The organism is Actinoplanes sp. NPDC051343, assembly GCF_044455125.1.
In the GTDB taxonomy this organism is placed as follows: domain Bacteria; phylum Actinomycetota; class Actinomycetes; order Mycobacteriales; family Micromonosporaceae; genus Actinoplanes.
This window is the reverse complement of record NZ_JBITEL010000002.1, coordinates 178,796-233,856: the sequence shown is the minus strand read 5'-3', so window position 1 is coordinate 233,856 and position 55,061 is coordinate 178,796. Positions and strand designations below refer to the sequence as shown.

General features: G+C 71.4%; 53 protein-coding genes and 1 pseudogene (1 of these 54 cut by a window edge). 25 read left to right on the top strand and 29 right to left on the bottom strand.

What is annotated here, in order from left to right; genetic code table 11:
* Positions 1 to 37: 37 nt before the first annotated feature.
* Entirely contained in the window at positions 38 to 721 is a 684-nt protein-coding gene (locus ACIA5C_RS07835) for a hypothetical protein (protein ID WP_396052409.1), read from the bottom strand.
* A gap of 114 nt (positions 722 to 835) precedes the next feature.
* On the opposite strand from ACIA5C_RS07835, the gene ACIA5C_RS07830 reads away from it, so the two are divergent.
* Entirely contained in the window at positions 836 to 1,573 is a 738-nt protein-coding gene (locus ACIA5C_RS07830) for an SDR family NAD(P)-dependent oxidoreductase (protein WP_396052408.1), read from the top strand.
* Positions 1,574 to 1,798: 225 nt separating this feature from the next.
* On the opposite strand, the gene ACIA5C_RS07825 is transcribed toward ACIA5C_RS07830, so the two are convergent.
* The 3 genes from ACIA5C_RS07825 to ACIA5C_RS07815 all read right to left on the bottom strand — a co-directional run bounded on the left by ACIA5C_RS07825 (position 1,799) and on the right by ACIA5C_RS07815 (position 5,854).
* Positions 1,799 to 2,530: a MerR family transcriptional regulator gene (locus ACIA5C_RS07825; protein ID WP_396052406.1), complete on the bottom strand. Its 732-nt coding sequence runs from the start codon at positions 2,528 to 2,530 to the stop codon at positions 1,799 to 1,801.
* 28 nt (positions 2,531 to 2,558) lie between these two features.
* The gene (locus ACIA5C_RS07820; RefSeq protein WP_396052405.1) at positions 2,559 to 2,714 is read right to left on the bottom strand and encodes a hypothetical protein; all 156 of its coding nucleotides are present in this window, start codon (positions 2,712 to 2,714) and stop codon (positions 2,559 to 2,561) included.
* Between the two features lie 200 nt (positions 2,715 to 2,914).
* Positions 2,915 to 5,854: a BTAD domain-containing putative transcriptional regulator gene (locus tag ACIA5C_RS07815; protein ID WP_396052403.1), complete on the bottom strand. Its 2,940-nt coding sequence runs from the start codon at positions 5,852 to 5,854 to the stop codon at positions 2,915 to 2,917.
* 150 nt (positions 5,855 to 6,004) lie between these two features.
* Here ACIA5C_RS07815 and ACIA5C_RS07810 point away from each other — a divergent pair, with 150 nt between their 5' ends.
* The 4 genes from ACIA5C_RS07810 to ACIA5C_RS07795 all read left to right on the top strand — a co-directional run bounded on the left by ACIA5C_RS07810 (position 6,005) and on the right by ACIA5C_RS07795 (position 9,316).
* The gene (locus tag ACIA5C_RS07810) at positions 6,005 to 6,562 is read left to right on the top strand and encodes a hypothetical protein (RefSeq protein ID WP_396052402.1); all 558 of its coding nucleotides are present in this window, start codon (positions 6,005 to 6,007) and stop codon (positions 6,560 to 6,562) included.
* Positions 6,563 to 6,586: 24 nt separating this feature from the next.
* Complete coding sequence (locus tag ACIA5C_RS07805; RefSeq protein ID WP_396052400.1) at positions 6,587 to 7,300, top strand: hypothetical protein; 714 nt, start codon at positions 6,587 to 6,589, stop codon at positions 7,298 to 7,300.
* Between the two features lie 36 nt (positions 7,301 to 7,336).
* The gene (locus tag ACIA5C_RS07800) at positions 7,337 to 8,023 is read left to right on the top strand and encodes an NUDIX hydrolase (RefSeq protein WP_396052398.1); all 687 of its coding nucleotides are present in this window, start codon (positions 7,337 to 7,339) and stop codon (positions 8,021 to 8,023) included.
* A 90-nt stretch (positions 8,024 to 8,113) separates the two neighbouring features.
* Positions 8,114 to 9,316 carry a hypothetical protein gene (locus tag ACIA5C_RS07795; RefSeq protein ID WP_396052397.1) on the top strand — a complete coding sequence of 401 codons (1,203 nt, stop codon included), beginning with the start codon at positions 8,114 to 8,116 and terminating at the stop codon, positions 9,314 to 9,316.
* Here ACIA5C_RS07795 and ACIA5C_RS07790 read toward each other — a convergent pair.
* The 6 genes and pseudogenes from ACIA5C_RS07790 to ACIA5C_RS07765 form a co-directional block, all read right to left on the bottom strand.
* The gene (locus tag ACIA5C_RS07790) at positions 9,313 to 12,459 is read right to left on the bottom strand and encodes an ATP-binding protein (protein ID WP_396052395.1); all 3,147 of its coding nucleotides are present in this window, start codon (positions 12,457 to 12,459) and stop codon (positions 9,313 to 9,315) included. The genes ACIA5C_RS07795 and ACIA5C_RS07790 overlap by 4 nt on opposite strands.
* Positions 12,456 to 13,103, bottom strand: coding sequence for a hypothetical protein (locus ACIA5C_RS07785; RefSeq protein ID WP_396052394.1), 648 nt, complete (start codon positions 13,101 to 13,103; stop codon positions 12,456 to 12,458). Before ACIA5C_RS07785 ends, ACIA5C_RS07790 begins: the two co-directional genes overlap by 4 nt.
* Positions 13,096 to 14,835, bottom strand: coding sequence for a hypothetical protein (locus tag ACIA5C_RS07780; protein WP_396052393.1), 1,740 nt, complete (start codon positions 14,833 to 14,835; stop codon positions 13,096 to 13,098). The genes ACIA5C_RS07785 and ACIA5C_RS07780 overlap by 8 nt, the downstream gene beginning before the upstream one ends.
* A gap of 360 nt (positions 14,836 to 15,195) precedes the next feature.
* Positions 15,196 to 15,411: pseudogene (locus ACIA5C_RS07775) on the bottom strand (NUDIX domain-containing protein); the annotation flags it as partial.
* A 17-nt stretch (positions 15,412 to 15,428) separates the two neighbouring features.
* A complete protein-coding gene (locus tag ACIA5C_RS07770) occupies positions 15,429 to 16,331 on the bottom strand; it encodes an RNA polymerase sigma-70 factor (RefSeq protein WP_396052391.1) in 903 nt (300 codons plus the stop codon).
* A complete protein-coding gene (locus ACIA5C_RS07765; protein WP_396052390.1) occupies positions 16,328 to 17,458 on the bottom strand; it encodes an NAD(P)/FAD-dependent oxidoreductase in 1,131 nt (376 codons plus the stop codon). Before ACIA5C_RS07765 ends, ACIA5C_RS07770 begins: the two co-directional genes overlap by 4 nt.
* Positions 17,459 to 17,617: 159 nt before the next feature.
* Between ACIA5C_RS07765 and ACIA5C_RS07760 the strand changes: the two genes are divergently transcribed.
* Together ACIA5C_RS07760 and ACIA5C_RS07755 are read left to right on the top strand one after the other, a co-directional pair.
* Positions 17,618 to 18,115: a hypothetical protein gene (locus ACIA5C_RS07760; protein WP_396052388.1), complete on the top strand. Its 498-nt coding sequence runs from the start codon at positions 17,618 to 17,620 to the stop codon at positions 18,113 to 18,115.
* The gene (locus ACIA5C_RS07755) at positions 18,112 to 18,828 is read left to right on the top strand and encodes an SDR family oxidoreductase (RefSeq protein WP_396052387.1); all 717 of its coding nucleotides are present in this window, start codon (positions 18,112 to 18,114) and stop codon (positions 18,826 to 18,828) included. Before ACIA5C_RS07760 ends, ACIA5C_RS07755 begins: the two co-directional genes overlap by 4 nt.
* A gap of 108 nt (positions 18,829 to 18,936) precedes the next feature.
* On the opposite strand, the gene ACIA5C_RS07750 is transcribed toward ACIA5C_RS07755, so the two are convergent.
* On the bottom strand, positions 18,937 to 19,761 hold the full coding sequence (locus ACIA5C_RS07750; protein WP_396052386.1) for a hypothetical protein: 825 nt from the start codon (positions 19,759 to 19,761) through the stop codon (positions 18,937 to 18,939).
* 175 nt (positions 19,762 to 19,936) lie between these two features.
* Between ACIA5C_RS07750 and ACIA5C_RS07745 the strand changes: the two genes are divergently transcribed.
* Positions 19,937 to 20,332, top strand: coding sequence for a transposase (locus ACIA5C_RS07745; protein ID WP_396052384.1), 396 nt, complete (start codon positions 19,937 to 19,939; stop codon positions 20,330 to 20,332).
* Between the two features lie 248 nt (positions 20,333 to 20,580).
* Here ACIA5C_RS07745 and ACIA5C_RS07740 read toward each other — a convergent pair whose 3' ends face one another.
* A complete protein-coding gene (locus ACIA5C_RS07740; protein WP_396052382.1) occupies positions 20,581 to 21,231 on the bottom strand; it encodes a response regulator in 651 nt (216 codons plus the stop codon).
* Complete coding sequence (locus ACIA5C_RS07735; protein WP_396052381.1) at positions 21,228 to 23,231, bottom strand: sensor histidine kinase; 2,004 nt, start codon at positions 23,229 to 23,231, stop codon at positions 21,228 to 21,230. The genes ACIA5C_RS07740 and ACIA5C_RS07735 overlap by 4 nt, the downstream gene beginning before the upstream one ends.
* Before the next feature lie 155 nt (positions 23,232 to 23,386).
* Between ACIA5C_RS07735 and ACIA5C_RS07730 the strand changes: the two genes are divergently transcribed.
* Positions 23,387 to 23,986 carry a hypothetical protein gene (locus tag ACIA5C_RS07730; RefSeq protein ID WP_396052380.1) on the top strand — a complete coding sequence of 200 codons (600 nt, stop codon included), beginning with the start codon at positions 23,387 to 23,389 and terminating at the stop codon, positions 23,984 to 23,986.
* Between the two features lie 129 nt (positions 23,987 to 24,115).
* A complete protein-coding gene (locus tag ACIA5C_RS07725; protein ID WP_396052379.1) occupies positions 24,116 to 24,880 on the top strand; it encodes a DUF899 family protein in 765 nt (254 codons plus the stop codon).
* A 23-nt stretch (positions 24,881 to 24,903) separates the two neighbouring features.
* Here the strand turns inward: ACIA5C_RS07725 and ACIA5C_RS07720 are convergent, their stop codons facing one another.
* The 6 genes from ACIA5C_RS07720 to ACIA5C_RS07695 form a co-directional block, all read right to left on the bottom strand.
* The gene (locus tag ACIA5C_RS07720) at positions 24,904 to 26,538 is read right to left on the bottom strand and encodes a thiamine pyrophosphate-binding protein (protein ID WP_396052378.1); all 1,635 of its coding nucleotides are present in this window, start codon (positions 26,536 to 26,538) and stop codon (positions 24,904 to 24,906) included.
* A complete protein-coding gene (locus ACIA5C_RS07715) occupies positions 26,535 to 27,308 on the bottom strand; it encodes a cyclase family protein (protein WP_396052376.1) in 774 nt (257 codons plus the stop codon). The genes ACIA5C_RS07720 and ACIA5C_RS07715 overlap by 4 nt, the downstream gene beginning before the upstream one ends.
* A gap of 37 nt (positions 27,309 to 27,345) precedes the next feature.
* The gene (locus ACIA5C_RS07710) at positions 27,346 to 27,519 is read right to left on the bottom strand and encodes a hypothetical protein (protein ID WP_396052375.1); all 174 of its coding nucleotides are present in this window, start codon (positions 27,517 to 27,519) and stop codon (positions 27,346 to 27,348) included.
* Between the two features lie 43 nt (positions 27,520 to 27,562).
* Positions 27,563 to 28,969, bottom strand: a complete 1,407-nt coding sequence (locus tag ACIA5C_RS07705) for an MFS transporter (RefSeq protein ID WP_396052373.1) — start codon at positions 28,967 to 28,969, stop codon at positions 27,563 to 27,565.
* Between the two features lie 21 nt (positions 28,970 to 28,990).
* Positions 28,991 to 29,950, bottom strand: a complete 960-nt coding sequence (locus ACIA5C_RS07700; protein WP_396052371.1) for a hypothetical protein — start codon at positions 29,948 to 29,950, stop codon at positions 28,991 to 28,993.
* A gap of 102 nt (positions 29,951 to 30,052) precedes the next feature.
* A complete protein-coding gene (locus ACIA5C_RS07695; RefSeq protein ID WP_396052370.1) occupies positions 30,053 to 30,292 on the bottom strand; it encodes a hypothetical protein in 240 nt (79 codons plus the stop codon).
* Between the two features lie 297 nt (positions 30,293 to 30,589).
* Between ACIA5C_RS07695 and ACIA5C_RS07690 the strand changes: the two genes are divergently transcribed.
* The 4 genes from ACIA5C_RS07690 to ACIA5C_RS07675 all read left to right on the top strand — a co-directional run bounded on the left by ACIA5C_RS07690 (position 30,590) and on the right by ACIA5C_RS07675 (position 34,132).
* A complete protein-coding gene (locus tag ACIA5C_RS07690) occupies positions 30,590 to 31,165 on the top strand; it encodes a hypothetical protein (protein ID WP_396052368.1) in 576 nt (191 codons plus the stop codon).
* Positions 31,166 to 31,293: 128 nt separating this feature from the next.
* Entirely contained in the window at positions 31,294 to 32,451 is a 1,158-nt protein-coding gene (locus ACIA5C_RS07685; protein WP_396052366.1) for an NAD(P) transhydrogenase subunit alpha, read from the top strand.
* Between the two features lie 11 nt (positions 32,452 to 32,462).
* Entirely contained in the window at positions 32,463 to 32,732 is a 270-nt protein-coding gene (locus ACIA5C_RS07680) for an NAD(P) transhydrogenase subunit alpha (protein ID WP_396053090.1), read from the top strand.
* A complete protein-coding gene (locus ACIA5C_RS07675; protein WP_396052364.1) occupies positions 32,729 to 34,132 on the top strand; it encodes an NAD(P)(+) transhydrogenase (Re/Si-specific) subunit beta in 1,404 nt (467 codons plus the stop codon). Before ACIA5C_RS07680 ends, ACIA5C_RS07675 begins: the two co-directional genes overlap by 4 nt.
* An 8-nt stretch (positions 34,133 to 34,140) precedes the next feature.
* Here the strand turns inward: ACIA5C_RS07675 and ACIA5C_RS07670 are convergent, their stop codons facing one another.
* Complete coding sequence (locus ACIA5C_RS07670; protein WP_396052363.1) at positions 34,141 to 34,584, bottom strand: CBS domain-containing protein; 444 nt, start codon at positions 34,582 to 34,584, stop codon at positions 34,141 to 34,143.
* 146 nt (positions 34,585 to 34,730) lie between these two features.
* Here ACIA5C_RS07670 and ACIA5C_RS07665 point away from each other — a divergent pair, with 146 nt between their 5' ends.
* Together ACIA5C_RS07665 and ACIA5C_RS07660 are read left to right on the top strand one after the other, a co-directional pair.
* Complete coding sequence (locus tag ACIA5C_RS07665) at positions 34,731 to 35,456, top strand: hypothetical protein (RefSeq protein ID WP_396052362.1); 726 nt, start codon at positions 34,731 to 34,733, stop codon at positions 35,454 to 35,456.
* 92 nt (positions 35,457 to 35,548) lie between these two features.
* Positions 35,549 to 36,295 carry a hypothetical protein gene (locus ACIA5C_RS07660; RefSeq protein ID WP_396052360.1) on the top strand — a complete coding sequence of 249 codons (747 nt, stop codon included), beginning with the start codon at positions 35,549 to 35,551 and terminating at the stop codon, positions 36,293 to 36,295.
* Between the two features lie 61 nt (positions 36,296 to 36,356).
* Here the strand turns inward: ACIA5C_RS07660 and ACIA5C_RS07655 are convergent, their stop codons facing one another.
* A complete protein-coding gene (locus ACIA5C_RS07655) occupies positions 36,357 to 39,341 on the bottom strand; it encodes an EAL domain-containing protein (RefSeq protein ID WP_396052358.1) in 2,985 nt (994 codons plus the stop codon).
* Positions 39,342 to 39,506: 165 nt separating this feature from the next.
* Between ACIA5C_RS07655 and ACIA5C_RS07650 the strand changes: the two genes are divergently transcribed.
* Both ACIA5C_RS07650 and ACIA5C_RS07645 read left to right on the top strand, forming a co-directional pair.
* Positions 39,507 to 41,054, top strand: a complete 1,548-nt coding sequence (locus ACIA5C_RS07650) for a chitinase (RefSeq protein ID WP_396052356.1) — start codon at positions 39,507 to 39,509, stop codon at positions 41,052 to 41,054.
* A gap of 95 nt (positions 41,055 to 41,149) precedes the next feature.
* Positions 41,150 to 42,184: a phosphatidylinositol-specific phospholipase C domain-containing protein gene (locus tag ACIA5C_RS07645; RefSeq protein ID WP_396052354.1), complete on the top strand. Its 1,035-nt coding sequence runs from the start codon at positions 41,150 to 41,152 to the stop codon at positions 42,182 to 42,184.
* Positions 42,185 to 42,256: 72 nt separating this feature from the next.
* On the opposite strand, the gene ACIA5C_RS07640 is transcribed toward ACIA5C_RS07645, so the two are convergent.
* Entirely contained in the window at positions 42,257 to 42,994 is a 738-nt protein-coding gene (locus ACIA5C_RS07640) for an SDR family NAD(P)-dependent oxidoreductase (RefSeq protein WP_396052352.1), read from the bottom strand.
* Positions 42,995 to 43,064: 70 nt separating this feature from the next.
* Here ACIA5C_RS07640 and ACIA5C_RS07635 point away from each other — a divergent pair, with 70 nt between their 5' ends.
* Both ACIA5C_RS07635 and ACIA5C_RS07630 read left to right on the top strand, forming a co-directional pair.
* Positions 43,065 to 43,694 (top strand): hypothetical protein, encoded by a 630-nt coding sequence (locus tag ACIA5C_RS07635; RefSeq protein WP_396052350.1) that lies wholly within the window; start codon positions 43,065 to 43,067, stop codon positions 43,692 to 43,694.
* 62 nt (positions 43,695 to 43,756) lie between these two features.
* The gene (locus tag ACIA5C_RS07630) at positions 43,757 to 44,953 is read left to right on the top strand and encodes an RNA polymerase sigma factor (protein ID WP_396052348.1); all 1,197 of its coding nucleotides are present in this window, start codon (positions 43,757 to 43,759) and stop codon (positions 44,951 to 44,953) included.
* Here ACIA5C_RS07630 and ACIA5C_RS07625 read toward each other — a convergent pair.
* Positions 44,940 to 45,290 carry a YciI family protein gene (locus ACIA5C_RS07625; RefSeq protein ID WP_396052347.1) on the bottom strand — a complete coding sequence of 117 codons (351 nt, stop codon included), beginning with the start codon at positions 45,288 to 45,290 and terminating at the stop codon, positions 44,940 to 44,942. The two genes, ACIA5C_RS07630 and ACIA5C_RS07625, sit on opposite strands and share 14 nt — an antisense overlap.
* 359 nt (positions 45,291 to 45,649) lie before the next feature.
* Between ACIA5C_RS07625 and ACIA5C_RS07620 the strand changes: the two genes are divergently transcribed.
* Entirely contained in the window at positions 45,650 to 46,141 is a 492-nt protein-coding gene (locus ACIA5C_RS07620; protein ID WP_396052345.1) for a hypothetical protein, read from the top strand.
* A gap of 52 nt (positions 46,142 to 46,193) precedes the next feature.
* Here ACIA5C_RS07620 and ACIA5C_RS07615 read toward each other — a convergent pair whose 3' ends face one another.
* Positions 46,194 to 47,300: a hypothetical protein gene (locus ACIA5C_RS07615; RefSeq protein WP_396052343.1), complete on the bottom strand. Its 1,107-nt coding sequence runs from the start codon at positions 47,298 to 47,300 to the stop codon at positions 46,194 to 46,196.
* A 114-nt stretch (positions 47,301 to 47,414) separates the two neighbouring features.
* On the opposite strand from ACIA5C_RS07615, the gene ACIA5C_RS07610 reads away from it, so the two are divergent.
* A complete protein-coding gene (locus ACIA5C_RS07610) occupies positions 47,415 to 47,729 on the top strand; it encodes a hypothetical protein (protein ID WP_396052341.1) in 315 nt (104 codons plus the stop codon).
* A 395-nt stretch (positions 47,730 to 48,124) separates the two neighbouring features.
* A complete protein-coding gene (locus ACIA5C_RS07605) occupies positions 48,125 to 48,952 on the top strand; it encodes a hypothetical protein (RefSeq protein ID WP_396052340.1) in 828 nt (275 codons plus the stop codon).
* A 1-nt stretch (position 48,953) separates the two neighbouring features.
* On the opposite strand, the gene ACIA5C_RS07600 is transcribed toward ACIA5C_RS07605, so the two are convergent.
* Both ACIA5C_RS07600 and ACIA5C_RS07595 read right to left on the bottom strand, forming a co-directional pair.
* Positions 48,954 to 50,054: an FAD-dependent monooxygenase gene (locus ACIA5C_RS07600; protein ID WP_396052338.1), complete on the bottom strand. Its 1,101-nt coding sequence runs from the start codon at positions 50,052 to 50,054 to the stop codon at positions 48,954 to 48,956.
* 308 nt (positions 50,055 to 50,362) lie between these two features.
* Complete coding sequence (locus tag ACIA5C_RS07595; RefSeq protein WP_396052336.1) at positions 50,363 to 51,019, bottom strand: hypothetical protein; 657 nt, start codon at positions 51,017 to 51,019, stop codon at positions 50,363 to 50,365.
* A gap of 572 nt (positions 51,020 to 51,591) precedes the next feature.
* Between ACIA5C_RS07595 and ACIA5C_RS07590 the strand changes: the two genes are divergently transcribed.
* Positions 51,592 to 52,626 carry a maleylacetate reductase gene (locus ACIA5C_RS07590; RefSeq protein ID WP_396053089.1) on the top strand — a complete coding sequence of 345 codons (1,035 nt, stop codon included), beginning with the start codon at positions 51,592 to 51,594 and terminating at the stop codon, positions 52,624 to 52,626.
* Positions 52,627 to 52,665: 39 nt separating this feature from the next.
* Here the strand turns inward: ACIA5C_RS07590 and ACIA5C_RS07585 are convergent, their stop codons facing one another.
* Positions 52,666 to 53,253 carry a TetR/AcrR family transcriptional regulator gene (locus ACIA5C_RS07585; RefSeq protein ID WP_396052334.1) on the bottom strand — a complete coding sequence of 196 codons (588 nt, stop codon included), beginning with the start codon at positions 53,251 to 53,253 and terminating at the stop codon, positions 52,666 to 52,668.
* Positions 53,254 to 53,359: 106 nt separating this feature from the next.
* Here ACIA5C_RS07585 and ACIA5C_RS07580 point away from each other — a divergent pair, with 106 nt between their 5' ends.
* On the top strand, positions 53,360 to 54,001 hold the full coding sequence (locus tag ACIA5C_RS07580) for a hypothetical protein (protein ID WP_396052333.1): 642 nt from the start codon (positions 53,360 to 53,362) through the stop codon (positions 53,999 to 54,001).
* 45 nt (positions 54,002 to 54,046) lie between these two features.
* Here the strand turns inward: ACIA5C_RS07580 and ACIA5C_RS07575 are convergent, their stop codons facing one another.
* Positions 54,047 to 55,048, bottom strand: a complete 1,002-nt coding sequence (locus ACIA5C_RS07575; protein ID WP_396052331.1) for an oligopeptide/dipeptide ABC transporter ATP-binding protein — start codon at positions 55,046 to 55,048, stop codon at positions 54,047 to 54,049.
* A protein-coding gene (locus ACIA5C_RS07570; protein ID WP_396052330.1) for an ABC transporter ATP-binding protein crosses the window boundary here: on the bottom strand, positions 55,045 to 55,061 show its final stretch. The gene runs 958 nt beyond the window's last position; 17 of the gene's 975 nt are visible here — the last part of the coding sequence; the start codon falls outside the window, past its right edge — the gene reads right to left on this strand; its stop codon occupies positions 55,045 to 55,047. The genes ACIA5C_RS07575 and ACIA5C_RS07570 overlap by 4 nt, the downstream gene beginning before the upstream one ends.

The following is a 55,061-nucleotide window of genomic DNA, read 5'->3' as shown; positions in this document are numbered from 1 at the left end:
ACGTCGTCGCCAGCCCTGGTGGCGCGTACGAACATGTTCAGGCTTTCCAGCCCCGGAGCGCCGTCGGGGGCGAACCGCAAGCCGGTGTCACCCAAGCGACGTCGAAATGGTCTTCCTGAAGGGTCCACTGCCCGGCCGTCCGGTAAACCGGCAAGGGGAAACGTCCCTGGCGAATCGCCGGCTCCTCACCATCCAACCCGGCCGCGACCTGTTGCGGATCCATCCCGAACCGCAACGGTCCAACCCTCGTCATCGGCGTCCAGTCCCAACGCGGACGCTCGGCCTCGGGCTTCACCGGCCACGTCCCCGAGTTGGGTCGCTTCTCGCGCACGTCGCGCCAGGTGATGACCGGCGCAGTCTGATACGGATCGTTGGCCAGCTCAAGGCAGACGAAAAGGGCCGCAGTGCACATCGTGTCGAGGCGCTTTTGGTGACGTTCTATTGGGGCCCACTGCTGTTCGGCCCCCATGGAGAGTCCCCACGCAGCCACTTCGGGATCACCGCTCCAGTTGACACGTATCGGCACCCCCTCTCGAGTGGCGAGCTCCCGGAGGTCGGAACGCACATGCGAGGGCGGCCGGAAGATCAGCTCGATGTCGTCGAGCCGGACCTGCGGGCCGTTCGACGGGCTGACCGCCACGGCAGCCAGACGCCGCCCGGGCCCATAGATCGCAGTCACGCCTTCGTCGCGGAAACGCTGCCAACACTGCGCACCGAGCATTGTCAGCGGCCAGATCCGTGCACGTGGTCTTGTGATGGATGGCGGGTTCGGTCGGGCGGTGCGCCGGATCGATCCCGGACGAAATGTCGGAGGCTCGTGCCAAAATCACCGTCCATGGAGATCGATGGCTCCGTCGCGGTGGTTACCGGTGCGGCGGCGGGGATCGGGCAGGCGATCGCGGGCCGGCTTGCCGGACTCGGCGCGCGGCTCGTCCTTGCCGACATCAGCAGCTGCGCTCAGACGCTCAGCATGGTCGCCTCCGCCGGCGGTGAGGCGACCGTGGTGAACGCCGATCTGTGTAACGACCGCGAGGTCGGGCGGCTCGTGGACGTTGCCGTCGAGCGGTTCGGCGGTCTGCAGATCCTGGTGAACAACGCCGGTGGCGGACAGCCCACGGCCCGCTATCCCGACGCGCTGGTGGCGCAATGGTCTGCAGTCCTGGACCTCAATCTGCGAACCCCGATGCTGGCTACACAGTTCGCTCTGCCCGCACTGCGGGCACATGGTGGCGTCGTGGTCAACGTCGCGTCGATCGCGGGCCTGGATCACCAGCCGTACGAATGGCCGGAGTACGGCGCGGCGAAGGCGGGGCTCATCCGTTTCACCACCGCGATGGCCGGACTCGCATCGGACAACGTACGCATCACCTGTGTCGTGCCCGACTGGGTACGCACCGCACGGGCGGAGGCTGAACTGGCAGCGATGACCGCCGGCGAACGCGCGGCCCGGCCGGCGCCCATACCGCTGCCGGTGCTCGCAGATACGGTCATCGACCTCATCCGCAACGATGAACTCTCAGGTCACGTCGTCGTGCTTCGTCCCGGCCAACCGCCGCATCGCCTAGCGCCGTGATCCCCGGCCGGCCGGCGAAGCCCCACTGAGGAGCCCGACTTCTATGTCGCGGTTCCGCGTATGCCGACGCCGTAGCAGGTGGGGAACGGTGTTGACCTCCATGACCGGGCACGGAGACGCCGAACGACGCCCCCGTGCCCGGTGCCGTCTCGTAGGGATGGCCGCAGATGCGCAGGCCGGGGTGGTGGTCGATCCAGCTTTCGACCGCGTCGTGGACGCGCAGGATCAGGGGGCAGGTCTTCGTGGTCGGGCGGGACCGCGAGCCACGCCGCCGTGTGCGCCGGCGCCAGGCGGACGTGCAGGTCGGCGATCGGTTCGACCGGGCCCGAGCACGGCACCGCCACCTCGACGACGCCGGCGCGGTCGGGCGTGACCAGGTCTTCGAAGAACAGGAGCCGCGGCTCGGCGGACGGGCCGAGGTGGGCCCGGATGTCGCGCTCGGAGTTGGCGATGTGCTGCGGCAGCTGGGTCGTGTCGATCCGGCGGGCCGGCTGAGGATCTTGCGAGCCTGCGCGTCCCGGAGCCGGACGGCGAGACGAGCGACGGTGACGGCCCTTCCTGGAGTGCTTCGATCACCGCGGCCCGCTCGTCGAGCCGGTCGCGCTCGGCCCGCAGCCGCCGCTGGGAGGCCGACATCGAGCGCACGAAGGGCCAGCGCAGCTCGAGCGCGCCGGTGGCCGGGCTCAGCTCCACCATGGACGCGATGCGGGCCAGCGGCAGACCGAGGGCGCGCAGCCGCCCGATCAGCCGGGCCCGGGGCAGCTGGCCGGGATCGTAGTAGCGGTAACCGGTCGCGGGGTCGACCTCGGCCGGCGGCAGCAGGCCCTGCTCGGCGTGGAGCCGGAGGGCCTTGGGCGTGAGCCGCGCCGCCGTCGGCGAATTCGCCCGCCGGGAGAAGCATGGCGGAAGTCTGGGCCCTGCCCCAGGGGCGAGGTCAAGCGGGCGGGCCGGCGGCACCGAGGTGCCGCCGGCCCAGAGGGCCGCGTCAGACGCAGCGCTGCAGGAGGTCGTCCCAGGTCGTGCTGCCCGGGCAGTGGATGGCCGGCCCGGCGGACGCCGGGGCGGCGCCGAACTGGCTGGTGAGGGCGACCGCGACGGCCGCGATGAGTGATGCGAGGACGTAACGACGACGTGCGCGCATGACCTTTCCTTTCGTGAAAGGTTGCGGTTGGTTGGTGGAGGCACACGCGATGGCGGGAGGTTGGCCGGTCTCCCCACGGGTGCCGATGCGCGCGATCGACAGCGGGTCCGCGTACCTTCCGGTCGTACGCCTCGGTCGGGGCACGAACCTTACTGTCGGAGTGACACTAACCCCCGTCGGGAGTTCGTGTCAAGCGGACATTAAAGGGCCAGCCGGTCCGCCGGCGGCACGTTTCCCCGGTCGTACAGATCGATCGCCCGTTCGCGGGCCTCGCGCGCCGCTTCCGCGTCGCCGAGGCGGGCGTACGCGTCGGCCAGCTCGGCCTGCACGCGGATCGCCAGCTTGGCCGAACCGCCGTAGGAACCGCCCCGCAGGAGGTCCACCCGGTCGGCGTCGCGGCCGGACAGGGCGAGGGCGGCCGCCCGGGACAGGGCGACCCGCGCCTCGAGACCGGCGTCCGAACCCTCGCGCGCGAACACCGCGGCGTCCGACAGCAGCGTCTCCGCCTCGGCGACGTCCCCTTGCGCCAGGGCCAGATCGCCCAGCCCGTGCAACGCATAGGCGTGCGCCACCCCGCTCGACGGCGGCGACAGCGCGAGCACCTCGTCGAATGCCGCCGCGGCCGCGTCCAGGTCGCCCTGCGCGAGCCGGGCCTGGCCGAGCCAGTAGAGCGCCGGCGCGACCACCCGGGCCGACGCCGTCTGCCGGGCCATCCGCTCGGCCTCGCGCAGCACGGCGACCGCCGAGGCGGGGTCGCCGAGGTCGAGGTGCGACTGCCCGATGAAGCGCAGCGCCTGCTGGCTGCCGACCAGGTCGCCGCTCTCCTGGTAGTGGGCCAGCGCCTCGGTGAACAGCTCGAGCGGCCGCGCCAGCTCGCCGTTGCGCCGCAACGCGTTGGCCAGCGTCCGCTGGGCCACCGCCAGCACGTGCCGCTCGCCGGTCTCCGACAGCAGTCGCACCGCCCGCGACAGCTCGGGCACCCCGGACACTCCGGCGCTCCCGCTGGCGACCAGCGGCGGCATGCCCAGCATGGTCAGCACGACGCCCTCGCCGCGCCGGTCGCCGGCCGCCCGGCAGGCCTCGAGCGCGATCTCGTGGGTGGCCCGCCAGTCGTCGAAGTAGGACCCGATCGCGTAGAACTCGTGGGCCGAGACGGCCAGGTCCCAGCAGAGTGCGGCCTGCCCGAGCGCGGCCGCCTGTTCGACCGCGGCCCGGATGTTGGCCCGTTCGCGCTGGAACCACACCCGCGGTTCGGAGCTGGCCGAGGCCAGTTCGAGCGCCGGCACCTCCACGTCGGCCAGGTCGCTGTGCGCGACGTCGAAGTCCCCGCCGTACAGGGCGGTGTGCGCCCGCCGGGCCAGCGTGAGCAGCGCGCGGCCGGCCCGCACCGGGGCGTCGGCGAGGTCGTGGGCCCACTCCGGCGACGTCGCCGCCAGGCCCCGGGCGTACTCCCGGGTCAGGTCGTGGAAGCGGTAGCGGGCCACCCCGGCGACGGGGTCGGCCATGCCGACCGCGGCCAGCTGGGCCAGCGCGTCACCGGCCGCCGGCCCGGGCTCGCCGAGCACCGCCGCCGCGGTCCATTCGGCGAAGGTGGGCAGCGCGAGCCGGCCGAGACCGACGAACAGCCGGCGGGCCCGGTCGTCGAGCGGTATCAGCCCGGCACCCAACGTGCGGGCGAGACTCTCCGCCCCGTACGCGAAAGCGGTCGGACCCTGCACCGTGAGCTGCCGCAGCAGCTCTCCCGTCGATCGATGGAATGCCTCGACCCGGAGGAAGGCCGCCATGCGCACGGCGAGCGGGAGGCCGGCGCAGAGCCGGACGACCGCCCCGATCGCGTCCTCCTCCCCCGCCAGGTCGACGTGCGCGTCGGCGACGATGCGGTGGAACAGCTCGCCCGCGGTCTCGTCGTCGAACGCGCCGAGCGGTGCCACGTGGTGCGTCGGCGCGCCGATGTCGGGCATCCGCCGGCGCCCGGTGATCAGGACGACGCTGCGGCCGCCGCCCGGTAGCAGATCGCGGATCTGGGCGCCGTCGGCCGCGTCGTCGAGCAGCACGAGCATCCGGCGGCCGGCCATGGTGGACCGGTAGAGCGTGGCCCGCTCGCTGTGCGTCTCCGGCACCGACGGCACACCGAGCGCGCGCAGGAACTCGCCGAGGACCTCGGCCGGATCGGCCGGTTGCTCCTCGGTCCCGCGCAGATCCGCCCACAGCTGGCCGTCCGGGTAGGACACCAGCGAGTCGTGCGCCGCGCGCAGGGCCAGGGCGGTCTTGCCCATGCCGCCCGGGCCGGAGATCGCCAGCACCGGCAGCCGCGGTTCCCGCAGCAGCCACAGCACCTCGGCGAGCAGGCCGTCGCGCCCGACGAAATAGGGCGGGGGCGGCGGCAACTGCCGCGGCACCAAGGGGGCCGGGCCGGGTGCGCCGCTTGCGCTCACCATCGTGTACGCCAGGCGCCGCAGACTCTTGTCGGGACTGATCGCCGCGTCCTCGTACCTCTCGATCGCCGGAAGGATCTCTTCCGCGCGGCCGTCGCGGTGCAGTGCGGTCATCAGCAACCGGCACAGCTTCGCGTCCTGGGGGTACTCGGCGGCGAAGGCGGCCAGCTCCTCGACGACCTCGGCGTAGGCGCCGTGGTCGAGCTGGGTCTCGAACAGCCGGGTCGCCGCCCGCTTGCGCTGCCGGCGCAGCGCCTCGATCTCGCCGGTCAGCGTCTCGAGGTGCATGTTGGACAGCGGCCGGCTGGTGCGCCACTGCGCGAGGGCCTCCCGCAGGAGCGCGGCCTCGGCCGGGAAGGTGCCGCGCCGCTCGTCGGCCCGCCGCAGCAGGCCACGGAACCGCAACATGTCGAGGTCGTCCTCGTCGACCCGCAGTTCGTAGCCGTAGCGGTTGAGGGTCCGGAGCGCGCCCGGGCGCCCGGCGGCGGTGAAGACCTTGCGCAGGGCGGCGACGGCCTTGTACAGCTGGGCCGGGTCGATGTCGCGGTCACCCCACGCGGCGGCGATCAGATCGTCGGCGGAGAGCGCGCGGTTGGCCCGCAGCAGCAGCGTGGCCAGCACCGCGCGGGCGCGCCGGGGCGGAAGCTCGACCGGCTCGCCGCCGGAGTCGCGAACCTCGAGATCGCCGAGAATGCCGTAGATCATGGGCCGTCCCTCTCCCGTGAGCCGCCACGGTAGGAGCTGAGGTAGCCGGAAACCAGTACCTCGACGGGTATATCGCCGATGGGAAGTAATCCGGTAGTTCACTGTGGGCCAATCGCGGTGACCCGTCGATCCACCGTGAGGGAGAGCGCCATGGCCCATCGCCTGCGCGGCACTTTGGACAGCCTGACCGACGAGGAGGGCCGCTCGCTACGCCCGATCGGCATGAGCGTGCGCGAGGCGGCCGACCGCACCGGAGCGCTGCTGAACGCGGTTGCCGATCACCCCGGGGTACGCCTGTACGCGGGGGTCCGGGTGGCGCAGGGCGCCCCGCGGATCGGTTTCGCGGTCAGCACCACCGCCCGCCTGCTTCTCGTCGAGTCGGTCGCCTGGCCGTCGGGCTCCTACTCGGTCACCGCGGAGGGCTCGGTGCTCTGCGACGGCACGTACATCGGCCAGTCGGTGCAGCCGCTGGTCGGGTCGGTGCGCCTGCTGCGCCGCCTGGTGCGCCGACTCGTCGTCGGCGCCGTGGTCGTGGTGCACCCCTCGGATGCCGGCGCGCCGCTGCTGCCGGTCTGCTCCCCCGGCGGCATTCTCTGGCTGCCTCCGGCCCAGGTGCGCACGCACGTCGCCCGCCGCCTGCTGCTACGCGGCCAGGATATTTCTTGTCACTCTGACACTAACTCCTGGTATCGTCGAATCCACGGATAGTCACCGCCCTGAGGAAGGACGACCGTGGCGCGCATCTGGCAGTCCTTCGACCTGGTAGCCACCCTCGCCGTCGCACTCGCCGTCGGCGTGCTCGGCATGCTCGGCCTGGCCGGCGGCCCGCTCCTCTCCGGAGCCACCCTCGCCACCCTGGCCGCGCTCGCCGCCGGGTCGCTCCACTCCCGCCTGCAGATGCGCGGCCTGCTCGAACTCACCCGCCGGCACCTCGTCGACCGGCCGCCCGCCGATCGCCTGCTGCACCCGTCGGCCTCCGGCGCCGAGGCCGACCTGAGTCACGCGACCGAGATCGACATCGTCGGCGTGACCCTCAACCGGACGGTCCGCAACCACGCCGCGGCCCTCGGGCAGTGCCTGCGCCGGGGCGGTACGGTCCGGATCGCCGTCATCGACCCGCACGGCGAGGTGCTGGCGGAGGCGGCTCGGCGCAGCAGCAACCCGGGCGCGGCCGACGTCTTCGCCAACCGGTTGCGCCCGACCCTCGACCTGCTCGACCGGATGCCCGGCCGGATCGAGGTGCGGCTGCTCGACTTCGTGCCGGCGTTCGGCATCCTCGCGGTCGACCGCCACCGCCCCGGCGGCCGGCTTCACGTGGACATCTATTCGCACACGCCGGCCGGCACCGAGGCCGCGCTGACCCTGCACGCCGGCCGCGATCACACCTGGTACCAGCACTTCCTCGCCGAACTCGACCAGATCTGGGCGGCCGGGAAACCCCGCTAGTTTGTGTCAAAAAGACATTTTCAGTACGCTCGGGCAATGATCAGCCGGGAGCACACGTACCTGCGGCTCGCCGTCGACCTGGCCATCCTCACCGTTCGCGAGGACGCCCTGCAGGCACTCGTGATCACGCGGGCCAACGAGCCGTTCCGCGGCAGACCGGCGCTGCCCGGCGGCTTCCTGCGCGGCGACGAGGACATCGAGGACGCGGCGGTCCGGGAACTGGCCGAGGAGACCGGGCTCGACGGGACGCGGCTGCATCTGGAACAGCTCCGGGCGTACGGCGCACCGGGCCGCGATCCGCGCGGCCGGGTGGTCAGCATCGCCTTCCTCACCATCATGCCGGACCTGCCGCTGCCGACCGCCGGGTCGGACGCGCGCAGCGCCGCCTGGACCCCGGTCGAGAAGGTGCGCGGCACGCTCTCCTTCGACCACGACCAGATCCTCGACGAGGCGGTCGAGCGCGCCCGCACCAGACTCGAGTTCACCACGCTGGCCACGACGTTCTGCGGGCCGTCGTTCACCATCGGCGACCTGCGCAACGTGTACGAGGTGGTCTGGGGCCACAAGCTCGACCCGCGCAACTTCAACCGCAAGGTCCTCAACACGCCGGGCTTCGTCGAACCGACCGGCGAACGCCGCATCCCCGAGGTGGGGCGGCCGGCCGCCCTCTACCGGCCGGGCGGCGAGCAGGCCCTCAACCCGCCACTCCTGCGGGCGTCATAGGAAGAAAACCGGAAGAACCACCGGCGAGACTCGCACCGCCGCCCGTCGGCTGGCGGGCCGGCGGGCGGTTCCGCCGACCGAAGGAGCTCCGTGCACAGCGTTGACGTCCTCGTCGTCACGGCGATCAAGGAGGAGTACGACGCGGCCCGGGCGTTGGGCGGGCTGTCGTCGTGGGCCGACCACGACGAGGACGAGCCCGCGCCCTATTCCACCGCCCGGTACGGGACGTTGGCGGTGGCGCTGGCCCGCCCGACCCGGATGGGTGGGCGCAACACCAGCCCGATCACCACGATCCTGGCCCATCGGCTCCGACCGGCCTGCCTGGCGATGTGTGGTGTCTGTGCGGGCAAGCCCGGTGCCACCGCGCCGGGCGACGTGGTAGTCGCCACCTCGGCCTACGAGTGGGACGAGGGCAAGCAGACGGCCCGGCAGTTCCGCGCCGATCACCAGGCGTTCGAGCTGGAAGACCGATGGGTTCGCGCGGTACAGGAATTCGAACCGTCCGGCCTGCGCAGCCATGGCGTCGCCACCGAGGAGGAGGCCGAACTCTGGTACCTGGAGAGGCTCCTCAAAAAGCAGAACCCCCGGAATCACCCGTCCCAGGACCGCTATTTTCCGCGCGCCACTTGGGAAACCCGGCTCGAACGGCTGAGAGCCAGCGGCTTCGTCCAGTGGCAGGACGGCCAGTTCGTCCTGACCGAGCCCGGCCGCACACACATTGAGCAGGTCCTCTACATCGATGTCGACGGGCCGGACCGGATGCCGTTCGTCGTCCGGCCCGGCGCGATGGCCAGCGGAAGCTCCGTCCGGGCCAACTCCCGGATCTGGGCCGAGCTCGAGGTCCGCAAGCGCGACACCCTGGCCGTCGACATGGAGGCCGCGACCATCGCCACGGTCGCGCGCGACCAGCAGATTCGGCACTGGCTGGTCGCCAAGGGCGTCATGGACCACGCGGACCCCGGCAAGGACGACCGGTTCAAGGCGTTCGCCGCCAGGGCATCCGCCGAAGTGCTCTTCGAGCTTCTCCAACGGCTGCTGAAACCGCCACCTCCGGCCATGCCCGTTCCTGGCCCGGTGCGGCACGAGTTCACGCTCCAGCTCCGATACCGCTGGCCGGACGTGGCCGGGCTTCTCGGCGTGCCCGCCCACGAGACGCGGCGGTTCCGGGCCGGTGACGAATCGCACGACCTCTGGCGGTGGCTGGAACAGCAGCGGCGGCTGGCCGACCTGCCGGAGGCGCTCGACGAGATCGGCCTCTCCGACCTGGCGGAGAGGCTCCGGCCGCACCTCTAGGGGCGCGAGCGCGCCCGGCGCATGACCTCCTCGTCGGTGAGCGGGGCGCGCGGGTGATAGCTGAGCGACATCGGGGTGTGGGTCTTGTACGGCGGCTCGCCCTCCAGAGCGACGTAGAACTCCCCCACGGTCAGGTTGCCGATGTCGGGCACGTCGCCGCCCTTGACCTTGGCCATCTCGCGGGCCGCTTCGATCTGGACGGGCACGCTCAACCGGCCGAAGAAGTGCGTGGCGGCGTTGCCGGGGATGCGGTTGTGCAGATTCTTCGGCGCCTGCGTGGCGAAGACCAGCCCGAGACCGTACTTACGGGCCTGGGAGGCCAGCGCCAGCGTGCTCTGCGTGCAGGCGGTCATCGCGCCCGAAGGTGCGAGCGTCTGTGCCTCGTCCATCACGAGCAGCCCGAGCAGCGGCCGTTCGCGGGCCGGGTGCCGCTTGATCCAGGCGAACAGGTCCATCTGCAGCTGGTTGACGAAGCCTTGCCGCGCATCGTCGCCGGGCATCCCGATGAAACTGATCACCGAGATGCGGGCGCGCTTCCCCGGCGAGGGCGTCAGCAGCGTGCCGGGATCGGCCGGCGTCCCCCCACCACCGAACATCGGGTCGTTCACCATCGACGCGGCCAGCGTCTGGGCCAGACCGGCACCGATCTTCTCGGCGCTGTCGATCGTGCTCAGGCCGTCCGGCAGATCGGCGAGAAGGTCGACCAGCCCCCGCAGGTCACGCCCACCGTGCCGGCCGAAATGCACCACCGCCTCCCGGAGCACGGCCGTTCCGAGATGGGCGGCGCGGGTCCGGCCCACCAGTTGCGCCCGCGGGGCGAGGGCGGTCACCGCCACCTCGACGGCCGCCGTGAAATCATCCGGATCCTCGAGCGCGGCGGCGAAGTCGGGCAAGGGGCGGAAGCTCAGCGGCCGCCCGGAGTCGCGCCGCGGCGTCCAGGTGACCACCTCGGTCCCGGCGTGGAAGCGGTCGGCCCGCCCGGCATCTCCCGGCCACCAGCCACCGGGCGGATCCGGCCACGGGTCGCTGAGCCGGGCGAGGTCGTTGTTGGGGTCGAGCACGATCGCCGACACCCCGAGCAGCGCGCACTCCTCGACCAGCCGGCGCAGCAGCACCGTCTTGCCCGAGCCCGACGCCGCGAAGATGGCCACATGCTTACTCAGCGACTCCAGCTTCAGCCGGGCCGGCTGGTCGGAACCGATCATGAAGCCGCCCTCGGCCTCCGGCGGCGCTTCCGGCTTCGGCGGCACGCCGGGCCATGCGTCGGCGTCGGCCAGGGCCTCCTTGAACAGGGTGATCTGCTCGGCCGGGCGGTAGCGCACCAGCCAGGCGTGCAGGTGCGCCAGGTTCTCGTTGCGCAACTCGTGCAGTGCGGTGAGCACGCGCAGATCGGCCTCTTCGACGGTCAGAGTCACGCCACCGTCCTGCTTGAGCCTCTGAACCTCGTCCTGCGTCTTCGCCGACTGGCTCCAGTCACCGTTGCGCAGCAGGAAGAGCTTCCGCTTGGTGACGTCCGCCGCCAGGCCGGCCGCTGTCCGGGCGCGACGGAGCCGGCTCAGGGCGGCCACCCCGTGGTGCGTGTCGCTGATCGCCCGGAACGACCAGTGCATCTGGTCCTCGGCGCGGGACTGGTCGGACGAACGTTCCCGCTCCTGTTCGGAGCGCTCGTCGAGCTCGCGGCGCAGGCGGGCGTGCAGGGCCGGCTTGGAGCTGGGCGGCGGGTCGATGCTGAACCGGGTCCCGCGCTCGCCGCGCTCGACGATCCAGGCCTGCAGGCCGGCCGCGAGCAGGGCCGGGAACGTGCTGTCCTCGGTGTCGTGCTCCAGCGGGGACGTCACGTCCGCGTCTCGCCGCAGTTCCTCGAAGCGCGCCTCGATCCGCTGCAGTTCATCCTCCGGCGCCTCGGGTACCAGGGCTGCCGATGCCTTGGCCGCCGTGTCCTCCGGCGGCACGTCGCTGAGACTCGACAGCTCTCGCACCTCCCGTCTGACCAGGCAGGAGCGGATGTACCGGTCGATCTCCTCGAGCAGTCGTCGCGGGGTGTAGTCCAGCGCTTCCTCGAAGACCTCCTCCCGGATCGGCCAGGTCGGATAGTCCGGCCGGAAGTGAACCGCCTCGAAACGGGGTGCGAACCGCTTCTCGATGAGCTCCCGGGCGATGCGCGGATGCCGGATTCCCTGAAGGACCACGCGGCGCCGGAACCGGGGCGCGAACGACGCCGGCGCCTTCTGCTCGATCAGTTGCCAGGTGCTCGCCAGCGTGGCCACGACAATCAAAGTACGGCGGGTCCTGTCTCGAAGGTCGCTCAGGCCGTGCGCGATCCCGGCGTTCACGGCCGCCGCCCGCACGTCGGCTTCGCTGCCCGCCACCTTCGCCAGGTCCTCCTCGATCGCCGACTGCGCGACCGCGGTGTCGATCTGGTCGAACGCGATCACCGACGGACCGGTCAGCGCGAGCAGCAGGGAGATCTGGTGCACGATGTCCTGAGCCTTCCGGGACCGGTGCCGGATGCCCCACTTCTCCCGCACCTCCGGCGACTCCTCACCCCCGGCGAAGAAATCGTCGGCAATGTCCTGAAGCTCATAGTCGTCCGAGGCACGGAGGGCGAGCGCGCGCAACGTGTCCCGGCACTCGAGCCCGACGTAGGAGTCGTAGTCCGACAGCCCGCGGATGAAGGTCTTGAGCGCGTCCGGGGTGAGGTCGGTCTCCCCGATCACCGCCCGCCGGTCCGCCCGGGGAGCGCCGACCCGCGACGCCAGCCGCCGCAGCAGGAGCCGCAGCTGGGTCTCGCCGGGCGCCACCTCGCGGGCCAGGCCTTCCAGCACGAAGACCAGCAGCCCGTCCCAGAACTGGCGGCCGTCGAGCAACCCGATCAGGAAGAAGTAGCCACCCCGGTCCTGCACCTGCTCGCGAACCCACCCGAGCAGGTGTGTCTTCCCGGCGCCCTGCCGTCCTTCGAGAACAAGTCCCTCCTGATTGGCGTCGGGACTCTCCTCGGCCCGGGCGATGCCGTCGCGGACGTCCTGGGCCACCGCGTCGTGCAGCCCTTCGACATGAAACGGCGAGCGGCGCCACACGTCGTCCGGTGCCTGTACCGAACTGAGCCGGAGGGCGGCCAGGGCGGTGCGCTCCTGTTCGGTCATCGCGAGCCGATCGCCAGCTTGTGCCGGTCCTCACCGCCGATGTGCACGGCCGCCTCGCGCTCCGCGTCGCCGACGCGATGCCCGAACGGTTCCGGCTCCAGCCGCACGTTGTCGTCGCGCAGCAGTGCCTTGAGCGCCCGGTCGAGATCGGCCTTCGGAACATCGGCCAGGTGCCTGCGCAGGGCGGTGAGATCGACCCACGTCCCGGGGGTGGAGGCCAGTTCTCCGTACGCGTCCCGGATGCGGCGGTCGAGATCGCGGGGCACCCCGGCAGCGGCCGCCGGGATGGCGTGATCCGCCGGGGGGACCGCGGCGCCGGGACGAGCGGCGAGCACGTTCTGCAGCGCGACCAGGCCGGCCCACAGCTGCCGGTCGCGGGCCGTGCGCCCCTCGCCCTTGTCGACGTGATCGTCGTCCAGCCCCCACGGCGTGGCGAGTTCCTTCTCCCCCTTCCTGCTGAGCTGATGCCAGTAGGGCGACCTCTTCTTGTCGGTGACGACGAACTCGGCGTCGAGCAGCCGTTTCAGCGACTTGCCGACCAGCCGGAACCCGTAGATCTCGTTGAGCTGGTTGTTGGAGATCTCGCGGTCCTCAGCCTTCAGGACGGCCAGGAACGCGTAGTCGACCGAGGACAGCTCAGCCATCGAAGGATCCTTTCGAGATGTTTTCCGGGGCGACGATCCGGCCGTCCGCCTCGAGGCCGTACGCCCGGAGCGCGATCAGTGACCGGTGTTCCTGGGCGGTGAAGAGGGCGATCAGTCGTTCGGCCGCGCCGGGAGTGCCCGCGTCCAGTTCGGCCCGCAGGCCGGGTTCGTCGCGGAGTTCGAACAGCAGGGCGCACAACTGCAGCGCCGCCTCGCTGCGTCCCTCGTCGACCTCGGCCCGCAACTGCTCGATCTGGTATCTCGCGTCGGGCCGGTGCGACCGAGCGCGCTGAAGCTTGGACAGCCGTAGCCGGGCCGCCTCGTCCCCGGCGTCGGCCCGCTCGTGCAGCGCCGGCACGTCGCCCCACGCCGCGTAGAGGTCGGCGAGCGCCTCGGCCGCCCGCGGGTCTCCGCCGTCGGCCAGGTCGCGCAACTCCCCCACCGAGCCGCGGTCGGCCAGCACCTCGACCAGCCGTTCGGCGGCGATCGCGCTGCCACCGGCGGCATCCCGGCGTAGCCCGCCGCTCAGGCCGCCGTCGAACAGGATCCCGGCGACCTCGCGAGGTATGCCGCGCGGGCGAGGACCGGCCGGCGGCCGCAGCTCGTCGACGTGCCGCCGGAGTTCGGAAATCCTCAGGTGCCTCCTGGTGACCACCAGGTCGGGCGGGTCGGCGTCCAGGCGGCCCCGGAGGACGGCGATGGCATGGTCGAAGCGGTCCTGCCGGACCAGCAGATCGGCCAGCTCGACGGCCGCCTTGTCGTCCGCGAACTCCTCGGCGAGCCTGGTCAGCGCGCCCTCGGCGTACCGGAAACGCAGGCGGGCGATCGCACTCGCCGCCACCCGCCGCAGGTCGTCGGCCCGGGGCAGGAGGCTCACGAGGGCCTGCCACGCCTCGTGCGGGACCGGCTCGCTGCGCCGCTCACGCCGCACGTGCTGGGCCAGGTAGTCGGCGATCGTGTAGCCGGCGAGCGTGCCCGCCCGGCCGTTGTCGACCGGGTAGAGCGGCGACACCCCGTCGTGCTGGGGATCGGCGACGTTCGGCACCGCGGCCGCGAGCCAGTGCTCGGCCGACTGGACCCGCTCGTGGGGTTTCAGGTAGCCGAACATCGCCTCGGCGAGCAGCTCCGCGCTCAGCGGCGACTGCACCCCGAGCCGATGCGCGTCGGCGGCGGCGGTGATCATCGCCTTGGCGTACGCGTTGACCGGCTGGTCCCAGCTCATCACCAGCCGCGGCCCACCGGCGAGCACCTGGGTCATGCCGACGTCGCGCGGCCGCAACGCGTCCTCGATCCGGGTGTCCCGCAGCGCGACCTCGCGCGCTTCCGACAATTCGCGTATATCGAGTGACTCCGCGACCGAGATCGCGTCGGCGCTGCGCATCAGCCGGTGGACGTCGTCGCGCCCGGCCGTCCACTTCGCGTACTGATCCGGCCAGAGCGTGCCGACGACCAGGTTGCCGTGCCGCAGCAGCAAACGGACGCACTCGAACGTCAGTGCCGGCCGGGCACCCAGATATTGCTGCAGTTCGTCGAGCCAGAAGACCGTCGTCCGGGGCGGCGCGTTGCGCACCCGCAACAGGTCGGACGCCTCCGACGGCTGCACCAGCCACCAGTCCGGCACCAGTTCGTAGACGGCCTCGTAGAGCGATCGCGTCTTGCCCGCGGACGACCCGCCGACCAGCACGACGAAACTCCCGCGATCCGGCAATTTCCCCGACAGCACCGCCCGCAACTGAAAATCGAAACTGCGTTTGACATAGGTCGGCAGGTCATCGTCACCGCCCGCGGAAATAGCACTGTGAATGCCTAATTCCCGGGGAAGCGCCGAATCGACACGTAGCCGGTCAAACGACGCCGAGAAATCGTCCGGATCCGCCATCGCCTGCCCTCAAGCTCCGAAAAACCGCAGGAAGAGTCCATTGGGGACCATCCAACAAATGAACTGTCCCTTTGATTCATTCCGACGATGGACCGAAGGCTACAGCAGTCCGGCCAAAGATCACCAGCAGTCACTCCACCGATTCGGAATTCATTTTCCGCAAATGGGTGAAGCGCAATCGGCCGACCTTGCCAGCCGTTTCTACCGTTTTCCTACCGTGACGCCGGACGCGTGGCCGTGGGCCTGCGCCTCGAACGTCCCCAGATGCCGCGCCGACGACGGCCGGATCGTGACGCCGAGCTCCTCGCGGATCGCCCGCACCAGGGTCTCGATGTCGGTCTCGCCCGGCTCTCGCTCCCCGCCCGGGAGGTAGTAGGCGTCCTTACCCCGCGAGCGGGTGCTGAGCACGGCACCGCCGGCCAGATGGATTCAGGCGATCTTGTCGATCAAGGAAGCTCCTGCGGCTGGGAGAGGGGATGCACCGACCGGCGGGTGATGTCGGTGAGCTTGTCGGGGTTGGCGACGTTGTGGATGGTCGCGACGCGGCCCGACGCGTCCAGCACCAGGGTCAGCGTGCCGATCACCCGGCCCGCGCCCCGGAAGACGATGCCCGGCGCTCCGTTGATCTCGACCAGTTCGGCGGCCATCTCCGACAGCAGCACACCCTCGTACGGGCGGCTCGAGACCCCGGCCATCCAGGCGGCGACCCGTGCGGCACCGGCGATCGGTTTGCGGGCGGCGCGGACCTTGCCGCCGCCGTCGGTCCACAATGTCACGTCGGGGGCGAGCATCTCCATCAGCTCGTTGATGTCGCCGCCGGCCGCCGCGGCGAGAAACCGCGTGGTCACCGCCTCCTGCTGGGCCCGCGACCGGTGGAAGCGCGGCCGCCGGGCCTGTACGTGCCCGCGGGCCCGGTGGGCCGCCTGCCGCACGGAGTCCTCGGAGCGGTCGACCGCCGACGCGATCTCGGCGTAGCTGAAGGCGAACGCCTCCTTGAGCACGAACACCGCCCGTTCCAGCGGGCTCAGCGACTCGAGCAGCACCATCAGGGCGACCGACACCGACTCGGCGGCGGCCACGTCGTCGCCGGACGACGACGTCAGGATCGGCTCGGGAAGCCACGGGCCCACGTACGTCTCGCGGCGGGCGCGGGCCGACCGGAGCCGGTCCAGGGCCACGTTGGTGACGATGCGCGCGAGGTACGCCCGCGGGTCGGCGACCTCCGACCGGTCGGCCGACGACCACTTCAGCCAGGTGTCCTGCACCGCGTCCTCGGCGTCGGCCGCGCTGCCGAGAATGCGGTAGGCGACCGTGAACAGCAGCGGGCGGTGATCGTCGAACGCGGTCATCGGCGCCAGCCCAGCACACCGACCGCGGGCGTGCCGAACAGCCGGCCGAAGGACGCCCAGGGCGAAGAACTCACCGTCTCCTTGTACCAGGTCGCGGGCCGCCCGGTGAGGACGAACCGGCCCGGGGTGTGGTCGCGCCGGGTGAACTGGATGACCGCGTCCCGGCGGCCCAGGCTGACCGGGGTGTGCACGTAGCCGAACCGGAACGCCTTCGGTGGGCGGCCGGCGAGCGAGCGGGCGATCGACCGGGCCGCCGCGACACCGGTCGGCATGCCGCTCTGGCAGGTGCCGTGCATGATCCCGTAGTCCTGGCGGATCGCCGCCGCGTCGCCGACCGCGTAGACATCGGGGTGCGACACCGAACGCAGGAACCCGTCGGTGAGGATGCGCCCGCGGGAGTCGGTGGTCAGGCCCGCGGACGCGGCCAGCGGCGAGACCCGTACGCCGGCCGTCCAGACCACCACGTCGGCCGGCACCACCTCGCCGGTTCCCAGCTCGACCCCGTCCGGCAGCACCTTGGTGATCGAGACGTCGCCGCGGGACGAGACGCCCAGCCTGCGCAGCGCCCCCTGCAGGTAGGAACGGGCGCGCGGCCCGATCTCGGCGCCGGGCTCCGCGCGGCCGAGAAGGGTGACGCCGGCGGCGGACCGGGCGGCGATCTCGGCCGCGACCTCGACCCCGGTCAGGCCGTTGCCGCACACCACGACCGCGCCGCCCGCACGGACACCGGCGGACAACAGCTGGGCGTCACGGTCACTGTCCAGGACGTACGCGTGGTCAGCCGCACCCGGGGTGGACACGTCGGCCACCCCGCCCAGCGCGTAGACCAGGGTGTCGTATTCGAGGACGCGGGCGTCGTCCACGCGTACGCAATGAGCGGAAGCGTCGACGGCCGTGACCCACCCGATCTCCAGGGCGATGCCGGTCCTGCGCAGCAGGTCCGGCAGCCGCAGGTCGGCGAGCTGCCCACCGGCGGCGACCTGATGCAGTCGGAGGCGCTCGGTGAACCGGGGCGACGCGTTGACCAGTGTGATCCGCACGTCGTCGCGGCGACGCACCCGGCCGGCGAGACTCATCGCCGCGGCCATGCCGGCATAGCCGGCGCCCAGAATGACGATCCTGTGCATTGTCGGTCAATCCCTTCGGTCGATCGTCGGACATGCACGGGACGGCAGCCGCCGCAAGGACCGTGAGGCCGAGTGACGGGCGTCACAAGGTACCTTTGCCGGCCCCGGGCCGAAGAGCGACAATCAAAGCTTGTCCCGTCGGTCGACCGGGAGGTGCACGTGCCGAACACCGTCACGGCGAAGCTGGTCAAGCGGTTCCTGCCCAACCCTCAACCCCCAACCCCACCCCCGAGCCGGCACGAGGAAGCGCTGGCCGTGCTCAGCGCGACCCGCGGCGTGATCGCCCGGGGATGGACGCAGAACACCTGGTACGAGGTCGAGACCCCGACCGGCCGCCGCCGATCGAGCCAGCGCTTCTTCCCCTGGCGCATCGACCGCCGCAACGTCGTCTCGGCCTGCCTGGTCGGCGCCGTCATGCACGGCGGCTGGCTGCTCAGCCCCCGCCCCGAATACGCCTACCCGGCCATCGACGCGCTGTGGCACACCCTGTTCGACACCGGCACCGAGGTCGGCCCGGTCGCGTCCCCGGCCGTGCGGGCGGCCCGGGTACGCGACCTGACCACATGGAACGACCGCAACTACCGCACCCGCGAGGACGTGCTCCGGCTGGTCGACCGCGCGACGGCCCGCCTGGCGCCCGCTGTCGCCCGGACATGAACGATTTCGACGGCCGCACGGTCCTGGTCACCGGCGCGAGCGGCGGCATCGGCGGGGCAACCGTCCGCAAACTGGCCGCGCGCGGCGCCGACGTGATCGCGGCCGGGCGCGACGCCGGCAAACTCGAGGCCCTGGGCGTCCGCACGCTCGCCTTCGACCTGACGTCGGAGGAGAGCGTGGCCGGCGCCCTCGGCGACCTCGACCTGTGGGGCGTCGTCAACTGCGGCGGCTACGGCGGCGAGATCGCCACCCCCCAGGACACCGACATCGAAGTCTTCGACAAGGTCATCGCAACCAACGCCCGCGGCGCCCTGCTGGTCACGAAGTACGCCGCCCGGTCGATGATCCGCCTCGGCCGCGGCGGCGCCATCGTCAACGTGTCCAGCCAGGCCGCGCTGGTCGCGCTGAACGGCCACATCTCGTACGGGTCGTCCAAGGCGGCACTGGACAACATCACGCGGGTGTCGGCGCTCGAACTCGGCGCCCACGGCATCCGAGTCAACAGCGTCAACCCGACCGTGGTGATGACACCGATGTCGGCCTGGTACTGGGGGCGGCCCGAAATCGAGGGCCCGTTCCTCGACCAGATGCCGCTGCACCGCTGGGCGACCGAGGACGACATCGCCGGGCCGATCACCTTCCTCCTCAGCGACGAGGCCTCCATGATCACCGGCGTGAGCCTGCCTATCGACGGGGGCTACACCGCCCGCTAGGCACACTCCGGGGCGGGGGCGATCGTCTCGTGGTGTTGACCAGCCGGAACGGTTGCGGCAGCAGGCGGCGCAGATGTTCACCGGCGGCAGGCACGACTTCGGCCGAAGCTACCGTGACTCCCACCGCATTCCAATCGCCCTTTCAACCACAGGATTCCCTGTTTCTATTACATAGTCAATCATGCCAGCCGCTTCCGTGGTGCACTTCGGTTTCCCATGGTCGTCGACGACGGGAGTTGGTTGCTTGATAAACTTCCAATATGGCGCTACGAACGCCTCGACTGACTTCGGTTGATCGGCCAAAGGAAACCTAAGAGTAATTTTCTGGTACCTGGTCTTGACCATCGGCGCAACGACAACGAATGGTCTCATAGGAATCACGTCATCCTCGTAAATCCATTCAATTCCTGTTTTGATGCGCTCTCCCTTCGCTAAAGGTCGCCCAAGGTATATCCAGCGATATACGGTCTGGTCTTGCTCAGCTTCACCAGTGGAGAAGATCGCCTGTCCATGTACCAACGGATTGACAATAACGGACTTCGAGCTCTGGCCCGTTGCGTACCACCGTTGCATAATGAGCCGCAATCCATCCTGACGCGACCGAATCTCGAGTTCCCTTCTCCACGTATAGCGATGGTGACCATGGACCTTCTCTACCAAGTGAATCGAACAATTAGAAATCACGTCGTATGATCGCCGTTCGCCCACTCGGCAACCTAACCAAAATGCAGCAAAAGCTACGGAAATGGTGGCTGTAGCAGCGACAGAAACAGCAACGACGGCCTGGTTAGTGGGATAGTCGGCCTTGGCGGCCGCCCAGGCAATACCGCCCACGACAACAGGGACAGAGATCCAGATTGCCTTAGCCGTGGCTACGAGGTCGCGAACGGCCTTTAGGGGTGCCCAGTCAAGTATCTTTGCCGGATTCGCCATCGGTCCTCCAGATCCGACGTACCGACGACCATCGTATCCCCGTGGAGTCAGGCATCAACCGTCGTTTATGGCGGATCTAGACTCACGCTCGCATTAGGAGAGAAGAGCTCATTACGGGCGACCCGACGAAGGCGGCCCTCTAAAGTGAGTGTTTGAAGGAGTTCTCATGTAGACGGTGTGGCGGTGTGATCAAGACGGTCGTGTCGGGCACGGTGTTGCGGTGTCATCGCGCCGCGGCTATCCCTCTGCCCTGACCGACGCCCAGTGGGACTTGGTCAAGGACCTGCTGCCGGAGCCCAGCGGCGACGGCCGGCCCGAGAACACCCGCGGCGCGGGATCGTCAACGCGATCCTCTACCTTGGTGCGCTCGGGGTGCCCGTGGCGGTACCTGCGGGCGGACTTGCCGCCCTGGCAGACGGTGTACTGGTACTGCGTGCGCTGGGAAGACGCCGGCGTCACAGAGAACTGCTGGCCGCGCTGCGGGTCAAGCCCCGTATCGCACAGGGCCGTGAACCCGAGCCATCGGCAGGGGTCCCGGACTCCCAGAGCGCCAAGGGCGCCGACACCGTAGGTAAAGACTCGCGGCTACGACAACGGTAAGAAGATCAATCGACGCGAATCAGGCCTGAATCGCGCGCGTTATCGGCGGCATGTGCGTGCGCCCGGTCAAATCGTTCTGGCGGTCAACGTGGTGCATGATCGGCGGTGGTCGCGCACCGCCCTTTGATCAAATCGTGGCCGGGCTCGGGCCGGGCAGCGCCCCGGTGTTCGGTGACCAGCGGCGGACGCGGGCGCCAGGATCAGCTGCTGCGACCTCGGTCAGCGCTGGCCGAGGCCGGCTTCGCGGGCGCGGACGATGGCTTCGGCCCGGTCGGCGACCTGGAGCTTGGCGAAGATTGCCGAGATGTGATTGCTCACGGTCTTGGTGCTGATGACGAGTGTTCGGGCGATCGCGTTGTTCGGGCGGCCGGCGGCGATGAGGTCGAGGACCTCACGCTCCCGGATCGTCAGCTCGGGGAACGGCTCCGCGGAACGCGCGGCCGTGGTGGGGGCGGCGGAGAAGTAGGCGATGATGCGCTTCGCGACCGAGGGGCCGAAGATCGCCTGGCCGGCCGCGACGGAACGGATCGCTAGGATGATCTCCTCCTGCTGGGCGCCCTTGATGAGGTACCCCGATGCGCCGGCCCGCATCGCCGCGAACACCGATTCGTCGTCCTCGAACATGGTCAGGACCAGCACCCGGATGGTCGGCGCTGCTTGCAGGATCGCCCGGGTCGCGTCGACGCCGTTGGTGCCCGGCATGTGCAGGTCCATGACGACGACGTCGGGTTCGGTGCGCAGGACCTCGCGGTGGGCGTCCTCGCCATCGGCGGCCTCGCCTGCCACCTCGATGTCGGCGTAGGACGATACGAGTGCGCGCATGCCCTCGCGCATCAGCGGATGGTCGTCGACGATCAGGATGCGGATCACGGTGCCTCCAGGGGGAGCAGGGCGTGCACGCGGCCGCCGGTGTCGCTGGGGCCGGCGGTGAACGTGCCGCCGAGTTCGGCCGCCCGCTCGTGCATCGAACGTAGGCCGACGCCGTGGTGCCAGGGCTCACCGGTATGGGTGCCGTTGTCGCAGATCTCCAGGTGCAGCGCCGCCGCGCGCGGTGCGCCCCCGTGCATGGCGTCGCCGTGGTCGCCGATCCGGAGTCGGATCTGGCAGGTCGTCGCCCGGCCGTGCCGCACGGTGTTGGTGACCGCTTCGGTGGCGATGCGGTACGCGGCCACGTCGACCGCGGCCGGTAGTGCAGGGAGTTCGGTGGGGACGTCGAGGGTGATGGTGACATCCCGCGACCAGGTCTGCTCGGCGCGTTGGCGCAGCGCGGCGACCAGGCCCAGTTCGTCGAGGTCCGGCGGGCGCAGGTCGTAGACGAGGCGGCGGATGTCGGCGATCGCTTCGGTGATGTCCCGGCGTACCCCCAGGAGCAGCTCCCCGGCTCGGTCGAGGTCGACCCGCAGGACGTTGTGCGCCGCGTCGGCCTTCAGCGTGACCGCGGTCAGCGCGGTGCCGAGACCGTCGTGCAGGTCGCGGCGCAGTCTGCGGCGTTCCTCCTCCCGGGCGGCGACGATCCGGGTCCGGGACTGCCGTAGTTCGCCGGTGAGCCGCACCGCATGGACGGCCAGGCCGATCGGTGCGGCGAGCAGTTCGAGGGCCCGGCGGTCCGCCGCGGCCAGCCGGCGTTCCCCGCTGCGCAGCCCGATGAGCAGGTCGGCGGGTGGGCCTCCGCTGCGGCCGAGGTCGAGCGGGACCGAGTGGCGCACGTGGGGCACTTCGCCGTACGTGGCCACGAGCCGGCCGTCGGCGCTGACCGCGGCGTAGGGCAGGCGCAGCGACTCGCAGACGGCGCGCAGTACGCTGTCGAGGTCGCCGGTGAGGCGGCGGCCGACCCGGGCGGCCGCGGCGGCGGGGTCGGCGCGTTCGCCGTACATCAGCCGGTCGACCACGGTCTGGAGCCGGTGGCGGGCCGGCGCGAATGCCAGCGCGACGGCGCCGGCCGCGATGATGGGCCCCGTCGAGCCGTGCTCATCGGCGAGAGGACCGAGCACGGCGACGATGCCCAGGTACGCTCCGGCGACGCCCGCGGTCAGCACGCCGTAGACGAGCGAGCGGTTGATGATGACGCGGATGTCGTACAGGCCGTAGCGCACGATGGCGATCGTCGCCGCGGCCGGAACCAGCGCGAGGGACAGCACGAAGATGATCGGGCCGTCGGTGGTCACCACCCGCTGCACATTGAGCACGAGGAAGACCCCGATGGCCCACAGCAGCCACAGCAGTTGCAGCCGCTGCACGTCGCGCGAACGCCACGCGCGCAGGCCGAGCACCACGACACTGGTCAGCGCGACCGCGGCCGCGGCCAGCACGGTGAAGGGCAGGATCACGCCGGCGAACGCCGTCGCGTCCGGGCCCAGCAGCGGGCTCCGGTCCGCGATCGGTTCGTTCGCGAGAGCGCCGGGCGCCAGCACCGTCGCGAACACAAACGGCAGACCGAGCGCGATGGTCGCCGGCACGAGCCACCGCCAGCGCGGCGACAGCGGCTTGCCGTCGGGGAAGAGCTGCAGAATCAGCGGCAGGCAGATCGTCGGCGCGGGCGCCCAGATCATGATGCCGAAGACGTCGACCGCCTTCTCCCACGCCGGGGACAGGTTCAGCCACCCGGACAGCACGCCGAGGGCCGCGGTGCTGGCGGCGTAGAACAGCCCGTAGGCGAGGAACAGCCGGCCGATGCGGTGCCCGGGCCGATATGTGAGCACCAGCGCACCGAACGCCGTGAACGTCAGCGTCATCACCGTGTTGTTGAGCAGATAGGCGTCCCCCGCGTCGGCGAAGGTCAGTCCGCCGGCGAACCACATGGCCCACACGGCGGCGACCAGTCCGACCGTCCCGGCGAAGACGACGGCCGGGCCACGCGATCGCTCAGGCATACCCACATCCTGCGGCCCCCGTGCGCCCGCGGGCCATAGGAGCTTGCACCCAGATGAAGATGGGAGCCGGGATAGGTGTCCGGCCCGATGACTCCGAGGGCGGCACGGCGGACCGTAGGCGGCAGTCCACACCAGCCACCCACCCGGGAGTACCCATGGAGCGCATCCGTCAGGCCCGCACGGCCGGCACCATCGGCATCGTCGTCGGCGTGCTCTGGCTCGTCGAGTGGGCCCTCGAGGCCTTCGTCGACCCGTCGATCGGCAGCCCGACCTGGTACCTCACGCAAACCCTCGCCACCGCACTTCTCCTCGGCACCGCGGTGCTCATGTTCGGCCTCGCCGCCCCGCACCCGGCTGGAGACGGCCGCGTGGCCCGTACCATCCTCGCGCTGAACTGGATCGCCTGGCTGTCGCTGACCGTCGGTGGTATCGGCTTCCTCACCCAGGGCAACGAGGACAACGGCCCGCTGACCGTCTTCTTCCCGATCGGCGGCATCCTCGGCACCCTCAGTCTGCTGGTCAGTGGCATCCTGGTCGCGGTCAAGCGGCGAGTCCTGGGCTGGCAGCGCTGGGCGGTTCTCATCTTCGGCATCGGATACCTGCTGCTGGGCTTCTTACAGGGCAGCGACGAACCGACCCCCGCCTCGCAGGCGGCGGAACTCGTGCAGTACCTCCTGCTCGTGCTGCTCGCGGTCGCCGTTCGCACTGCGACGCCAACCACCACCCAGCCGTCAACCGAACCGGCTCGGGTCTGACCGCGACAGCCGGCGGTGAGGCGGCGCGCGCCGGATCGTTCGGCATGTCCGGAATGATGGTGTCTTCTCGTCATGATGTCGAAGTCGGGACGGCAGCTTCGACGTCTCCGGTGCAGAAGGGAGTCAGCCATGACTACGAACGAACTTTCCGGGCGGCCGCCGATCGTCGGCCTGGATGCCTGGCAGGCCGCCCGGGACGAGCTGCTCGCCCGGGAGAAGGCGCATACCCGCGAGGGCGATGCGATCGCCGCGGCGCGGCGGCGGCTGCCTATGGTCGAGATCGACGGGGGCGTCGAAGTCGTCGGCCCGGACGGGCCGGTGCCGTTCCGGGACCTGTTCCAGGGTCGTGACGAACTCCTCGTCTACCAGCACATGTGGCATGACGGGGCGCCCCATCAGGGGCAGTGCGAGGGCTGCACGGTGTCGGCCTGGCATCTGCGGGACGCCACCTACCTCAACGCGCGCGGGGTCTCCTTCGCCGTGCTCACCCCGGGCCGGTGGGATGAGGTGGCCCCGTTCGTCGAGTTCATGGGCTACACCCAGCCGTGGTATTCGGTGCGTGACGTGCCGGAACCGATCGGCGGCGACATGGGCTATTTCAGTTGTTTTCTGCGCGACGGCGAGCGCGTGTTCCTCACCTACCGCACCACCGGCCGGGGCACCGAACCGGCCAGCGGGTCGTTCGCACTGCTCGACATGACGCCGTACGGCCGGGGCGAGGCCTGGCAGGTCAGCCCCGAAGGATGGCCCAAGGGCGGGGAGCCGTGCTGGTACTGGCGTGCGGACGCGGACGGCAACGCCACGTGGGGCCCGACGAGCCGCCCGGTGCCCCAATGGACCCGGCCGGCAGCGACGCCGGAGACAACCCTCGGCCGAACCGGCGCACACCACTGACCCGGACAACGGCCCCGGACCCCTCAGTGGCCCTTGAACGCCTCCTCCAGCCACCACGACGGGCGCTCGGAGGTGATCTTCAGGTCGACGACCATCGGTACGTCGCGGGGGCCGGCCAGCCACTGCGCGACCGGGGCGAGGTCCTGCTCGCGGCGTACGGTGATCGCGGCGCAGCCGTGGCCCCGGGCGATCGCCGCGAGGTCGGTGTCCGGGAACCGGACCGTGTCGAGGGGGTGGCCGCCCGGGCCGAAGTGGTGCACCTCGGCGCCGTAGGCGTCGTCGTTGTAGACGAGTATCAGCATGCCCAGGCCGAGCCGTTTCACCGTGTCCAGCTCGGCGATGCTCATCAGGAAGCCGCCGTCGCCGCAGGCCGCGACCGGCAGCCGGCCGGGTGCGGCCAGGGCGGCGCCGATCGCGCTGGCCAGGCCCAGGCCGATCGACTGGAAGGCCTGGGTGAAGCAGAAGCCTCGCTGATCCGGAACGGACAGGAACATCGACGGGTAGCCCATGAAGTTGCCGGAGTCGATCGCCAGCACCCGGTCGGCGGGTAGCACGTCGTCGAGGACGATCGTCGCCGTGCGGGGGTCGATGTGGGTGGCGTCGCCGTCTTCGGCGTACGGAATCAGGCGCCACCGGCCCTCGCGGCCGATGCGTTCCCGGAGGGCTTCGGTGCGGTAGCCGGCGCCCGGCGCCGGGAGCGCGTGCCGCACGGCGACCGCGCTGAGGGCAACGTCGCCGACCACGCCGAGGTCGGCGCGGTGGTGGGCGCCGAGGGCGTCCGGGTCGAGGTCGACCTGTACGACGGTGGCGGTGGGGCTGACCAGGGTGCCGTGCCGGGTGGTCCACATGTTGAGGGAGGCGCCCCAGGCGATGACCAGGTCGGCGCCGGCGATCAGTTCCGCGGCCAGCGGGGTGGCGAAACCGCCGGAGACGTCCAGGTTGAACGGGTTGCCCTCGAAGAGTCCCTTGGCGACGGCCGAGGTGGCCAGCAGGGCGCCGCATTCGTCGGCGAGTTCTTCCAGTTCGGCGCGGGCGTTCGTTGCTCCGCGGCCGGCTATGAAGACGGGCCGGTGGGATCGGCTGAGCAGTGCTGCCACCGCGGCCACCGCCTCGTCGTTGGCCTGCGGAGGCCACGACACCGGCTTGGGCCGGATCTTGCGGGGTGCCGCCGGGGCGGCCTGGACGTCGAGCGGCAGGTTGAGCAGGACCGTGCGGCGCTCGTCGACCGCTTTCTGCCAGGCGCGCGTGGTGTCGGCGACTGCGGTCTCCGGTCCGTGGACGCGGTCGCTTTCCGCGCCGACCGCGCGGGCGAGCGCGTCCTGGTCGACCCGGAAATTCGAGCGCAGGGCGGTCGCCGCCGGCTCGGCGGCGAGGACGACCATGGGCGTACGGCTTTTCGCCGCCTCCGCGATACCGGTCATCGCGTTGGTGAGACCACAGCCCTGGTGCACCGAGACCAGGGCGGCGCGGCCGCTGACCCGGGCGTACGCGTCGGCCGCCGTCGCCGCTCCGGCCTCGTGGCGCGTCGGTACGAATCGGACGCCGCCCGCGACCAGGGCGTTGGTCACGTGGAAGTTCCCGGAGCCGACCACCCCGAAGACGTGGTCGGCACCCAGCTCGGCCAGGGTGCGGCCGACCTCGTCGGCGACCGTGGTCATCTCTCGACGAGGGCGAGCACGCGCGTGGGGCTGCCGGAACCGCCGACGATCGGCAGCGGCGCCGCGATCACGACCGCGCCGGTCGGCGGCAGCAGACGCAGATTTTGCAGCTGGGTGAGGCCGTACTTGCCGGCGCCGAGCACGTAGGTGTGGCACGGGAACGGCGGCTCGAACGCGTGCGCCTTGCCCGCGTCGGTGCCGACCGTCTCCACCCCGACCCCGATGATCGGCGCCTCGTCGGCCAGCCACCTCGCGGCCTCGACCGAGACGCCCGGGGTGTGCGGGCCGGTCTCGTTCGCGTTGAGGAACGCCTCCTGGCTGTCGGAGCGCGCGTCCCATCCCGTACGGATGAAGAGCCACCCGCCCTCCGGAAGCGGCCCGTGCTCGGCTTGCCAGGCTTCCAGGTCGCTGATCTTCAAGAGGAAGTCGGGGTCGGCGGCCACCCGCTCGGACACGTCGAGGACCGCGGCCGGGGCGACGAGCCTGGTGGTCGCGATCTGCGAGACGTCCTCGCCCTCCTTGGCGGTCACCCAGTGCACTGGCGCATCGAGGTGCGTGCCCGTGTGCTCGCCGGTGTGAATGTTGTTCCAATACCAGGCCGGCCCGCGGTCGTCGTACCGGCTGATCTCCTCGAGGCTGAACGTCGCCGTGTCGGCGAACGGCTCCGGCAGCTTGAGGATCGGGGTCTCACTCGACAGCGGCGCGGTCAGGTCGACGACCTCGATCCCGCCGCCGCGGAGTCCGGACACCAGGCTCTGCAGAACGCTCATGGCCCCTCTTTCAGAGATCGTGACTCGGAGCGTAGTGCTACAACGGGTATCGGAGCGCCTCCGAACCGGCATCGATCCGCACCCGATATTCCCACCGCCGCGAGGCCTGCCCGATGCGCGCGGCCCCGGCGGGGTTGGCCGAGTGCACCCGGACCAGCGCGATGTCGAACGGCCGGCCGTCGAAGGCCGCCTCCTCCGGCAGAGCGACCACCACCTCGGCGGCGCGCCCGTCGGCGCGAGCGACCGGGCGGCGTTCAACGTGGTGACCCTGCGGCCACCTCCGCTTCCACGGCCTGCGTGCTCGGCGCCGGTCGACGGAACCCGAGCGGGATCAGACCGAACAGCGCGGTCACGCTGCCGCAGCCGGCGAGTACGGTCCAGGCGGCGTGACTCGCCGTGAGGAGTCCGGCCGGGCTTCCGGCAACGATCGAACCGGTCACGGCCACGCCGATCGCCCCGCCGGTCGACCGGGCCGTCGAGGCGATCGCCCCGGCGACGCCGGCCTGGTCGCGCGGGAGCCCCGACAGGGCCGTGTTGGTGATCGGGGTGTTGACGAGGCCCGAACCCGCACCGACCAGGAGGTACGCGGTCACGAGGTACCAGGCGCTCGTCGACCTCCCGGCACCGATCAGCAGGCCGGTTCCGGTCGCCAGCAGCAGCCCGGCGAGGACCAGCGGCGGCCGCGGTCCACGGGCGGCGACCAGGCGTCCCGAAATCGGCGCGAACACGGCGATCGCGGCCGCCGCCGGGATCGTGAGCAGGCCCGCGTGCAGCGGGCTGAAGCCGCGTACCTCCTGCAGGTAGAGCGTGTTGAGGAACAGGAAGCCGCCGACGGTCATCAGCGCGATCAGCCCGATGACCAGGGCGCCGGAGAACACCGGATCGCCGAAGAACCGGATGTCGACCAGCGGCTCGGACCGCCGGCGCTCCACGCCTGCCAGCGCGGGTACGGAGACGACGGCCAGGGCGAACAGCCCGACGATCAGCGGTGATCCCCAGCCGTGCCGGGGCCCTTCGATGACGGCGGCCGTCACCGGGCCGAGAATCGTGACGACGAGCAACTGGCCGAGGGGGTCGAACCGCTTGCCGCGTGCGGCCTTCGACTCGGGGACGAACCGGTGGGTCAGGTAGAGGGCCAGCACACCGATCGGCACGTTGACCCAGAAGACCGAGCGCCACCCGAGCCCGCCGACCAGCAGACCGCCGAGCACAGGACCGCTCGCCATGCTCAGGCCCCCGACGGCTCCCCAGGCGCCGACCGCCCGGGCGCGCGCGGCCGGCTCGGGGAAGGTGGTGGCGACGATCGACATCGCCACCGGGCCGAGCATCGACGCGCCGACGGCCTGCAGCGCGCGGAACCCGACCAGGGCCGCGAGGGTGGGCGCGACGCCGCACAGCAGGGAGCCGGCCGAGAAGATCGCCAGCCCGGCCCGGAACACGCGCCGCCGGCCGAACCGGTCGGCCAGCGACCCCGAGAACATCAGCAGGCAGGCGATGACCAGCGCGTAGGCGTCGATCGTCCATTGCAGGCCGCTGACCGGCGCATGGAGTCCCCGCTGGATCGAGGGAAGGGCAACGGCGGCGATCGTCCCGTCGAGGCCGACCAGGAACACGCTCAGGCAGCAGGTCAGCAGTACGACCGTCCGGCGGGCCAGGATCACGGATCTTCTCCCCGTCCGACCTCAGCGAGGCGGTGGCGTGGTCGTGATCACGGCGCTCGTCACCTGGCCGGCGGTGGTCAGGTCGTACCGATTCCTGGCCTTGGACCACCCGGTCGGGGTGACCGTCGCACCGGGCTTGAGGGACGCCCGGGGTTTGCCGTCGATGACGGTCGCGCCGGCGCCGCCGGTGAGCTTCAGGCGCAGCGGGACGCCGGTGCGGCTGCTCACCGTGAGGTTGCCGAGCGGGCCTTTCACCGACAGCGGGACCGTGCCCTTCGGGGCGGCCAGCAGCAGCGCGGTGTGGGCGCTGCCGCCGGTCAGCTGAAGGGCGGCCAGGCCACCGGACTGCATGTCGACGCTCTGCTCGTTGAGGCCGCCGGCCAGCTTGAGGGTCCAGGCGACGCGGGAGTTGAGCTGGATGTCGGCACCGACCGTTCCGCTGTCGCCGGTCGGGATCAGTTCGAGGGTGGCGGCCTGCCTGGTGCTGGTCAGGCGGGGCACGGCGCTGCGGTCGACGGTGGCGATCTCGTAGAGCGACCTGCCGAGGTCGGCGCTGTGGACGTGCAGGAGCGACGAGGTGCCGGTCAGGACCAGGGTGCGGGCCTTCGTGCGGCCCAGCGGGGCGGTCAGGCGGTGCGCGGCGTCGGGCCAGGACGGTGACGGCGCCGGGGACGAGATCGGCGGCAGCGTGGGCACCACCGCGGCGTTGGCGCTGCCGCCCGACCGGTAGGTGGGCTCGAAGGCGACCGTCTGGCCGAGGACCACGCCGACGGTGAGCGCGACCAGTACGGCGGTGAAGGCCCACAGACGCCACGGGCGGCGGACCGTCTCCTGGTAGACGATGACGGCCCGGGCGGCAACCTTCAGCGGCTGGACCGTGGGAAGCGCCTGGGTCGGCTCGTTGAGCACGGGCTGGGGCTTCGGAAGGTCTTCGAGGGATTCCGGGCGGCGCCGCGCTCCCTCGTCGAACTGGCCGGTCAAGCTGGCACCTCCGCGTCCCGGGGCGCCGTGCATCGCCCACCCGTGTTACGGAACACAGCCTAGATCGGATCGACGATCTTCGGTACATCTCGGGCGGGCCGGTCAGACTGTCGTGAATTCGTCCAGCGGGCCGTGCAGCCGGTCGGCGTGCACAGTCAGGACCGGCCGGCGATGCATCCCCAGCAGCCGCATCCGGCCGGCCATAGCGTGGGTCTCCAGCCGCAGGTCGCAGCTGCGGCCCGGTCGCACCCCGCCGAGGCGCATCGGCACCCGTCCCCGCAACAACTTGCCGACCTGCGCACCGTGCCCGGGGTACGACCAGGTGGGCAGGAGCGCCCGCACCCGGGGCACCTTGAAGTCAGCCGCGCCGACGGGATCGTCAGCGGCAGGGTGAGGGTGATGCCCTGGACCGACCGGACGCCCGGCCGCAGTCGCTCCCCCACGGGCCGACCCTGGACTGCTTCCGGAATGGATCCTACGAACGGCTCGGTCTCCCCTCGGAGGGTTGAAGACCGGCCGGCGCCCGTCCATCCTCAGTGGATCTCCTGGTAGCACCCCCGACGACCGCCGATGGGGGCCTCGTTGACCGCAGCGTGGGTCGCCGGTGGATACGAATACCACGAGGACTGGGCGCCGGACATGCGGCACATTCGGCCCGTTCACTGGATCCGGCGGCAGCAACCGAAGTCGAACATCCGGACCGACCTGCAACACAGCATCGGATCGCTGCTGACCATCTGCCAGCTCCAGCGGTTCGGCGCCGCCCGCCGACTCGCGGCGATCGCGGAAACCGGTGCCGACCCCGGCCCGACGGAGGACGAGCTGTCCACCACGACTCCGCCCGTCACGGAAGGATCGATCGGCGAAACGATCCAGGTGATCAAGTCGGGCGTCGAGGCGAACGACACGACAACCGGGACCCTTCGCGGAACGGGAGGACGATCGGCGGCATCCTCACCGCCGCCGATCTCACCAACCGATTCGGTGAGCTCGCCGAACCCTTCACTCAGATCGAAGAATGCGAACGCCGCCTGCATCGCCGCGTCAAGGTCAATATTCCTGCGGAGGCCATTGCCGCCGTTCCTCGACCAGGTCCGCTCCGTGGTAAGGATCCGCAACCGGATGATGCACTTCTCCCCGGATCCGATTCCGACTGACGAGTGGGGGGCGATCGACGGTCTGCTCGCCATGTTGCACGCCGTTGATCAGGCTTGAGGCGGTCACGGTCCATGGTGCCGGTCGATGAAATTCGGGCAACGGGACGGCCGTGACCGGCCCGCCCGGCGTAACCGCCGTAACGTGGGGTCCGGGGGTCGCTCCCAGGTAAGTGCAGCGGAGGACGAATGACTACGGTCGGGGTACTCGAGGAGACCGGGGAGGGTGAGCGCCGGGTGGCGCTCACCCCGGACGGGGTGCAGCGCCTGCGTCGGCTGGGCGTGGAGGTCACGGTGCAGACCGGCGCGGGGCGCCGGGCCTGGTTCGGCGACGAGGAGTACGTCGCGGCGGGCGCCGCGACGGCCGGTCGCGGGCAGGTGTACGCGACGAGCGACGTGCTCGTCTGTCTCGATCCGCCGGCCGATGTGGGTGAGGCGAGGGACGGCCAGCTGCTGGTCGGGTTGCTGAGCCCGCTGACCGATCCGGGCCTGGCGCAACGGCTGGCCGTCGCCGGGGTGACCGCGGTCAGCCTGGACCTGCTGCCCCGCACGCTGAGCCGGGCCCAGGCGATGGACGCGCTGACCTCGCAGGCCAATGTGGCCGGTTACCAGGCGGCGATCGTGGCCGCCGAGGCCTACGGCGGCTACTTCCCGATGCTGATGACGGCCGCCGGGACGACCCGGCCGGCCCAGGTCCTGGTGCTCGGCGCCGGCGTGGCCGGCCTGCAGGCCGTTGCGACGGCACGCCGGCTGGGCGCGCTGGTCACGGCTTATGACGTACGCGACGCCGCGCGCGCCGATATCACCTCGACCGGCGCCGCCGTCCTGGATCTGGCCGGCGCGGGCACCGGGTCGGCCGAGCGGACCGACGGGTACGCCGGCGAGCTGGCCGCCGACGAGGCGGCCGCGCAGCAGCGGGCGCTCGCGGCGGCGATCCCCCGCTTCGACGTGGTGATCACGACCGCCCAGGTGCCGGGGAAGCGGCCACCCGTGCTGGTTCCTGCCGAGGCCCTGGCCGCGATGCGCCCCGGCTCGGTCGTCGTCGATCTGGCCGCCGGCCCGCATGGCGGCAATGTCGCCGGATCGGTTCCGGAGCAGCGGACGGCCACCGCCGGGGGCGTGACCGTGATCGGCGCGGGCCGGCTGCCGTCGACGATGCCTCAGGCGGCTTCCACCGCGTACGCCAGGAACCTGATCGCCCTGCTCGCCGCTCTGATACCGCAAGGCTCGGTGGCCCTGGATCTCGGTGACGAGATCCAGGCCGCCGTGGTGGTGACGCACGGCGGGAAGGTCGTCAACCCGAGGGTCCGCGAGCTGCTCGACGAGCGGAAGGAGATCCGGTCGTGAGTCCACTGCTGATGGCCGACATCACGGTGTTCGTGCTGAGTCTGCTGGTCGGGTTCGAGGTGATCAGCAAGGTGCCGGCGACGTTGCACACGCCGCTGATGTCGGGCGCCAACGCGATCCACGGCGTGGTCGTGGTCGGGGTGCTGCTGCTGGCTTCGGCGACGTCGAGCGTCGCCGGCTATGTGCTGTTGTTCGTCGCGGCCTTCTTCGCCGCGATGAACGTCGCCGGCGGTTACGTGGTCACCGACCGCATGCTCGCGATGTTCCGGAGGCGGTCATGAGTGCCTTCGACACGATCGTCCACTTGATCTACCTGTTGTGCGCGACGCTTTTCGTGGTCGGCCTGCACCTGATGAACACGCCCGCCACCGCCCGCCGGGGCAACCGCGTCTCGGCGGCCGGCATGGTGGGCGCCATCGCGGTCACGGTTGTCACGCTGGCCTGGCATCACACCGTCGGGACGACCGCCGTGGTCGTGCTGGTGGTCGGGCTGGTCGCCGGCACGCTGGCCGGCCTGGTCGCCGCCCGCCGGGTGCAGATGACGGCGATGCCGCAGCTGGTGAGCCTGTTCAACGCGGTCGGCGGCGGCGCGGCGGCCCTGATCGCGCTGACCGACGCGATCGAGCACACCGGTGACCTGTCCACCTCGGCCTCGGTGACCGGCGTCCTCGACGTGGCGATCGGCGGCGTGACGTTCAGCGGTTCGCTGATCGCCTCGGGCAAGCTGGCCGGCCGGGTGCCGGGCCGCCCGATCGTCGTACCGGCCGGCCGGCTGATCGCGGCCGCGCTGACCCTGATCGCCGTGGTCCTGGCGACGCTCTTCGTGGCCGGCCACGGCGGCGTCGTCGCCCTGACCGCGATCACGCTGGCCGCGCTCGCCGCCGGCGTGCTGCTGACCCTGCCGATCGGCGGCGCCGACATGCCGGTCGTCATCTCGCTGCTCAACGCCTGCACCGGCACCGCGGTCGCGATGGCCGGCTTCGTGCTCGACAGCAACCCGCTGATCGTCGCGGGCGGTCTGGTCGGTGCGGCCGGTGCGATCCTGACCAAGCTGATGGCCGACGCCATGAACCGCCCGATCAGCGCCATCATGGCCGGTGGTTACGGCACCGGCGACGCGGTCGCGGTCGCTGCCGGGTCGGGCTCGGCTCCGGTACGCGAGATCAGCGTCGACGACGCAGCGATCCAGCTGGCGTACGCCGGGAAGGTCGTGATCGTCCCCGGTTACGGCCTGGCCGCCGCGCAGGCCCAGCACGAGGCCGTCGCCCTCGCCCAGGCCCTGACCGAGAACGGGGTGGACGTCAGCTACGGCATCCACCCGGTGGCCGGCCGCATGCCCGGCCACATGAACGTCCTGCTCGCCGAGGCCAACGCGCCGTACCCCCAGCTGAAGGACCTCGACGAGATCAATCCGGTGTTCGCGAGGACCGACGTGGTTCTGGTGATCGGCGCCAACGACGTCACCAACCCGGCCGCCCGCCGCCCCGGCAACCCGGTGTCCGGCATGCCGATTCTCGACGTCGACCAGGCGAAGAGCGTGATCGTCATCAAGCGTTCGCTCGGTCACGGCTACGCCGGCATCGACAACGAGCTCTACACCGATCCGAAGACGGCGATGCTCTTCGCCGATGCCAAGGCGGGGCTGGCCGCTCTGCTGGCGGGGCTGCACGCGTACGCGTGAAGGCCCTGCTAAGGATGTTCGCGTTCGCCGGTGATGTAGCCGGCGAGGCTGCTGCGCTCGGCCTCGAGTTCGTCGATGCGGTTCTTGACCACGTCGCCGATGCTGACGACGCCCTTCAGGATGCCGTCGACGACGACCGGGACGTGGCGGAAGCGGTGCTCGGTCATGAGCCGCTCGACGTCTTCGAGGGCGGCGTCGGGCTCGACCGTGCGCACCTGCGTGGTGTGGATGGCGCTGACCGGTTCGGTCAGCACGCCGGCGCCGCGGGCGGCCAGTGCGCGCACGATGTCGCGTTCGCTGACGATCCCGTCGACCCGCTTGCCGTCATGCGAGACGATCACGGCACCGATCTTGTGTTCGGCGAGGACCGCCAGCAGCCTCGTCACGTCGACGCCGGGCTCGACGGTGATCACCTGTTCGCCCTTGACCCTCAGTACGTCACTGATCCGCATCTTCCGCTCCTCTGCTCGGCCCCGTTGCCGTATGCCTAGAAACCGTCACCAACGGTGTCTTGTCAAGAGGATCACCTTGCGGGTTCGCTCGATCTTGCGCTCTACTGGGACCAAGACGGTCGGTCATTTTCCGAGGAGGCATTCGCATGAGCGATCTGCTGGACGGCGTACTCGCGGCGCACGGCGGCCTGGCCCGCTGGCAGGCGGCCGATCAGCTGACGGCCACGATCGAGGTCGACGGCCCGTTCTGGGACTGGCGCGGCCGCCCCGGCATCCGGCGGCCGCAGACCATGACCATGGACACCCGGCACCAGCGGATCACGCTCGCACCCTTCAGCGACGGCAGCCTGACCGCGCTGTTCAGCGCCTGGCCCGCCCGGGTCGAGATCCGCGAGGGCACCGGCGCCCTGCTCGAGGCGAGCGACGACCCGCTCGCCACCTACCCGCCCTACACCGACGCCGTGACCTGGGACCGCATCCAGCTGGCGTACTTCATGGGCACCGCCAACTGGAACTACATGGCCGAGCCGTTCCTGTTCACCTACCCCGGCGTCACCGCGACCGAGATCGCCCCGTGGTCCGAGGGCGGCGAGACCTGGCGCCGGCTGGCGGTGACGTTCCCGGCCGAGCTGCCCAACCACAACCGGTCCCAGACCTTCTACTACGGCGACGACCGGCTCCTGCGCCGCATGGACTACTCCCCCGACGTCACCGGCAACTCGCCGATCGCCCACTACGCCTTCGAGCCGATCACCGCCGGCGGCCTGGTCTTCTACGGCCGCCGCTCGGTGCACCTGCGCAACCCCGACGGCATCGCGGACCTGAGCTCCGCCCCGATCACCATCCGCACGAGCGCGGTGACGGTGCTCTAGCCGCACCCGAACCCGAAGCGGCCGTCCGCGCCCGATTCCGCCTTTATGGCCCACCCGTTCCGGATCCGGGCGGTGCCGCCCTCACCCTCGTCGTGATCCGACTCTGGCAGTCCGGACACCGCGAGGTGAAGATGCAGCTCAACGTCGTGATTCTGGTGGTTGGCCTGTTCGTCGCGCTCGGCATCGGCGGGGGCCTGGCCGGTCACCGCCTGGGCGTCGCCGCCGGCGCCCCGGCGGAGAAGGGACCGGCCGGCGGATCGGCACCTCCCGTCACCACTCCGGCGAGCACCCCGGCCCCGGCCCCCACCGGGACGTCCGCCTGCGACCACCATGTCGGAGAGCCCGGCGTGGTCGACGTACAGATCGTTTCCGCGCCGAAGGATCTGACCATCTGCCCGGTGCTGCTCAACAACGGTGCACCCATCACGGGCCCCTTCGCGGTGAACGGCAGATTCGTCGGGCGACCGGATCTCCACGAGCGGATCGCCGTCGTCAACCGGGCGGATCCGGACACCTGCGACGCCTCCGGCCGTCCGCCCGTGATGGGGCTGTTCCAGGCGCGCACCTTCGTGATCCACGGCGACGGAACCTGGTCGTTCACCGACGGGCTGGGATACGACGAAGCGGTGACCTACGCCCGGAACTACGCGATCGTTGATGCGTCGCCGGCCGCGCTGGCCGTCATCCGCAACGATTGGGACGACTGGAACCGGAAACATCCGGGCAGCAACGACTACGCCGGCATGACCGCGCTGCCCGCCGGCGCGAAGGTGCTGGCGACCTTCCGTCAACCCCCCGGCAAGTACGAGGGCAAGGGCTCGCCCTGCAAGAACACCTGAGGTCGCGGCGTACGGGAGGGGCCCCGGCCGAAGCCGGGGCCCCCTCCCGCCAGATCGACCCCTATTGGGCGGAGGCCACCGCCCGGTCGGCGGGGGCCGGCTTGCCCAGGTAGAAGCCCTGGCCCAGCGGTACCCCGCACTCGGCGAGAGCGGCCCGCTGCGCCTCCGACTCGATGCCCTCGGCGATCACCGTGCAGCCCTGCGACGTGGCGAACGACACCAGGGAGCGGACCGCCGCGCGGCGTGCGTCCTCGTTCTCTACGCCGGCCAGCGCGGCCCGGCCCAGCTTGAGGAAGGCGGGCTTCAGCGTCTCCACCCGGGCGAGCGTGTCGTAGCCCGCGCCGGCGTCGTCGACCGCGATCCGTACGTGGTCCGGCAGTTCCGACACGTCGGCGGGTGTGCCCTCGGTGATCTCCAGGACGAGCGGCCGGGACGCCTCGGCCAGCAGCGGCGCCAGCTCGCGCGGGCGGCGCAGCAGGTCGGCCGAGACGTTGATCGAGAGCCAGGTGCCGGTCGGCAGCGACTCGGCCGAGGCCAGCGCGGCCCGGATCAGCGCCGCGTCGAGGTCGATGTGCACGCCCTGCTCGGCGGCGGCCGCCAGCCCGTCGGCGGGGCTGCTGCCGTCGGCGAACCGGGTCAGCGCCTCGTAGCCGACCACGTCGCCCGACCCCAGCTCGAAGATCGGCTGGAAGACGGTGAAGAAGCTGAACTCCTCGAACGAGCTGGAACCCAGCGATCGGCCGGCGCCGCGCAGCGCGTTCGCCTCCGCGTGGTTCGACCGGACCGCGACCAGGCCGGACGAGCCGCCCTTCTCGGACCGGTAGTGCAGCACCGACGCCCAGTCGCCGATCGCGCCGGTCGGGGTGGCCGGCGTGGTCTTGCCGGCAGCCGGCTTGCGGCTCGGCTTGACCGGGCGGTACAGCCAGTTCCGCAGGTGGGTCAGGAGGTCGACGATCGTGTTGCCGATCCCGACGAACGCCACCATCGCGTACAGCGAGAGCGTCAGGTTGAGCGCGGCGAAGATCAGGTTGTTCCAGTTGTGGTGCAGGATGTCGCGCCAGCCCGTCCAGGCGCACAGCGCGATCATCGCCACGGGCAGCAGCAGGTAGGTGGTCGCGGCCGTCGTCCGGTTACGCACCTTCGGCGTACGTTTGAAGGCGCTCTTCTCCCCGGTGAGCAGTTGCAGCAGGGAAGCGAAGCTTCCCGACAGGTTGACCGGGAGCAGGATCAGGTTGAACCCGTAGATCCGCAGCACGTCGATGCGCTTGTAGCCGAGATATTTCAGGTCGGCGCTCATCATCAGGAAGTACGGCACCGACACCAGCAGCAGGATCGGGTTGAGCAGTTCCTTGTTGAACGGGTAGACCAGCATGATCACCAGGCACACGGAGCTCCAGAAGATCGAGGCCATGTAGTTGACCCGCAGGAAGAGCTCGCCGAAGCGGTTCTTCTGCCCGCGTGCCTTGCGGGCGCGCACCTGGTCCTTGAGACGCGACAGGATCAGCAGGCCGCCGTTGGCCCAGCGCTGCCGCTGGATGGCGAGCGAGCCGAAGTCGGGCGGCGTGGCGCTGTAGGCCATCCGCTCCGGGTAGTTGTAGAGCGTCCAGCCGTTGACCCCGAGGTCGATCGTCGACTCGGTGTCCTCGATGACGGTCCGGTCCTGGATGTAGCGGCGGATCTCCCAGTCACCCTCGTACGCGACCTCGCAGATGTCGTCGAGTGCCTTCTTGCGCAGCACCGCGTTGGCGCCGACCCAGAACGTGGCGCCGTAGTGGGTCATGCCCTGGTGCACGATGTGCTGGATGTCGGTGGTGGCGCCGGAGATGCGCTCGATGCGGGTGGCCGAGCCGGGGAACGCGCTGTACGGCGTCTGCGCGACCGCGTGCTGGGCGTACGCGCCCTGCTCCATCAGGTGGACGAGCCGCAGCGCGTACTCGGGGAGCAGCACGCTGTCGGCGTCGAGGGTGAGCACGTAGTCGGGGTTGGGGACGGTGAGCTCGCCGCGGCCCGCCACGGCCGGCACCAGTGCCACCCCGAGCGGAGTGTTGACCTCCTGGTAGCTGCCACCCATGAGGCCGATGTAACTGTTGAGGTTCATGGCCTTGTTGGGTTCGTTCGACAGCGAGACGTACCGCTTGCGCTCGAAGCTGGTCACCGACACGTCGAAGATCGCCAGCAGGCGGCGGTAGAGCTGGTGCAGGCGCTCGGCCGGCAGTGCGGCCTCTTCGCCCGCGCCGCCCTCGAGGGCCTCGGCGATGGTGCCCAGGTCGTCGGCGAGAGCGTTCACGATGTGGTCGACGAAGAAGGCGTCGGTGTGGTCGATGATCTCCTGGCGGCGGCCCAGGCCGTAGAGCCAGGCGACCGCGAACCGGTACTCGTCGGCCAGGTTGCGCATCTCCTCGGCGCCGGTCCCGGCCGGTGACTCGAGGAACCGCTCGTACGCCGACCGCACCCGGGTGTACGGCACGGCCAGCTCGGTCTCGATCGCGGCGGGCAGCGCGCGGGCGCTGCGCAGCAGGTCCCGGGCGGCCCGGTTCTTCGGCTGCTGCGGGTCGTCGATCAGCAGGGCCACGCGCAGGCCGGGGTACTCCTGCAGGGCCGCGCTGAGCAGCGTGGTCCGGATGACCCGCTCGTCCTCCTGGTACGACGGGACGAGCACGGTCACCGAGGGGGTGTCGGTGGCCAGGAAGTTGTCGAGCGCGATCCGCGGCGCCCGGTGATGGGCCCGGCTGCGGTAGAAGAACCCGATCCGGGTGATCAGGTACGCGGTGGCCGAGGCGGCCAGCCCGGTGACCACGACCATGTACACGATCGCCTCGACCACCAGGCGCGCGCTGTTCGCCTTGCCGGCGATGAACTGCTCGATCACCGTGTAGACGATGTAGCACGCCCAGACGGCGATGGTGAGTACGATCGCCAGCCGGCCCCGGGCGATCCGGCCCTCGGAGACGGGTGGCGACACGAGCGGGTGGGGATCGGACCGGCGGTCGGCACCCCACTGGCGTCTGGCGTCCGGTGTTCGCTGATCCACCGAGTTGCGCGGCATTCGGGTCGCCCTTCACTGATGATCGGTTCGCTCTTCCCATCGGCGGCGGCGCCCGGTTGCATGAAGGTTTGCCGCCCTTCTTCATTCCTCGTTCCGTCTGCCGACTTTGAAAGGTGACGTCCCCCGACGGAAAGGGCAGCCATGCTCGCCGCCACCCCACACTCCGTGGACCCGCTCGACGACCTGGACTGGCCGGAGCCGGAAGGTCCGACCGAGCGGCTCTCCTGGGTGCGCGTCGGCATCCTCGTACTGGTGCTGGTGGCCCTCGGGGCCGGCGGCACCGCGGCCGTGCTGCACCTGCGGAACACTTCCGGCCCGACCGCCAAGTCGTGGGCCGTACCGTACGTCGACGTCACCCTGACCCCGACGTTCCAGTTCCAGGACCCGTCGGCCAACCCGGCCAACGACGTCGCGCTCGGCTTCGTCGTCGCCGATCCGCGGGATCCGTGCGCGCCCAGCTGGGGTGGCGCCTACACTCCGGACGAGGCGAGCAACTCGCTCGACCTCGACCGGCGGATCAGCCAGCTGCGGGCGGCCGGCGGCAACGTGATGCTCAGCGTCGGCGGCGCGAACAACACCGAGCTGGCGGTCGGCTGCGCCGACCAGGCGAAGCTCACCGACGCCTATCGGCAGCTGGTCAAGCGGTACGACGTTGGCACGCTCGACCTCGACGTCGAGGGCACCGCCCTGGCCGACGCGGCCTCGATCCAGCGCCGCGCGGTGGCCGTGAAGGCGCTGCAGTCCGACGGCAAGCTCGACGTCTGGCTGACGCTTCCGGTGAGCCCGGACGGGCTGACCGCGGATGGCCTGGAGGCGGTCCGGGCGACGCTCGCGGACGGGGTGCAGCTGCGCGGCGTCAACCTGATGACCATGGACTTCGGCGGCGACACCGGCACCCCGGACATGCTCGGCCTGACGACCCGGGCCCTGAACGCCACCCACAAGCAGCTCTCCGACCTCTACCTGCGGCTCGGCGTGCAGCTGACCTCGTCGCAGGTGTGGTCGCGGATCGGCGCCACCCCGATGATCGGGCAGAACGACGTCGACGCCGAGCGGTTCACCCTCGACAACGCCCGCGGGCTGGCATCGTTCGCGGTCGAGAAGGGCCTCGGCCGGGTCTCGATGTGGTCGATCAACCGGGACGCCCCGTGCACCGGCACCTTCACCAACGTGGTCGTGCATTCCAACACGTGCAGTGGCGTGCCGCAGAGCGCGCTCGCCTTCTCGTCGGTCTTCGCCGGCCTGCCCGGTCGTGCGGTCGGTGCGAGCCAGCAGGCGATCGCGATCCCCAACCAGCAGGCGGTCGTCGACGACCCGAAGACCAGCCCGTACCCCGTCTGGCGGCTCACCGCGCAGTATCCCGGCGGCTACAAGGTGGTCTGGCACGGCGTGGTCTACGAGGCGAAGTGGTCCAGCTCGGGTGTCGATCCGGCGGCGGCCGGCAGCCCGAACTCGCCGACCCCGTGGTCGGTGATCGGCCCGGTCGTGTCGGGCGACAGCGCCCCGAAGCCGGTCCCGCTGGTCACCGGCGTCACCGCGTCGTGGAACGGGACGACGGTCTACGTGCGCGGCGACAAGGTCCTCTTCGAGGGCCTGCCCTACCAGGCGCGCTGGTCCACCAAGGGCGACAGCCCCTCGACCGACTACCCGGTCGGCCCGGACGAGCCGTGGCAGCCGCTGTTCTCGGTCCCCGGGGAGCCCGCCAACTCATGAGAACCGGCCATTTCAAGTACTGGACCCGTTCACGTTCATCGATTGGGATCTCTGCGTAGGTGGTCGGTGCAGGACCGGCCACAGGGGAGGTCCAGGTGCACAGTTCCCTCACCCGCAGTGCCGTCGCGGTGTTTGCGGCCGCCGCTGTCGTAGCGGCGGCCGCGGCCCCCGCTTCGGCGGCCGGCCCGGACAGCAAGGTCTCGCGGACCACGACGGTCGGCATCCACAACACCTACGACCCGGCCACGTTCGGCTACCTGGCCCAGGCGCTCGACGAGCACCCCGGCCTGATCGAGCTGGACGTCTGGCCCGACATCGTCACCCGGGAATGGAAGGTCAGCCACTCCAACCCGCTCGGTAACGCCAACAACTGCGTCGCCGCGACCAGCCCCGCCCAGCTCTACTCGGGCGGGGCCAACAAGAACCTCGAGTACTGCCTGGACGACATCCGCGTGTGGCTGGGCGCCCACCCGGACGCCGGCCCGCTGGTGCTCAAGCTGGAGCTGAAGACCGGCTTCTCCAGCCGCACCAGTCAGGGCCCGGCCCAGCTCGACGCGGCGATCGCGGCCCACCTCGGCCCGGCCGTGTTCAAGCCGTCCGACCTGCTCGGCTCGTACGCCTCGCTGGACGCCGCCGCGAAGGCGGACGCCTGGCCGACCCGCGCCCAGCTGGCCGGCAAGGTCATCGTCGAGGTCATCCCGGGCACGGTCGAGGAGTCCAACCCGACCGACACCCTGTGGACCGACAAGGAGTACGCCCAGTACCTCAACTCCCTGAAGGCCGCCGGCACCCTGAGCAAGGCCCAGATCTTCCCGGCCGTGCACAACGCGGCCCCGGGCGACCCGCGGACCCGCTACAGCGACACGTCGCTGCGCCCCTGGTTCGTGGTCTTCGACGGCGACGCCAACTCCTACGTCACCACCAGCGGCATCGACCTGCCCTGGTACGACAACAACCACTACCTGCTCGTCATGACCGACGTGCAGAACATCGCGCCGGCCGTCACCAACGGCGACACCGCGGCCGCCCAGGCCCGCGTCGCGCTGGTCGCGAGCAAGCACGCCAGCGTCGCCTCCTCCGACTGGTCGGGCATGCCGACCGTCGACAGCGCGGTGGCCGACCGCGGCTGAGCGTCGGCGACCGGACATGTTGACTGCATCGCATCCGTCAACAGTTGATGCAGTCAACACGTCCGCGCACGGTCAGCGGAACACCAGCCCGCCGCCGACCTCGAGCACCTGGCCGGTGAGGGCGCCCGAGCCGTCCGACGCGAGCAACCGTACGGTCGCCACCAGGTCCTCCGGCAGCAACGCCCGGGGAATGGCCTGCGTGGCGACCAGCGGCGCGTGCGTCTCGGCCTCCCGTCCACCGGCCAGCTCGGCCTCACCCTCGGTGCGGATCGCGCCGGGCGACAACGCGTTCACGGTCACCCCGCCCGGGCCGAGGGCGCGGGCGAGCGACCGGGTCAGGCCGATCAGGGCACTCTTGCTGGCGACGTACGCGGGTCCGCTCGGCCCGCCCATCCGGACCGTCGGCGACACCACATTGACGATCCGGCCCCACCCGCGCTCGGCCATGCCCGCCCCGAGGGCCTGACACAACAGCATCGGCGCGGTCACATTGACCGCGAACGTAGCCTGCCACTCGTCTACGGTCAGCCCGCCCAGGTCGACGTTGGAGGCCCGCGCCGCGTTGTTGACCAGCACATCGACCGCGCCGGCTCGCTCGGCCAGGGCGCGCACGGCCTCCGGGTCGGCCAGGTCGGCATCGAGCAGTTCGGTGCGCGCACCGAGGTCGCGGCACAGCCGCGCGACGCTGTCGATCTCGTCGGCCGCGCCGAGATGATGCAGCAGCAGCGTCTTGCCGGGCCGGGCCAGACCGACGGCGATCGCCGCCCCGATCCCCCGCCGGGCCCCGGTAACCAGAATGCGCTGCCCCATCCGCTCAGCGTACGACCGCCAAGGTCGTTCCAGGCCGCACTCAGGAGTGAGCCTTCAATACGATGCGCGGATGAATCTGCTCCGGGCCCTCTTCGCCGACGTGGGCAGCCGCCTGGCCGACCTGGGCGTGCGGCGTCAGCCGGGCCGGAGCCGCACCCTCACCGTCCCGGGCGACCGGGGCGACGCCATCCTGCTCAGCCCTCAGACCGTGCCGAGCGGCTTCCCGGACCGCGCCGAGTTCATGCTGAACATCTCGAACCACCTGCTGCCGTGGACGGCGTACCTCGCCGACGTGTCCCTGGAGGAGGCCCGGGCCGAGCCACCGCAGTACGCCCGGGGCGTCTACCACTCCCGGCTGACGTGGTCGTCGGGCAACCCGGCCGAACTCTGGGCGGTAACGCCGGCCACCCTGGACGCCGTCACCGAGCAGCTGACCGCCGGCCTGCGCCGCGCGCTGACGACGACCTGGCTGCCGATCCTGCCCCGGCCGGACCTGCGCGCCCTGATCCGCGGCGACCGGCCCGGCCCCGGTCATCTGCGCGGCCGCCCGGCCATCGTCGACCTGATGTGCCACATCGAGGACCGGACCAGCGACGAGCTGCACGAGTACGCCCGGTTCTTCCGCTCCCGAGCCGACACCGACCCTGACCTGGAACGCCTGGCCAACTGGATCGGGAGCACCTTCGGCTCCGGTCTCTGACGGCCGCCCGGGTCAGCGATCCCGTCCGGCGCGGCTCCGGGCGGCGGGGCAGGATGGACGGGATGAGCGACGCGCGGCAGGCACTCGATCAGGTCTGGCGGGCCGACGCCGGCAGTGTGCTCGGCGTGCTGGCGCGGCGGCTCGGCGACCTCGACCGGGCCGAGGAGGCCCTGCAGGACGCGGCGGCCGAGGCGCTGCGGCGCTGGCCGGCCGAAGGGGTGCCCGGCAACCCGGCCGGCTGGCTCGTCACCACCGCCTGGCACCGGGCCGTCAACCGGCTGCGGCGGGAGGCGAACGGCCGGGACAAGCTCGCCGCCCTCGCCTCCGAGCCGCCTGGGCAACCGACCGGCGACGACCGCCTCGCGCTGCTGTTCGCCTGCTGCCATCCGGCGCTGCCCGGGCCGTCGCGGGTCGCGCTGACCCTGCACGCCGTCGCCGGGCTGCCCGCCGAGACGATCGCGGCCGCCTACCTGGTGCCCACCAGCACCATGGCGCAACGCCTGGTGCGGGCGAAACGGCAGCTGCGGGACGGCGGCGTGCGCTTCGAGGCACCGGCTCCCGAGGCGTACGCCGAGCGCCTCCCGGCCGTCCTGGCGATCATCTACCTGATCTACAACGAGGGTTACCTCGCCTCCTCGCCTGACGTACCCCAGCGCCGCGAACTGGCCCGCGAGGCCCTCGAGCTGGCCCGGCAACTCGCGATCCTGATGCCGGCCGAGCCGGAAGCGGACGGGCTCGCCGCCCTCCTCGAACTGCACGAGTCACGCGCCGGCACACGGTTCGACGACGGGGACCTGGTCCTCCTGGCCGAGCAGGACCGTACGGAATGGGACCGGGACCTGATCCGCTCGGCTCTCGCCCGTCTGGCCCGGGCGGCCCGCAGGGACCGCCCGGGTGTCTATCAGCTCGAGGCCGCCATCGCGGCCAAGCACGCGCTGGCGCCCAGCTACGAAAGCACCGACTGGCCGGCCGTGCGCACGCTCTACGACCACCTCGTGGTGCTGCGCCCGTCGCCGGTGGTGCGGCTGAGCCGGGCCGTGGCGACCGCGGTCGTCGACGGGCCGGCGGTGGCGCTGGCCGAGGTGGACGCGCTGGCCGGCCGGCTCGGCGACTATCGGCTCTGGCACGCGGCGCGGGCCGGTCTGCTGCGCGACCTCGGGCGCATCGACGAGGCGGACGCCGCCAACGAGGCCGCGCTGGCCTGCGCGACCAACCCGGCCGAGCGGGCCCTGCTCACGCAGCGGCTCACTCGCGGGTGATGACCGGGCGGACCTCGATGCGGTCGCCGTGCGCGATGCCCGGCCAGCCCGCGGCGACCTCGACCGCGGCGTCCATGTCGTCGGCCTCGAGCAGGACGAAGCCGCCGACGACCTCCTTGAGCTCCAGGAACGGCCCGTCGGTGACGACCGGGCCGTCCGGGCCCGGGCCGACGGTCCTGGCCTTGGTCGACCGGTCGAGCTCGGCACCACCCCGGACGATCTTCCCGGCCTGGTGCCACTTCTCCCACCACGCGTCGACCTGGTCCATCAGGCCGGACTCCACGGCCGGGCCGAACCAGTGCGACTCGTCCCCGGTAATGATCATGGCGTAGCGCATCAGGATGCTCCTCTCGATCGGATCTTCTCCGAGGTGACGATCGGCGGCACCGGCGAATCGACATCGGCGGCCGGCTTTCCGCGACCGATGGTCAGCCCGCCGGGCGCCGCCCGGGCAGCGCACCGGCCGGCCGGCCCCGGCCGATGCGGTCCAGGGCCGCCGGCAACTCTACGAGCCGGGATCGGTTGTCATCACCGGAATCTTTCCGCGCGCTACGGAATCGAGCCTCACGAACGCGGCCGGGGCCGCGTCGAGGCCGGCGGGGGCTACCCAGACCGTACTTTGTCGACGGACGACGGCGATGTGGTGCCACCTCGGCCCGCCGCCGGCCGTCGTGGTACGCGTGGGTCCTCGTCGCCGTGCTGGCCGTGGGGGTGGCCGCGGTTGTCGTCACGCCATGGCCGCGACCTCCGAGCACGGCGCTGGAGCCCGCCTTCAAGAAGCTGCGGCTGCTGCCACCACCGGTGGACCGGCACTGGGGCGCTCCGTGCGCCGCTGCCGAGGACATTCCGTTCACGTTCCCGGGTGGCTATCGCGGCGAGGTGTACGTACAGATCACCTCCGCCGATCCGGTCCGCCGTCAGCGGGAGCAGGTCCGTCTGTCCTGGGGCGGAGGGCACTGGGACCACCAGGGACGGCCGATCGAGCTGTCGCCGGGCGACGTCAATCGACGCCAGGGCGGCACCCTGCTGATCTTCGACAAGTCGACCACGGACCCGGACCCGGTGTCGGCCAAGGGGTTCCTTCGCTCGGACGATCCCGTCTGCGCGGTCTTCGGCACCGCGGCCGACCCCGTCGCGCCCGCGCCCACCCAGTCCTTCCAGACCCCGAGCTGGATCCCGGGCGACTGACGTCCGCCGGGTCCGGCCCCGCGTCGCCGATCTGCGCGCCTTCTGCCGGCCCCTACGCCCCGACCACCGTCAGTGACCCGAACCCGGCCGAGGCGTTCACGTCGATCCCGTCGCGGCCGTCGGCGCTGACCCGATCGCCCCGGTCCATCCCGCCCCGATCCCGTCCGTAGAGCTCGACGTCGCCCGCACCGCGACGGGCCACCAGCTGCACCCCGACCCGCCCGTCGGTCACGATCCGCCACCGGTTGACGCCGCCGTTCATGGCGATCGGCAGCGTCCCGCCGAGCGCCGGCAGCCGCAGGTCGATCCGCGCCGCTCCCCCGTCGAAGGTCACGCTCCGCACATTGGTCCCGCTGAGGTCGACACTCATCCGCCGAGCCCCACCACCGAACCGGATCGTCCACGACACCCGGCTGTCCAGCTGCACGTCGAGGTCGGTGTTGCGGCCGCCGTCGCGCACGCCGAGCTGGACCGCGCCCCCGTCCACCGTGGTCCGCGGCCGCGCGTCACTGCCGTCCGGCACACTCACCTTGACGATCCCGTTGCCGAGCTCCGCCGTCCGGACCGTAATGTCGGACACGTCGTCGACAAGCACGAACGTGCCCTTCGCCGGCCGGCCGGGCGTGGTTCGCGCGCTGTGCTGCGCCGCCGGCCGGCCGCTCGTCGCGGACGGGCTCGGCGACGGCAGGACAACCGCGGGTCCCATCTTCCCGGACGGCCCCGGCGAGACCACGACCACCGGCGGTGGTCCGGCCAGGCGCGTCTCCCGCGCCATTTTCTTGTACGCGACGACCCCGCCCCCCAACAGCAACAGCACCGCCACGCCGCCCCCGGCCAGCACCCGCCCCCACCGCCGGGGCGCCAAGGTCGCAACCGCCCGCCCGAGCACAGCCGCCCGCACGGCCGGCGCCTGCCCCGCCGCGCCACCGCCGCCCAGGCCCGGCTCCGCAGCGAATTCACCCCCGGCCACCGCCGTCCGCCACGCAGCACCGGCACCGGACGAGCCCACCTCCGACCCGGCCCCGACCGACCGCGGAGCCCCGTCCCGGCCCGGCCACACCCCCATGCCGTCGCCGACCGCCGCCCCCGCCTGCCAAGAGGCACCGATGCGGGTAGGGGCCGCCCCAGGCTCCTCGTGCAGGTCAGCCGGCGGCCCCATCCGCTGCGGAGCATCCGGCCAGTAGTCGGCAATGTTCGGCCACCCCGGCAACCCCTCAGCCGCCCCGGCCAACCCCGCGAGCCCGACCCCCGCAGCGCCCCGCGCCCCCTCGACGTGCCCAGCACTTCCCGCCCGCTCGGCGCTCCCCACCCGCTCGACGTGCCCGGCACGGTCAGCCGGCCCGGCGCTCTCGGTCCGGCCGGCGCGCCCCGCACGGTCAGCGCTCGCCGCCCACTCGGCGCGCCCCGCACGGTCAGCACTCGCCGCCCGCTCGACGCGCCCCGCACGGTCAGCGCTCGCCGCCCGCTCGACGCGCCCCGCACGGTCAGCGCTCGCCGCCCGCTCGACGCGCCCCGCACGGTCAGCGCTCGCCGCCCGCTCGACGTGCCCGGCCCGCTCAGCCCGCTCAGCCCGCTCGGCGGGCCGTAAGGCCGGCTGGAAACGCGACTGGGGAGCGAGCTCCAGCGTGGCTCGGCTGTCGCCGGGCGTCCTGGCCGGACCGCCGCCGCCGGCCGCCTCCGCAGACTCATCCGGGCCGCCACGGGACCCGGACGCCGTACCGTCGCCGCCTGCGGCCCTCGGGGCCGGGCCGGACCGCCCGGCTGGTGAATCGGTGGTTTTTGCCTGGTCGTCGGGGTCCACGGGGCGCCCCCTCGGGTCTGTGGTCGTCGACGTGGAGTACGGGGCGCGGGCCCGGCCGGTTCGACGATCGGAAGGTTCGCTGATTCCGCGTGATCAACCCCTTGCGAATAGTGGCCATTACTACCAACATGGCTTATCGCAAGTTTTAAGTAGGCCTTTAGCCCGAGCCGGAAGACGGTCAAATGCCCAATGAGGACCCGCTACGCGACGGCTCGAAGCGTGACGGGCTGCGCATCGGCGGCTGGCTCGGAGCGTTCCCGGCCCGGCGGGCACTGCCGGGCCGTCCGCCGCTGGTGACGCCTCCGCCGCCGCGCGTGCCGGTCTTCCGCCCGGTCCGGCCCCGCGAAGCCGGTCGGCGGCCGATGGCGCTGCCCGCTTTCGTCCCGGTCGACGACCCGCGTCAGGTCCGGTTGCGGGTCGCCGTGACGTGCCTGGTCGCGCTGGCCGTCGGGGGCACGGCGTTCATCGTGCTGGCCGATCGGGCCGGCTCCGCGCCGGCCGTCGCCCAGGTGACCGTCGCCGATCCGGTCCGGCTGGGTCCGATGCCGGTGCCGTCGCCCTCGCCGTCGTCCTCCTCGCCATCGCCATCGCCATCGCACTCGGCGTCGCCGTCGCCCTCGCGCACCGTGTCGTCGTCGCCCGCTGCTCGCCGGAAGGCGCCGGCGCCCGTTCATCACAGCTCCTCGGCGCCGCCCCGGCAGTCTTCTCTGGTCGGTCGCACCCTTTCGCTGGTTTCGTGGGGCCGGTCCCGCTCGGTTTTCGTCGCGCACGCGGCCCCGGGCGGGTGCGTGGCGCTGGAGTCGGCGCGGTTCCCCGGGTTCTACCTGCGGGCCGGGGACTCCTCGCTCCGCTTCGAGCGGTCCGCCACCGGCTCGGCGCTCTGCCCGGTGCCGGTCGGCAACGGCATGGTCGGGCTGCGTTCGGGCGACCGTTACGTGGTCGCCTTCCGGACCCGGCTCTACCTGGCTCCGGTCCCTTCATCACGGGCGGCCCGGTTCGCCCCTTCCTGAGTTACCGGCCGGCCGGGAGCAACCTGGCCGCCGCGTTACGGGCGACGATGCCCGCCCGGCTCTTCGGGACCAGCATCGCCGCCGCGAGCCCGGCGCCGCGCCTTCGGGGATCGGTGCGGCGCCGGTGCTCGGCTTCGTAGTTCCGGTACGCGACGGTGAAGTCGGCCTGCCGCAGCTGGTTCGCCAGGGTGTGCGCGCCCGCGATCGCCATGCTCGAGCCGTCGCCGAGCAACGACACCGAGGCCGCGGCGTCACCGAGCAGCACGATCCGCCGGTCGGACCAGGACGGCAGCACCACCTTGCTGACCGCGTCGAAGTAGAGGTCGTCGGCCTTCCGGGCGGTGTCCACGAGTTCGGGAACCCGCCAGCCGTCGTCGTTCCGGTAGGCATCGGCGAGAATCCGCCGGTGCTGACCGCCGTCGCGGTAGTCGAAGTTCTCCACCGCCCGGTGGCGGAAGATGAACGCGACCAGGGCCGCGCCGCGGGCGGGGTGGATCGACACCAGGCGGCCCGGGCTGTTGTGGAGCAGGACGTCGTGCGGTTGTCCGGCCGGTTCGCCGAGGGCCGTGGTCGCCACGTAGACGCCGAGGTGGCGCACGAAGTCCGTCTCCGGCCCGAACGCCAGCCGGCGCACGTTGGAGTGCAGGCCGTCCGCGCCGACGACCAGGTCGAAACGCCGTTCCGTGCCGCTCTCGAAGGTGACGTCGACGCCGCCCGCGTCCTGCGTCATCGCGGCGATCGAGTCGTCGTAGCGGAACTCGCCGTCGTTGCGGGCCGCCTCGAACAGGACGCGGGCCAGGTCGGCCCGCGGTATCTCGACCTCGTTCCTCCGGTCCGACCCCATGGTCATGCGACGGCCCAGGCGGCCGTTCCGGTCGACGAACCGCAGTGCGGTCGCCTGGGTGGCGTTGGCCTTGAGGCCGTCGGCGATGCCCATCTGCTCGACGACCGGCAGGGCCGGGCCACGCACGTCGACCGGGTTGCCGCTGGAGCGTTGGCCGGCGGACCGCTCGACGACCGTCGGTTGGAAGCCTGCGCGCGCCAGCCAGTAGGCCAGCGTGGGGCCGGCAACGCCGGCCCCGGAGATCAGTATCGTTCGCATGGCCCGACGTTAGCCGCACTCGGTGCGGCTTGGCACTTACTATCTTTCCGCACTCAGTGCAGTCTCAGTTTCGGGTTGAGCCAGTCGCGGTCGAGAACGATTCCCAGAGGTGAGCCCGAGGGCAACCGGGGCGGCGACCAGGTCGATCACCAAGCCGCCGGTCGTGAGGTGCCGCCGCGGCGCGGTGAACGAGTCGACCGTCCGCGCGGCGAACTCGGGGAGGAACGAAACGGCCGATCGAACGGCGGTCACGTCTCAGACGTGACCGCGACGATCACCGCCGCACTTCCGGCGGCGCCCGCCGAGGCTCAGGCGCCGGCGCCCAGGCAGGGCAGACTCAGGCGCGCGGCGGCCACCGGTCCGGACGACTCCAGCCAGCGGGTGGCCGAGCGCGGCAGCTTGTGGCCCAGGTCGGCCAGCGACGGGTAGAGGTCGAGCACCTCGGCGTCGCTCAGCGCCGACACCGCGGCCGCGACCGCCACGACCACCTGGGGATTGGCCGCCGCCCCGCGGGCGATGCGTTCGCGCCAGGCCGGGTCGTCGATGCGGGCCCGCAGCTCGTCGGCGACGATCGCGGCCTCGAGGTCGTCCAGCACGGTCAGGGTGTGGCGTTCCTGGCGGCCGGGGTCGACGTCGCCCAACCGCACGGGGACGCCCAGTTCGGCGGAGACCGCGGTCAGGGGGATCCAGCGGAGCATCTCGGCGGGGTGCACGGCCAGCGCGCAACCGTCGCACAGGCGCAGGGCCGCCAGGTCTTCGTCGAAGCCGGTGCCGATGAGGAAGCCGTTGGTGGCGCCCGCGCAGCGGGAGCAGAACGGCTCGACGATCATCTCGGCGACCTCGTCGCCGTCCCAGCGGAGGACGGCACCGTCGGTGGCGGGTGCACGCCACACCTGCTCGGCCGAATCGAACCGTGCGCAACCCAGCACGACCCAGTCGAGACTCCCATTACGATCAGTGATCACTGCTGCACTAAACATGGGCGATCCTCTGGTAGCTGCGTGTCGGCAGCGTATAACAGGGGCGCAACCAAGTCGACTGATTCACCCTGGTCAGGGCGGATCGGGTCGGTACCCCGCGGCACGGTCAGAATCACAGCGTGCTATCAGTGCACAATCACTCAGCGCGAGGTCGCGGCTTGATCCGACGGCGTACATTCCCGGCCGGGCGGCGGGCCGGATCCGTCGCATGCAGGGTGGTTCGGGGCGGCCGGCTCGGCAAACGGGGACGTCACCCCATAGGTGTGCGGCGGGCGGCACTCCGCACGCCCCGCGCCCGCAGCGCTCGAATCCTGGGCAATGGCCGCCAGGAGAGCGCCATCAATGAGTAACGAGGCAAACACAAGGAGTACTAGCCTCCGTTGCTTCGGCGCGGGCATGCCGAGTGACCAGGCAGAAGTGAAATTTCTGGCGTCGACACCTCGGAGAGCCGTCCGAAATCCGACAATGGAGTCGGGCTTTCCGGATTTACGCCGAAGAATCCGAAAGCGAGCCGGACTGTGATCACGGCAGGGACAGCGGCTTAAATGGTCGGCGTGATGTTCGAGCATCAGAGTTACACCCAGCGGGTCGTCTTCGGCGCGGACGCCGGCCGCACGCTGCTGGCCGCCGAGGTCGACCGTCTGGGTGCTCAGCGCGTACTCCTGGTGGCCGCGCCATCGGCGCGGGCGCAGGCCGCGGCGCTGACCGCAAGCCTCCCGATGGCCGGCGCGGTCGACGAGGTTCGCATGCACGTGCCGGTCGAGGTCGCCGCCGCGGCACGGCGGCGGGCCGGGGAGACCGGCGCGGACCTCCTGCTGGCGGTCGGCGGCGGCTCCGCCACCGGCACCGCCAAGGCGGTGGCCATGACCAGCGGACTGCCGATTCTTGCGGTTCCGACGACGTACGCCGGGAGCGAGGTCACCCCGGTCTGGGGTCTGACCGAGGGCGGCCGCAAGACGACAGGCGTGGACGTACGTGTCCTCCCCCGGACCGTCGTCTACGACCCGTCGCTGACCCTGACGCTGCCGGTCGGCATGTCGATCGCCAGCGGCCTCAACGCCCTGGCCCACTGCGTCGACTCGCTGTGGGCGCCGCGGGTCAACCCGGTCGACACCGCCCTGGCCCTGGAGGCGGCCCACGCGCTGGCCGAGGGTCTCCCCCGGGTGTACGCCGACCCCACCGGCCCGGACGGCCGGTCGTCGACTCTGTACGGCGCCTACCTGGGTGCGCTGGCCTTCGCCGGCGCCGGCTCGGGCCTGCACCACAAGATCTGCCACGTGCTGGGCGGCGCCTACGACCTGCCGCACGCCCGGACCCACGCCGTGGTCCTGCCGCACGTGCTGGCGTTCAACGCCCCGGCGGCCCCGGAGCCGGTGGCCCGCCTGGCCCGGGCCCTCGACGCGTCGGACGCCTCGGCCGCGCTCGACAAGCTCTACGACGCGGTCGGCGCGCCGCGCTCGCTGCGGGCCCTGGGCATGCCCGAGGACCGCCTCCCCGAGGCGGCGGCGCTGATCGCCGAGGCCGCCCCGCCGAGCAACCCCCGCCCGGTCAGCGAGGCCGACGCCCTGGCCATCCTGCGGGCGGCCTTCTGACCCGCGTTCAGGGCCTGGTGCAGCGGCCGACGACGTCGTTCACCGGTCGGCCCACGGGCGGAGGGCCAGATCGGTCGCGCGCCGCACCGCCGCCGGGTCGGCTCGGCGGGACGGGTCCTGCAGCACCGTCATCAGCGCGCCGGTGATCGCCCCGACGAAGGCGCCGACCAGGGCGGCCGCGCTCACCTCGTCGAGCTCGGACGGGTAGGCCGCGGCGAGCGCGCCGGCGATCTCCCGCTGAGCCTCCCACTGCATCCGCAACGCCCGGCCGCGCACCGACGCGACCGAGAAGGTCAGCTCGATCCGCATCGCCGCCAGCGGCCCGGTCATGTCGTCATTGGCATCACCGGCCTCGCGCAGCGCCCTCAGCAACACCGCCGCCGGCCCCTCGGACGGTCCCCGGCCGGCGATCGCCGCGAGAGCGATCTTCACCCGGGCGTCGCTGGACGGGAACAGCACATCTTCCTTGGTCGGGAAGTAGCTGAAGAACGTGCGCGTGCCCACCTCGGCCCGGGCCGCGATCTCCGCGATCGTCGTCGCCTCGAAGCCCTTGTCGGAGAACAGTTCGTAGGCCGCGTCGACCAGCGCCTGGCGGGTCCGCGACCGCTTCATCTCCCGGAGGCTCACCGCAAGCACGGTACTCAACCCGGGGCGGATTTCCTTCAACCGGGGCGGCCCGGCAACCGATACCGCTGGTTGAACACCCCCGCAGGCCCGTGAGGAAAGGATGCCGATGGGCCACTCGAAACGAACGCTGCCGGTCCGTGAAGACCTCTGGCAGCCCCGCGACCAGATTCTCGACACGATCATCCGACGCTGCCTGGACGAGGCCGAATCCGAGGAGGGCAGTGAGGGCGGCAGCACGATCATGGGCGGCGCGGTCATGCTCGCGGTGCTCGGCGTCGTGATCCTTGCGATGTCCGGCAACGCCCAGGCGGCCATCGGGATCCCACTGGTGCTGGGCGCCGGCATGATCGGCTACATGATCCTGAAGGCGTCGGCGGACGACGGGCCACGGCACGCCACCCTCGCGGTGGTCGGCGGTCCGGGCCGGCTGCCCGCCGGGTACCTGGTGCACGCCGACGCGTGGGCGGCCGGGATGGCCGAGCACGTCGCGTACCTGCCGGAGTCGCAGCTCAAGGCCTCGGTGCAGATGTGCCGCGACTTCCCGGGCACCGTCGACGACCTGATCCTGTTCACCGGGTCGATCGCCATTCACGTCCCGGCGATGCAGCACGCGACGCCGGCTGACGTCGATCGGCGCGCCCGGGACCTGGTGAAGGTCGGCACGCCGATCCTGAAGGACTACCTCGCCGCCCACCCGCCGCAGGCGCTGCCGTCGGCGGAGAGCCAGAAGGGCAAGAAGAAGAAGTGAGGCTTGCCGCCGGCTTCCCGGCGGCAAGCTTTTTTCGTACGTACGTCAGGTGCCCGTGCCCACCGCGGTGTCGGTGTCCGCCACGGCCACGTGACAGGCGGCCTGGTGGTCGACGCCGAGTTCGCGCAGCCGGGGCGTCTCGACCGAGCAGCGTTCGATGGCGAACGGGCAGCGCGCCCGGAACCGGCACCCCGGCGCCGGGTCCACGACCCGGGGCGGCTCACCGCGGTCCTTGACCGCGTCCGGGTCGAGCGGCGCGCGCGGATCGGGCACGGCCGAGAGCAGCAGCTGGGTGTACGGATGCTTGGGGCGGCTCAGCACCGCCTCGGTCGGGCCGTGCTCGACCAGGTGGCCGCCGTACATGACCGCGACCCGGTCGGAGACGTAGCGCGCACTGGCGATGTCGTGCGTGATGTAGAGGATCGACACGCCCTCGTTCTCGCGCAGACCGGCCATCACGTTGAGCAGGCCGATGCGGATCGAGACGTCGAGCATGGACACCGGCTCGTCGGCCAGGATCAGCTTGGGCCGGTAGGCCAGCGCCTGCGCGAACCCGATCCGCTGCCGTTGTCCACCACTCAGCTCGTACGGGAAACGCTCGAGGATCTCGGCCGCCGGATGGAGGCCGACGGCCTCGACCACCCGCCGGGCCTCCGCCTCCCGTTGGTCGCCGTTGAGGTCGGGCCGGTGCAGCACGAGCCCGCGGAGGATGCCGTGCTTGACCCGGTAGGCCGGGTTGAGCGAGCTGAACGGGTCCTGGAAGACCATCGGCACGTCGCTGCGGTAGGCCAGCTCGTCCTTGCGGCCGCGGATCTGGCTCAGCGGTCTGCCCTGGTAGAGGATTTCGCCACCGGTCGGCTCGTGGACCCGGGCGAGCAGGCGGGCGATTGTCGACTTGCCGCTGCCGCTCTCCCCCACCAGCGCGACGATCTCGCGCTCGCCGATGGTCAGGTCGACCTCGTCGACCGCGTGCAGCCGCTTGCGCGAGAACGTGCCGCCGACCCGGAAGTGCCGGGTCAGCCCACGGGTCTCCAACAGTGGCGTCATCGGGCGGCCTCCT

What these genes read in the sequence shown, in the direction of transcription:
- ACIA5C_RS07580 (WP_396052333.1), top strand. Translation starts at nt 53,360, where the DNA reads ATGGGCCACTCGAAACGAACGCTGCCGGTCCGTGAAGACCTCTGGCAG.
- ACIA5C_RS07600 (WP_396052338.1), bottom strand. Translation starts at nt 50,054, where the DNA reads ATGCGAACGATACTGATCTCCGGGGCCGGCGTTGCCGGCCCCACGCTG.
- ACIA5C_RS07575 (WP_396052331.1), bottom strand. Translation starts at nt 55,048, where the DNA reads ATGACGCCACTGTTGGAGACCCGTGGGCTGACCCGGCACTTCCGGGTC.
- ACIA5C_RS07725 (WP_396052379.1), top strand. Translation starts at nt 24,116, where the DNA reads ATGACTACGAACGAACTTTCCGGGCGGCCGCCGATCGTCGGCCTGGAT.
- ACIA5C_RS07685 (WP_396052366.1), top strand. Translation starts at nt 31,294, where the DNA reads ATGACTACGGTCGGGGTACTCGAGGAGACCGGGGAGGGTGAGCGCCGG.
- ACIA5C_RS07640 (WP_396052352.1), bottom strand. Translation starts at nt 42,994, where the DNA reads ATGGGGCAGCGCATTCTGGTTACCGGGGCCCGGCGGGGGATCGGGGCG.
- ACIA5C_RS07770 (WP_396052391.1), bottom strand. Translation starts at nt 16,331, where the DNA reads ATGACCGCGTTCGACGATCACCGCCCGCTGCTGTTCACGGTCGCCTAC.
- ACIA5C_RS07835 (WP_396052409.1), bottom strand. Translation starts at nt 721, where the DNA reads ATGCTCGGTGCGCAGTGTTGGCAGCGTTTCCGCGACGAAGGCGTGACT.
- ACIA5C_RS07615 (WP_396052343.1), bottom strand. Translation starts at nt 47,300, where the DNA reads ATGGGGCCGCCGGCTGACCTGCACGAGGAGCCTGGGGCGGCCCCTACC.
- ACIA5C_RS07625 (WP_396052347.1), bottom strand. Translation starts at nt 45,290, where the DNA reads ATGCGCTACGCCATGATCATTACCGGGGACGAGTCGCACTGGTTCGGC.
- ACIA5C_RS07810 (WP_396052402.1), top strand. Translation starts at nt 6,005, where the DNA reads ATGGCCCATCGCCTGCGCGGCACTTTGGACAGCCTGACCGACGAGGAG.
- ACIA5C_RS07820 (WP_396052405.1), bottom strand. Translation starts at nt 2,714, where the DNA reads ATGCGCGCACGTCGTCGTTACGTCCTCGCATCACTCATCGCGGCCGTC.
- ACIA5C_RS07765 (WP_396052390.1), bottom strand. Translation starts at nt 17,458, where the DNA reads ATGCACAGGATCGTCATTCTGGGCGCCGGCTATGCCGGCATGGCCGCG.
- ACIA5C_RS07815 (WP_396052403.1), bottom strand. Translation starts at nt 5,854, where the DNA reads ATGATCTACGGCATTCTCGGCGATCTCGAGGTTCGCGACTCCGGCGGC.
- ACIA5C_RS07635 (WP_396052350.1), top strand. Translation starts at nt 43,065, where the DNA reads ATGAATCTGCTCCGGGCCCTCTTCGCCGACGTGGGCAGCCGCCTGGCC.
- ACIA5C_RS07655 (WP_396052358.1), bottom strand. Translation starts at nt 39,341, where the DNA reads ATGCCGCGCAACTCGGTGGATCAGCGAACACCGGACGCCAGACGCCAG.
- ACIA5C_RS07590 (WP_396053089.1), top strand. Translation starts at nt 51,592, where the DNA reads ATGTTCGAGCATCAGAGTTACACCCAGCGGGTCGTCTTCGGCGCGGAC.
- ACIA5C_RS07630 (WP_396052348.1), top strand. Translation starts at nt 43,757, where the DNA reads ATGAGCGACGCGCGGCAGGCACTCGATCAGGTCTGGCGGGCCGACGCC.
- ACIA5C_RS07735 (WP_396052381.1), bottom strand. Translation starts at nt 23,231, where the DNA reads ATGCCTGAGCGATCGCGTGGCCCGGCCGTCGTCTTCGCCGGGACGGTC.
- ACIA5C_RS07785 (WP_396052394.1), bottom strand. Translation starts at nt 13,103, where the DNA reads ATGGCTGAGCTGTCCTCGGTCGACTACGCGTTCCTGGCCGTCCTGAAG.
- ACIA5C_RS07670 (WP_396052363.1), bottom strand. Translation starts at nt 34,584, where the DNA reads ATGCGGATCAGTGACGTACTGAGGGTCAAGGGCGAACAGGTGATCACC.
- ACIA5C_RS07680 (WP_396053090.1), top strand. Translation starts at nt 32,463, where the DNA reads ATGGCCGACATCACGGTGTTCGTGCTGAGTCTGCTGGTCGGGTTCGAG.
- ACIA5C_RS07605 (WP_396052340.1), top strand. Translation starts at nt 48,125, where the DNA reads ATGCCCAATGAGGACCCGCTACGCGACGGCTCGAAGCGTGACGGGCTG.
- ACIA5C_RS07665 (WP_396052362.1), top strand. Translation starts at nt 34,731, where the DNA reads ATGAGCGATCTGCTGGACGGCGTACTCGCGGCGCACGGCGGCCTGGCC.
- ACIA5C_RS07800 (WP_396052398.1), top strand. Translation starts at nt 7,337, where the DNA reads ATGATCAGCCGGGAGCACACGTACCTGCGGCTCGCCGTCGACCTGGCC.
- ACIA5C_RS07715 (WP_396052376.1), bottom strand. Translation starts at nt 27,308, where the DNA reads ATGAGCGTTCTGCAGAGCCTGGTGTCCGGACTCCGCGGCGGCGGGATC.
- ACIA5C_RS07690 (WP_396052368.1), top strand. Translation starts at nt 30,590, where the DNA reads ATGCGGCACATTCGGCCCGTTCACTGGATCCGGCGGCAGCAACCGAAG.
- ACIA5C_RS07750 (WP_396052386.1), bottom strand. Translation starts at nt 19,761, where the DNA reads ATGGCGAATCCGGCAAAGATACTTGACTGGGCACCCCTAAAGGCCGTT.
- ACIA5C_RS07730 (WP_396052380.1), top strand. Translation starts at nt 23,387, where the DNA reads ATGGAGCGCATCCGTCAGGCCCGCACGGCCGGCACCATCGGCATCGTC.
- ACIA5C_RS07790 (WP_396052395.1), bottom strand. Translation starts at nt 12,459, where the DNA reads ATGACCGAACAGGAGCGCACCGCCCTGGCCGCCCTCCGGCTCAGTTCG.
- ACIA5C_RS07675 (WP_396052364.1), top strand. Translation starts at nt 32,729, where the DNA reads ATGAGTGCCTTCGACACGATCGTCCACTTGATCTACCTGTTGTGCGCG.
- ACIA5C_RS07830 (WP_396052408.1), top strand. Translation starts at nt 836, where the DNA reads ATGGAGATCGATGGCTCCGTCGCGGTGGTTACCGGTGCGGCGGCGGGG.
- ACIA5C_RS07720 (WP_396052378.1), bottom strand. Translation starts at nt 26,538, where the DNA reads ATGACCACGGTCGCCGACGAGGTCGGCCGCACCCTGGCCGAGCTGGGT.
- ACIA5C_RS07755 (WP_396052387.1), top strand. Translation starts at nt 18,112, where the DNA reads ATGAACGATTTCGACGGCCGCACGGTCCTGGTCACCGGCGCGAGCGGC.